This is a genomic window from Acinetobacter lwoffii (assembly GCF_024129435.1).
Classification (GTDB): domain Bacteria; phylum Pseudomonadota; class Gammaproteobacteria; order Pseudomonadales; family Moraxellaceae; genus Acinetobacter; species Acinetobacter lwoffii_F.
The window spans coordinates 1-54,910 of the sequence record NZ_JAMXXN010000018.1 but is presented as its reverse complement, the minus strand read 5'-3'; the positions used below and the strand labels follow the sequence as shown (position 1 = coordinate 54,910).

Annotated in this window: 48 protein-coding genes; 19 read left to right on the top strand and 29 right to left on the bottom strand. The window is 43.1% G+C overall.

Translation table 11 applies throughout. The features are described 5' to 3' along the window. Nucleotides 1-339: 339 nt before the first annotated feature. From NI455_RS11455 to efp, 3 genes are all read right to left on the bottom strand, one after another. Nucleotides 340-645, bottom strand: coding sequence for a YbdD/YjiX family protein (locus NI455_RS11455; RefSeq protein WP_171054308.1), 306 nt, complete (start codon nucleotides 643-645; stop codon nucleotides 340-342). Nucleotides 646-652: 7 nt separating this feature from the next. Continuing rightward, nucleotides 653-2,752 carry a carbon starvation CstA family protein gene (locus NI455_RS11450; protein ID WP_005246788.1) on the bottom strand — a complete coding sequence of 700 codons (2,100 nt, stop codon included), beginning with the start codon at nucleotides 2,750-2,752 and terminating at the stop codon, nucleotides 653-655. A gap of 171 nt (nucleotides 2,753-2,923) precedes the next feature. Further along, on the bottom strand, nucleotides 2,924-3,493 hold the full coding sequence (efp, locus tag NI455_RS11445) for an elongation factor P (RefSeq protein ID WP_004279747.1): 570 nt from the start codon (nucleotides 3,491-3,493) through the stop codon (nucleotides 2,924-2,926). A gap of 382 nt (nucleotides 3,494-3,875) precedes the next feature. Between efp and epmB the strand changes: the two genes are divergently transcribed. Genes epmB through NI455_RS11430 form a run of 3 tightly spaced genes read left to right on the top strand, consistent with a single transcriptional unit; the run spans nucleotide 3,876 to nucleotide 8,800 of the window. Next, complete coding sequence (epmB, locus tag NI455_RS11440) at nucleotides 3,876-4,898, top strand: EF-P beta-lysylation protein EpmB (protein ID WP_253114255.1); 1,023 nt, start codon at nucleotides 3,876-3,878, stop codon at nucleotides 4,896-4,898. 9 nt (nucleotides 4,899-4,907) lie between these two features. After that, entirely contained in the window at nucleotides 4,908-6,653 is a 1,746-nt protein-coding gene (locus tag NI455_RS11435; RefSeq protein ID WP_005107348.1) for a cyclic-di-GMP receptor FimW-related protein, read from the top strand. Then, on the top strand, nucleotides 6,635-8,800 hold the full coding sequence (locus NI455_RS11430) for an EAL domain-containing protein (protein ID WP_253114253.1): 2,166 nt from the start codon (nucleotides 6,635-6,637) through the stop codon (nucleotides 8,798-8,800). The genes NI455_RS11435 and NI455_RS11430 overlap by 19 nt, the downstream gene beginning before the upstream one ends. Before the next feature lie 99 nt (nucleotides 8,801-8,899). Here NI455_RS11430 and rpmE read toward each other — a convergent pair whose 3' ends face one another. The 4 genes from rpmE to NI455_RS11410 form a co-directional block, all read right to left on the bottom strand. Then, a complete protein-coding gene (rpmE, locus tag NI455_RS11425; protein WP_004279743.1) occupies nucleotides 8,900-9,124 on the bottom strand; it encodes a 50S ribosomal protein L31 in 225 nt (74 codons plus the stop codon). A gap of 195 nt (nucleotides 9,125-9,319) precedes the next feature. Next, nucleotides 9,320-10,300 carry a bile acid:sodium symporter family protein gene (locus NI455_RS11420; protein WP_253114249.1) on the bottom strand — a complete coding sequence of 327 codons (981 nt, stop codon included), beginning with the start codon at nucleotides 10,298-10,300 and terminating at the stop codon, nucleotides 9,320-9,322. Between the two features lie 144 nt (nucleotides 10,301-10,444). Next, nucleotides 10,445-10,846, bottom strand: a complete 402-nt coding sequence (gloA, locus tag NI455_RS11415; RefSeq protein ID WP_180075745.1) for a lactoylglutathione lyase — start codon at nucleotides 10,844-10,846, stop codon at nucleotides 10,445-10,447. A 1-nt stretch (nucleotide 10,847) separates the two neighbouring features. Then, complete coding sequence (locus NI455_RS11410; protein ID WP_253114247.1) at nucleotides 10,848-13,016, bottom strand: AmpG family muropeptide MFS transporter; 2,169 nt, start codon at nucleotides 13,014-13,016, stop codon at nucleotides 10,848-10,850. 198 nt (nucleotides 13,017-13,214) lie between these two features. Here NI455_RS11410 and NI455_RS11405 point away from each other — a divergent pair, with 198 nt between their 5' ends. Continuing rightward, the gene (locus NI455_RS11405; protein WP_409652876.1) at nucleotides 13,215-15,839 is read left to right on the top strand and encodes a Lon protease family protein; all 2,625 of its coding nucleotides are present in this window, start codon (nucleotides 13,215-13,217) and stop codon (nucleotides 15,837-15,839) included. A gap of 89 nt (nucleotides 15,840-15,928) precedes the next feature. Here NI455_RS11405 and grxD read toward each other — a convergent pair whose 3' ends face one another. Further along, nucleotides 15,929-16,270: a Grx4 family monothiol glutaredoxin gene (gene grxD, locus NI455_RS11400; protein ID WP_005104579.1), complete on the bottom strand. Its 342-nt coding sequence runs from the start codon at nucleotides 16,268-16,270 to the stop codon at nucleotides 15,929-15,931. Between the two features lie 160 nt (nucleotides 16,271-16,430). Here grxD and NI455_RS11395 point away from each other — a divergent pair, with 160 nt between their 5' ends. Then, nucleotides 16,431-17,642: an aspartate aminotransferase family protein gene (locus tag NI455_RS11395; protein ID WP_253114245.1), complete on the top strand. Its 1,212-nt coding sequence runs from the start codon at nucleotides 16,431-16,433 to the stop codon at nucleotides 17,640-17,642. Nucleotides 17,643-17,701: 59 nt separating this feature from the next. On the opposite strand, the gene NI455_RS11390 is transcribed toward NI455_RS11395, so the two are convergent. The 3 genes from NI455_RS11390 to surE form a co-directional block, all read right to left on the bottom strand. Continuing rightward, nucleotides 17,702-18,631 (bottom strand): LysR family transcriptional regulator, encoded by a 930-nt coding sequence (locus tag NI455_RS11390; protein WP_253114242.1) that lies wholly within the window; start codon nucleotides 18,629-18,631, stop codon nucleotides 17,702-17,704. 91 nt (nucleotides 18,632-18,722) lie between these two features. Then, the gene (locus NI455_RS11385) at nucleotides 18,723-19,553 is read right to left on the bottom strand and encodes a peptidoglycan DD-metalloendopeptidase family protein (protein ID WP_253114239.1); all 831 of its coding nucleotides are present in this window, start codon (nucleotides 19,551-19,553) and stop codon (nucleotides 18,723-18,725) included. Nucleotides 19,554-19,647: 94 nt separating this feature from the next. Then, entirely contained in the window at nucleotides 19,648-20,436 is a 789-nt protein-coding gene (gene surE / locus NI455_RS11380; protein ID WP_004279734.1) for a 5'/3'-nucleotidase SurE, read from the bottom strand. Nucleotides 20,437-20,547: 111 nt separating this feature from the next. On the opposite strand from surE, the gene NI455_RS11375 reads away from it, so the two are divergent. From NI455_RS11375 to NI455_RS11330, 10 genes are all read left to right on the top strand, one after another. Next, nucleotides 20,548-20,919, top strand: coding sequence for an MCR_0457 family protein (locus tag NI455_RS11375; protein ID WP_253114237.1), 372 nt, complete (start codon nucleotides 20,548-20,550; stop codon nucleotides 20,917-20,919). A 161-nt stretch (nucleotides 20,920-21,080) separates the two neighbouring features. Next, nucleotides 21,081-21,461 carry an MCR_0457 family protein gene (locus tag NI455_RS11370; RefSeq protein WP_005104587.1) on the top strand — a complete coding sequence of 127 codons (381 nt, stop codon included), beginning with the start codon at nucleotides 21,081-21,083 and terminating at the stop codon, nucleotides 21,459-21,461. A gap of 128 nt (nucleotides 21,462-21,589) precedes the next feature. Then, nucleotides 21,590-22,738: a D-alanyl-D-alanine carboxypeptidase PBP5/6 gene (dacC, locus tag NI455_RS11365; RefSeq protein ID WP_004646537.1), complete on the top strand. Its 1,149-nt coding sequence runs from the start codon at nucleotides 21,590-21,592 to the stop codon at nucleotides 22,736-22,738. A gap of 111 nt (nucleotides 22,739-22,849) precedes the next feature. Further along, a complete protein-coding gene (locus NI455_RS11360; protein ID WP_253114234.1) occupies nucleotides 22,850-23,380 on the top strand; it encodes a gamma carbonic anhydrase family protein in 531 nt (176 codons plus the stop codon). A 68-nt stretch (nucleotides 23,381-23,448) separates the two neighbouring features. Further along, nucleotides 23,449-24,021 (top strand): hypothetical protein, encoded by a 573-nt coding sequence (locus NI455_RS11355; protein WP_121980358.1) that lies wholly within the window; start codon nucleotides 23,449-23,451, stop codon nucleotides 24,019-24,021. Between the two features lie 41 nt (nucleotides 24,022-24,062). Beyond that, the gene (locus NI455_RS11350; protein ID WP_253114232.1) at nucleotides 24,063-24,548 is read left to right on the top strand and encodes an NUDIX hydrolase; all 486 of its coding nucleotides are present in this window, start codon (nucleotides 24,063-24,065) and stop codon (nucleotides 24,546-24,548) included. Between the two features lie 4 nt (nucleotides 24,549-24,552). Next, on the top strand, nucleotides 24,553-25,692 hold the full coding sequence (mnmA, locus tag NI455_RS11345; RefSeq protein ID WP_071851917.1) for a tRNA 2-thiouridine(34) synthase MnmA: 1,140 nt from the start codon (nucleotides 24,553-24,555) through the stop codon (nucleotides 25,690-25,692). Between the two features lie 7 nt (nucleotides 25,693-25,699). After that, complete coding sequence (gene hflD, locus NI455_RS11340; protein WP_004279723.1) at nucleotides 25,700-26,431, top strand: high frequency lysogenization protein HflD; 732 nt, start codon at nucleotides 25,700-25,702, stop codon at nucleotides 26,429-26,431. Between the two features lie 54 nt (nucleotides 26,432-26,485). Continuing rightward, nucleotides 26,486-27,874, top strand: a complete 1,389-nt coding sequence (gene purB / locus NI455_RS11335; RefSeq protein WP_044112892.1) for an adenylosuccinate lyase — start codon at nucleotides 26,486-26,488, stop codon at nucleotides 27,872-27,874. Nucleotides 27,875-27,962: 88 nt separating this feature from the next. Beyond that, nucleotides 27,963-28,604, top strand: a complete 642-nt coding sequence (locus NI455_RS11330; protein WP_253114230.1) for a DUF2238 domain-containing protein — start codon at nucleotides 27,963-27,965, stop codon at nucleotides 28,602-28,604. Between the two features lie 72 nt (nucleotides 28,605-28,676). Here NI455_RS11330 and NI455_RS11325 read toward each other — a convergent pair whose 3' ends face one another. The 9 genes from NI455_RS11325 to NI455_RS11285 form a co-directional block, all read right to left on the bottom strand. After that, nucleotides 28,677-28,916, bottom strand: a complete 240-nt coding sequence (locus tag NI455_RS11325; RefSeq protein WP_085064278.1) for a hypothetical protein — start codon at nucleotides 28,914-28,916, stop codon at nucleotides 28,677-28,679. A 57-nt stretch (nucleotides 28,917-28,973) separates the two neighbouring features. Then, nucleotides 28,974-29,405: a hypothetical protein gene (locus tag NI455_RS11320; RefSeq protein ID WP_153566484.1), complete on the bottom strand. Its 432-nt coding sequence runs from the start codon at nucleotides 29,403-29,405 to the stop codon at nucleotides 28,974-28,976. Nucleotides 29,406-29,514: 109 nt separating this feature from the next. Further along, nucleotides 29,515-30,477 carry a protease SohB gene (sohB, locus tag NI455_RS11315; RefSeq protein ID WP_253114227.1) on the bottom strand — a complete coding sequence of 321 codons (963 nt, stop codon included), beginning with the start codon at nucleotides 30,475-30,477 and terminating at the stop codon, nucleotides 29,515-29,517. Nucleotides 30,478-30,628: 151 nt separating this feature from the next. Continuing rightward, a complete protein-coding gene (gene pstB / locus NI455_RS11310) occupies nucleotides 30,629-31,543 on the bottom strand; it encodes a phosphate ABC transporter ATP-binding protein PstB (RefSeq protein ID WP_004279716.1) in 915 nt (304 codons plus the stop codon). 13 nt (nucleotides 31,544-31,556) lie between these two features. Next, complete coding sequence (pstA, locus tag NI455_RS11305) at nucleotides 31,557-32,948, bottom strand: phosphate ABC transporter permease PstA (RefSeq protein WP_253114224.1); 1,392 nt, start codon at nucleotides 32,946-32,948, stop codon at nucleotides 31,557-31,559. Beyond that, a complete protein-coding gene (gene pstC / locus NI455_RS11300) occupies nucleotides 32,948-34,327 on the bottom strand; it encodes a phosphate ABC transporter permease subunit PstC (protein ID WP_253114221.1) in 1,380 nt (459 codons plus the stop codon). The genes pstA and pstC overlap by 1 nt, the downstream gene beginning before the upstream one ends. A gap of 104 nt (nucleotides 34,328-34,431) precedes the next feature. Then, the gene (locus tag NI455_RS11295; RefSeq protein ID WP_004279710.1) at nucleotides 34,432-35,463 is read right to left on the bottom strand and encodes a substrate-binding domain-containing protein; all 1,032 of its coding nucleotides are present in this window, start codon (nucleotides 35,461-35,463) and stop codon (nucleotides 34,432-34,434) included. Nucleotides 35,464-35,898: 435 nt separating this feature from the next. Beyond that, complete coding sequence (locus NI455_RS11290) at nucleotides 35,899-37,431, bottom strand: pyridoxal phosphate-dependent decarboxylase family protein (protein WP_005246814.1); 1,533 nt, start codon at nucleotides 37,429-37,431, stop codon at nucleotides 35,899-35,901. 3 nt (nucleotides 37,432-37,434) lie between these two features. Then, nucleotides 37,435-38,808: a diaminobutyrate--2-oxoglutarate transaminase gene (locus NI455_RS11285; protein WP_253114219.1), complete on the bottom strand. Its 1,374-nt coding sequence runs from the start codon at nucleotides 38,806-38,808 to the stop codon at nucleotides 37,435-37,437. A 475-nt stretch (nucleotides 38,809-39,283) separates the two neighbouring features. On the opposite strand from NI455_RS11285, the gene NI455_RS11280 reads away from it, so the two are divergent. After that, nucleotides 39,284-39,988, top strand: coding sequence for an SIMPL domain-containing protein (locus tag NI455_RS11280; RefSeq protein ID WP_004646521.1), 705 nt, complete (start codon nucleotides 39,284-39,286; stop codon nucleotides 39,986-39,988). A gap of 164 nt (nucleotides 39,989-40,152) precedes the next feature. Beyond that, entirely contained in the window at nucleotides 40,153-40,749 is a 597-nt protein-coding gene (locus NI455_RS11275) for a phosphatase PAP2 family protein (protein WP_253114217.1), read from the top strand. A gap of 74 nt (nucleotides 40,750-40,823) precedes the next feature. Here NI455_RS11275 and proB read toward each other — a convergent pair whose 3' ends face one another. From proB to uvrB, 8 genes are all read right to left on the bottom strand, one after another. Continuing rightward, nucleotides 40,824-41,957 carry a glutamate 5-kinase gene (gene proB, locus NI455_RS11270; RefSeq protein WP_253114215.1) on the bottom strand — a complete coding sequence of 378 codons (1,134 nt, stop codon included), beginning with the start codon at nucleotides 41,955-41,957 and terminating at the stop codon, nucleotides 40,824-40,826. A 27-nt stretch (nucleotides 41,958-41,984) separates the two neighbouring features. Beyond that, nucleotides 41,985-43,202, bottom strand: a complete 1,218-nt coding sequence (gene cgtA, locus NI455_RS11265; protein ID WP_004279681.1) for an Obg family GTPase CgtA — start codon at nucleotides 43,200-43,202, stop codon at nucleotides 41,985-41,987. 408 nt (nucleotides 43,203-43,610) lie between these two features. Then, complete coding sequence (locus tag NI455_RS11260; RefSeq protein ID WP_004730108.1) at nucleotides 43,611-43,985, bottom strand: winged helix-turn-helix transcriptional regulator; 375 nt, start codon at nucleotides 43,983-43,985, stop codon at nucleotides 43,611-43,613. Between the two features lie 183 nt (nucleotides 43,986-44,168). Next, the gene (locus tag NI455_RS11255; protein ID WP_005246822.1) at nucleotides 44,169-45,626 is read right to left on the bottom strand and encodes a glyceraldehyde-3-phosphate dehydrogenase; all 1,458 of its coding nucleotides are present in this window, start codon (nucleotides 45,624-45,626) and stop codon (nucleotides 44,169-44,171) included. Nucleotides 45,627-45,866: 240 nt separating this feature from the next. Further along, the gene (locus tag NI455_RS11250; RefSeq protein ID WP_253114213.1) at nucleotides 45,867-47,633 is read right to left on the bottom strand and encodes a hypothetical protein; all 1,767 of its coding nucleotides are present in this window, start codon (nucleotides 47,631-47,633) and stop codon (nucleotides 45,867-45,869) included. A 109-nt stretch (nucleotides 47,634-47,742) separates the two neighbouring features. Next, nucleotides 47,743-48,681, bottom strand: coding sequence for an EamA family transporter RarD (gene rarD / locus NI455_RS11245; protein ID WP_004730115.1), 939 nt, complete (start codon nucleotides 48,679-48,681; stop codon nucleotides 47,743-47,745). A gap of 162 nt (nucleotides 48,682-48,843) precedes the next feature. Continuing rightward, nucleotides 48,844-49,431, bottom strand: a complete 588-nt coding sequence (locus tag NI455_RS11240) for a lipocalin family protein (RefSeq protein ID WP_253114211.1) — start codon at nucleotides 49,429-49,431, stop codon at nucleotides 48,844-48,846. Between the two features lie 144 nt (nucleotides 49,432-49,575). Further along, nucleotides 49,576-51,597: an excinuclease ABC subunit UvrB gene (gene uvrB, locus NI455_RS11235; protein ID WP_253114209.1), complete on the bottom strand. Its 2,022-nt coding sequence runs from the start codon at nucleotides 51,595-51,597 to the stop codon at nucleotides 49,576-49,578. Between the two features lie 365 nt (nucleotides 51,598-51,962). Here uvrB and NI455_RS11230 point away from each other — a divergent pair, with 365 nt between their 5' ends. After that, a complete protein-coding gene (locus NI455_RS11230; RefSeq protein ID WP_253114207.1) occupies nucleotides 51,963-52,751 on the top strand; it encodes an A1S_2505 family phage non-structural protein in 789 nt (262 codons plus the stop codon). A gap of 286 nt (nucleotides 52,752-53,037) precedes the next feature. Here the strand turns inward: NI455_RS11230 and NI455_RS11225 are convergent, their stop codons facing one another. Then, nucleotides 53,038-53,217 (bottom strand): hypothetical protein, encoded by a 180-nt coding sequence (locus tag NI455_RS11225; protein ID WP_004646507.1) that lies wholly within the window; start codon nucleotides 53,215-53,217, stop codon nucleotides 53,038-53,040. A 450-nt stretch (nucleotides 53,218-53,667) separates the two neighbouring features. On the opposite strand from NI455_RS11225, the gene NI455_RS11220 reads away from it, so the two are divergent. Beyond that, a complete protein-coding gene (locus tag NI455_RS11220; protein WP_253114205.1) occupies nucleotides 53,668-54,765 on the top strand; it encodes an OmpW/AlkL family protein in 1,098 nt (365 codons plus the stop codon). Nucleotides 54,766-54,910 lie beyond the last annotated feature (145 nt).

The window sequence follows — 54,910 nt, the reverse complement described above, 5'->3', positions numbered from 1 at the left end:
ACGTGCCATTGAAAATATAGAAATAAAAATAACTCAAAGGAGGATTTTAAGTATTTAAAACCAATTCTTCAAATGAGGACACGCCCTAATAAAATGATCAGCATAAATAGAGATCCTTTTCTTTTCGCTCCAATGCTAAAATATCGACATACGCTCATTGATCTATTTGAAAAGAATCATACTTAAAAGGTATAGAGACTTAAGCGATTTCCTGGATTTTTATAAAAATTTTCTCAGCTAACTCAATTAATGACATCAGATTTAACTGGATATTCTATTTCTCTAGCAGTTTTAAACAATAAAAAAGCGCCCCGAAAGGCGCTTATTATGACTTAACAATTAACACGGACACTTCTTCATATCACCGCCCGCAGATGGATAACGGGAATCCACACAGTGACGATAAAATGTTTTCGGGTCCATGGCTTCCAGATCCGGATGATGCTTGCGCATATGTTCCACATAGGTTTGATAATCAGGTACACCGACCATCAGGCGGAAACTTTGCTGCAAACGTTGCCACAAGGTCGCAATCCGCGACCAGTTTTTCGGATTCAGGATTAAATCCTTTTGTGACATCACGGTCATCTTGATGATTTTATAAATCATCGTTTTCCCGCTTTTGGCAAACTTCAGATTCATAATATTCCCCTTAATGACCTTTCGCTGGCTGAATCTCTTCAGGATCGCGATAAATCGCTTCTGCTTCATGTACAGATGGCTCAGGATTTGCCAATGCACGACGAATCACGCGAATTGCAGCAAACAACATGACAAAGGCTACAATCATAAAGAAAGCACAGAGCGCAGCATTAATCTGGTTCGACATCGCTACCGTCTGCATTTCTGCCACAGTTTTCGCTGGTGCCAGGATTTCATTATTGGCAATCGCCGTGTTGAAACGATCAGCCTGCGCAAGGAAACCAATCTTTGGATTTTCGTGGAAAATCTTCTGCCAGCCTGCTGTCATGGAAGTAATGAACAGGAACACTGTCGGGATAATTGTCACCCAGACATATTTCTGCTTCTTCATCTTAAACAGGATAACCGTACCAAGAATCAATGCCATTGCAGCCAAAATCTGGTTACCAATACCGAAGAGTGGCCATAAACTGTTAATACCGCCGAGTGGATCGACGACGCCCTGATAGACGAAGAATCCCCAGCCTGCAACTGCAACCGCAGTACCTAACAGGTTTCCGAAGAAGTTATGCGACTGTTTCACCGCAGGAATCACGATACCCACGGTATCCTGAACCATAAAGCGACAGGCACGGGTACCAGCATCTACAGCAGTCAGGATGAATAATGCTTCAAACAGAATCGCAAAGTGATACCAGAATGCCATCATTTCACGGCTGTTGAAAATTTCGGTGATGATATGTGCCATACCGATTGCAAAAGTTGGCGCACCACCAGTACGCGACAGAATCGAGTTTTCACCCACTTCCTGTGCCAGTAAAGTCAAGGCTTCAGGGGTTACCACAAAACCAAGGGTTCGCACTGCTTCTGCTGCGCTTTCTGCGGTAGTACCGAGCAAGGCTGCTGGTGAGTTAATCGCAAAATAAATTCCTGGATCCAGAATTGCAGCACAGATCAAAGCCATGATCGCTACAAAAGATTCCATCAACATACCGCCATAACCGATCATACGGATATCGCGTTCGTTGTTGACCAGTTTCGGTGTCGTCCCTGAAGAAACCAAGGCATGGAAACCGGAAATCGCACCACACGCAATAGTAATGAACAGGAATGGGAACATAGAACCTGCGAATACAGGACCAGTCCCATCAATGAATTTGGTAATCGCTGGCAGTTTCATTTCAGGCATGGCAAACAGGATACCCACGGCCAAACCGGCAATCACGCCAATTTTCAGGAAGGTCGACAGATAATCACGTGGAGCAAGCAATAGCCAGACTGGCAGTACCGATGCAATGAAACCATAAATGATCAGTGCCCAAGTGAGTTCAGTGCCAGAAAGCGTAAAGAACGGACCCCAATATGGATGTTGTGCGATGTTTTCACCGTAGATAATGCCCAGCATCATCAAGACAAAACCAATAATCGAGACTTCAGCAATTTTACCCGGGCGGATAAAACGCATGTAGATGCCCATAAAGATCGCAATCGGAATGGTGGCTGCAATACTGAATACACCCCATGGACTGTTAGTCAGTGCTTTAACAACGACTAGCGCCAATACTGCCAGAATGATGATCATCACGCCCAAGGCACCGAGCATCACGATAATACCGGCAAAAGTACCCAGTTCCTGCTTGGCCATCTCACCGAGTGATCGACCGTCACGACGGGTGGAAATAAACAGTACCAGAAAATCCTGGACTGCACCGGCAAGCACCACACCGACTAACAGCCAGATCGTACCGGGTAAATAGCCCATTTGTGCTGCCAAGATCGGACCGACTAAAGGACCTGCACCGGCAATCGCTGCAAAGTGATGGCCAAACAGAACGCTTTTGTTGGTCGGCACATAGTCCAGACCATCGGCCAGACGATGCGCAGGCGTTAAACGGCGTTCATTCAGCTCAAATACTTTGGTGGCGATAAACAAACTGTAGAAACGGTAAGCAATGCTATAGACACAGGCGGCGGCAAGTACCAGCCAGACTGCATTGACATGCTCACCCCGACTCAGTGCTAGAACTCCAAAAGAGACTGCACCCACAATGGCTACCAAAAGCCAAATCATTTTCGAAGTCAGCGTCGACTTCTTTTGTAAAGTTTCCATTCAATCCCTCATATTGTGATGCATACAAATCAGCGTGATTGTTGTTGTTCGAGGTACTGCTGTTTTCCCTTGCGACTTTACGCCTGTTCTTTTGCTTTTCCTCTACGACTTTGGCATAAAAAAAGGGATGATTTAAATCATCCCTCTCGATAATAGTCTATTTTCAAACCATTATGCACGTTCTAAATAGTCGCCAGTACGGGTATCTACACGAACGCTTTCTTCTTGCTGTACGAATAATGGAACACGTACTACAGCACCTGTTTCAAGTTTCGCTGGCTTACCGCCACCGCCAGAAGTATCACCACGAACACCTGGATCAGTTTCAACGATTTTAAGTACGACGAAGTTCGGTGGAGTCACGTTTAAAGGCACGCCATTGAACAACATGATGGTACATTTTTCATTTGAATCATCTTTTAACCATTTTGCAGCATCGCTCATTGCTGTTTTATCAGCTGCGATCTGTTCAAAGGTAACAGGATCCATGAAGTTCCACATTTCGCCATCGTTGTACAAGTATTCCATTTCTACTTCAACGATATCAGCCGCTTCTAGGTTCTCGCCTGATTTGAAAGTTTTTTCCAGAACTTTACCTGATTTAAGGTTACGTAATTTTACGCGGTTAAAAGCTTGGCCTTTACCTGGTTTTACGTATTCGTTTTCCATGATTGAACATGGGTTGCCATCAAGCATAACCTTAAGGCCTGACTTGAAATCATTCGTAGAATAATAGGCCATGACTGGCGCACTCCAAACTTACTAACTTTAATCTATTGATGCTATGGGCTGTTGCGATGTCATTTAGCAAGTCTGACACGAACATTGAGTTGCCACATGCACATTCATTTGATGTTGCGTATTCTAAATGAGCAATACACTTTGCCGCAATGAAAAAATCCGCTTTCACCCACTCAGGCTGTTTAAGTTACAATCAGACATGAAAATCCTTTGTTTATTCATGTCTTGCTCAACGTTAAAATACCATCAGGCGAGCACGAAGATCAGCATAGCTTAATCACTCTTTATTTTATAGCGCAGTGGATTATTGCGCTTCCGCACAAACTGTTAAACTGTGCCCATCAGGCTTTGTCCTCTCACTTATTATTGTTAATCTTCCGGCATGACGAACTATTTATATCAAGAACAAAACTGGCAATCACAGCTCAGCGACCTGATCACTGATCCACGCGAACTGCTTAAAGTGCTGCAACTCGCACCTGAACAGCTTCTCTCAGGCGCCATTTTAGCTTCTGAACAGTTTAAACTGCGCGTACCACGTGCTTTTGTGGGCAAAATGCAGACCGGAAACCCTTTAGACCCATTGCTTTTACAAGTGCTGCCCCATCATCTGGAACTGGAAGAACATCCAGGATTTGTTACCGATCCCTTGGGCGAAGAACAGGCCAATCAGCAACCCGGCGTACTGCACAAATATAAATCCCGTTTCTTGCTGACCTTGACGGGCGCCTGTGCTGTACATTGCCGTTATTGTTTCCGCCGGCATTTCCCCTATCAGGAAAATCTGCCTAAAAATGAAGACTGGATAAACATCAAGCAATATCTGGAAAGCCAGCCTGATATTAATGAAGTAATTCTGAGCGGCGGTGATCCACTAACCTTATCGAACAGGAAATTAAAAATCTGGATTGAACGACTAGAATCAGTACCACATCTCAAATTCTTAAGAATACATTCACGAGTTCCTATTGTGATCCCCAACCGAGTCGACGAAGAGCTACTTAGCATGTTAAAAAACAGTAGGCTACGTATTATTCTGGTGGTACACTCAAACCATGCATCGGAGCTGGATGACTTCACTTGCAAGCGTTTAAATCAACTGGTTCAACAGCAGATCACCGTTCTGAATCAGGCGGTTTTATTAAACGGAGTGAATGATTCTGCTCAGATTTTAGTCAATTTAAGCTATCGCTTGTTTGATGCCGGGGTCATGCCTTATTATTTACATGTACTTGATAAAGTAAAAGGTGCGCATCATTTTGATTTGGCGCCTGACCATATTAATGAGATTTATACAGAAGTTTTAGCGAACCTGCCGGGGTATTTGGTTCCTAAACTGGTTCGAGAAATAGCGGGCGAGAAGAATAAGACACCGCTTTTTGGGGTTTCAACATTTTTGAGTTAAATAATAAAGATGAGCACGCATACTTCAGACATTTTTCAGACACCGACGGAACTTAAACGAGAGCAGTTGAGCTTTTGTCCAACCACTGCCAAGGCTTTGCAGGAATGGGTTGCGGGGATTTCGATTCTACAACTAGGGAATTCATCCAAATCCCTGTTTAATGCCTTATTGGAAGTTTCTGAGCTGAAATGTACAGAAACCCTGCGCTTTGACCTGATTCAGGTCTTGCATCCTACCCTTGAAAATGTCCTGACCAGTCTGGAAAAGCATTTCGTCAATCAGGGCCTGATCACTTCCGACCGGAATGACCAGATTATTGAGCTGGCTATGCTGCTGCGCAGTCATTTTGCCAAAATTTATATCGATATCGTCAAACGCTGTAATCATCAGCTGACCCATCAGAAGTTTTCGCTATTTTCTCTAGGCAAAAAGAAGAGCATTCAAACTGCCCGGATGGTATCGATTTATTATGCACTACAGCAACTCACCCTTCTGTTATATCAACAGCATATGCTATATAGCACGCCAGGTCTGGGACAATGGCTAGCTGCCCATCAACTGCTTGAATGTGCCATAGACAACAATTTCTATCAAAGTAATATCAATCAGGTATTAGGCACCCAGCATGAAATCCAAAATATTGCACATGCCTATGCACAGCTGATTTTACTGGATATCTTCAATACTCATCAGATCCGGCCTGCAGAAATTCAGGGCCTGTATCTATGCAGTTTTGACTGGGCCAAACTGGTACAGATCCTGCCGAAGGAAACCACGCTGTCCCGTTATGTAGTCGATGCCAGCAAAGATCATCCGCCGATCTTTAATACCCATCAAGAGCCACAGTTTCAGCCGAGCTTCTATATTTCCACCCAGAACCTGATGGATCATTTAACGGGTACTCAAAGCAAAAATGCGCAGTATCTGTCGCGGAATGAAAAACTGTTCCTGACCCCTGCACTGCATTTTCATATCTACAATCTGCTCTCGAACAATGTCGAGCGTCGTCATGAACGTTATGAATATTCAGCACAGATCAATATCTGCTTTGGCTTGAGCGTGGCGCATTTTTACCTGTCTAAAGGTAAAAACTTCAATGAAACCCTGGAACTCGATGCCAATTATAATTTCCAGAGCGAAAGCAGTTTTGTCAGCTCGATGGAAAATACGATTCCAAGTGCCTTTAGCAGTATCAAGGCGCTCGATCGCGAAACGAAACAGATTCATAGCGCTGAAGTTCTGGATATTAGTGTCAATGGTTACCGGATTAAATGGACTGGTATTACACCTGCCAATTTAAAAACTGGTGAATTTATTCTGGTTCAGGAAAAAACCCAGAGCCAGTGGCGTGGCGGTGTGATTCGCTGGATCAAGCAGTCCACTGACAAGAGCCTGGAAATCGGACTAGAAATTCTGGCACAAGAACTCTTTCCTTGTGCGGCCTATGCCCGTACCGAACGTCATCATGTCAACTATCAACCCGCACTCCTGGTGAAAATGACGCAACTGGATCAGGTTTCAACCAGTCTCATCGTGTCTGGCTCCCAGATGTTTAGAGAAAAACAAACCATTCATTTACGTCTCGGTCAGGAAGAACTCAAAATCTATCTAACCAAAGCACAACTGATTACGCAGAGTTTCATCCGTTTTGATTATGAATTATTGAATGATCAGGAAGAAGAGATGATCGAAAACTTTATCGATCAGCACATGAATGAAAGCAGAAATCATGATTTATGGGAAGCATTGAAGTGAGAAATCCATTATTGTCTAAAAAGTTAAAACGTACTGAAACACGTTTACTGATTATTGATGATAATCAAATTAGATATAACCAAATCTGTGAGCTTCTGACTAATCACGATTATCAGGTTGATGCCGTTCTACTGGATGATCTGCAATCTTTTGAAAAACAATTAAATTTCAACTGGGATCTGATTATTTTTGGACGTGCCTACGACCTGAAATATGAACAGGCCTTAAGTTTGGTGCGCCTTTCGCAGCAACCTAATCTGCCGATGATTTTGCTTAAACCGGATGATTACCAGGCTGAACAATATGCGCAATATATCCGTAAAGGGGTATATGACATTCTCAATTTTGACTACCTGGAACGCTTTTATGTGGGACTGGTCCGAGCATTGTCATTTAGCCGTTTGTCACAGTCTCAGCAACATTTAATGACTGAGCTGGAAACAGCACAAATTCAGGCACAATCTTTAGTAGACGACAGCAACCGTGCTGTTGCCACCATTCAGGAAGGGATTCATATTCAGGCCAATGCGGACTACCTGAAACTGTTTGGCTTGCAAAATGAAGATGAGATTATTGGCCTACCGCTTCTGGATCTGCTCCAGCCTTCAGATTTGAATGATTTTAAAACGCGTTTCAAAAAGATTTCTCAGGGTCAATTTGATTTAGGTCGGGTCGAGATCCAGTCTCTGAATCCGCATGTGTCCGCATCTAACCCATTAAAACTGGAATTCTTGCCTTCAACGGCTGAAGAAGATGCGGTACAAATTAGCATTGATACTCAATCTAAAACAGTTTTTTCCGAGAAAACTCCTGGAAAACCAAGTGTTTTTCAGTCACTTAAACGTGAACTGAACAAGCAGTCTGCACCGGTGAATGCCTTAGTCACTTTCTCTTTAAGTGCATATGACCCGGAAGTTCTACAATCTGACTGGGCCACTTTTAATGGGTACTTTGATGCAGTCAAAGAATTCCTCAAGGAACAGACCCATATTCCCCTGTTTAAACTGGAATATGATGTCGTTGTCGGTCTGTTTCAGGCAGACTCTAAAGCAATTCTTGAATCCAAACTGATCAGTTTAAATGCCTTAAGCAAACCGCAACTCATTACAGTGGGACAAAAGTCATTCCCTCTAAATTTGCGCTTAGGCTATGTCACGCTTGAACAGGGTTTACAGGATGAAATGCACTGCAATACGCTGATTGGACAAGCATTCTCGACATCTTTACCTCAAGCAGAAGCTGTACCTGAATTTAAACTCGACATTCCAGCCTCACTGAGCAGTCCAAGCTCTTTAGATATGCCGAGTATAGACTTCAGTGTTGCTGAAACACCAGTTACCAGCTCAACAGTTGCAGCTGTCAGTCCAGCAGTCACCTCTATTCCTAACGCTACACCTTCTATTTTGAAAGCCTTAAGTGAATGTCTAGAACGTGGCGAGATCCATTTAAAGTATCAGCAACTCTATGATAAAGAAGATACGCGTTTATATACCTATGAAGTGACCAGTGGCTTTATTTTTGAGAATAAATGGCAGGATATCTCTAGCCTTTTAGAACTTCATGAAGATGATGAACTGTCCATTAAACTGGATCGCTGGATTCTGGTTGAGGCCAGTAAACAGCTACACAACTTTATTACCCAGTATCCTGATGCAAGCTTAATTGTCAATTTGAACCGTGCCGTGCTATTTAAAGACCGCACCTTCCCGGAATTTATTTCCAAGCTGATTACGATTATTCGCAGCAAAGTGAAGCACCCGCTAATCTTGCAATTCTCAGAAGAAGATATTTTACTGAATCAGCAAGATGCACAAAAATATCTACGAGTGCTGTATGAACATGGTGCGCTGATTGCACTTCGTGATTTTGGTCAATCCATGTACAGTCCAAATTTACTGCGCGAACTGGAACTGGATGGTGTTAGCTTACATTCGAGCTTAACCAATATGCTTAATAAAGACACCGAGATTGAGCAGTTACAGGAAAAAATCACCAGTTACAACGAAATTAAGCCACTCAATATCCTGATTCGTGAATTAAATGATATGACACTTTTCGCGAATGCCTGGAACGTGGATGCTCGCTTTATTCAGGGAAATTATTTCCAGAAAAAACTTGATCATTTGATTGATGTACAAGATCACTAAGATCTTGTACAAGCCTGTGCATTTAGGAAATCGAATGATAATTCTCTAAATTGCAGGCACAAAAAAACGGGCTTAAAACCCGTTTTTTCATTTTGGGTATTAACGTTTAACAGAACGTGACATACCAGCAAAACGTTGTTTGAACTTGTCGATACGACCGCCAGTGTCAACGTTCTTTTGCTTACCAGTGTAGAATGGGTGGCAAGCTGAACATACGTCTAGATAAAGAGTTTCTTTACCAAGAGCTGAACGAGTTTCGATTACGTTACCACATGAACAAGTAGCAACTAAAGTTTCATATTTTGGGTGAATATCGGCGCGCATCGTCGATTACTCCATTAGATTCAAGAAGGTTTAGCTGTCATCGCTATTGATCACTCTCAAATGAGGAAGCAGGAACATCGTTCATGCAGATCAACACCACAACAGACCATTCTTTTGGCCCACCGAGACGGATACCGTCAGAGCTAAGCACAACAAGTGGGCGTCATTATACGTGAAACGAATTCAATATGCGAATTATTCTTCAGCTTCCGATCCAGCCTCTTTGGCCCACAGATTGGCAATAATCCCGCAGACCATCAACTGAATCTGATGGAAAATCATGATCGGCAGGACAATCATGCCCAGCGGCTGGCCAATAAATAAAATTTGCGCCATCGGTACTCCACTGGCCAAGGTTTTCTTGGAACCACAAAAGAATGCCGTTTTTTGGTCAGCGCGGCTAAAGCCCAGCCAGCGTGGAATATAAAGTGATAATAACATCACAATGGTGAGTAACACCGAGCAAGCCAGCAATAGCAACAACAAGGTACTCAGACTCACTTCATTCCACAGCCCGGCCACGACGGCGCTACTAAAAGCGCCATACACCACCAGTAAAATCGAGCCTTGATCGAAGACCTTGACGATTTTTGGCATTTTCATCATTTGCGGATAGATCCATGGACGCAGAATCTGCCCTAAAATAAACGGCACCAAGAGCAGCAGTGTAATCTGGATAATCGATGAAGTCGGATCAAAACCATGATCAGATTGACCGAGAATAAAAAATGCCACCAATAATGGGGTAATAAACATACCAATCAGATTGGAAAAAGAGGCACTACATACCGCTCCGGCGACATTGCCATGAGCCACTGAAGTAAAGGCGATCGAGGACTGCACGGTGGATGGCAGGAAACACATAAACAGGAAGCCCCAATACAGTTTCTGTCCGAGCATCGGTAATAAAATCGGCTTGGCCAAAAGCCCGAGAATCGGAAACAAGGCAAAAGTTAGCGCAAAAACCACAGTATGCAATTTCCAGTGCATAATGCCTTGCACTACGGCTTCACGAGACAGTTTGGCGCCGTGCAGGAAAAACAGGATGGCAATCGCTCCTGTCGTCACCCAGCCAAAGATTTCAGCCGCTTGCCCCGAAACTGGCAGCACACTGGCCAGCAAAACCATCACAAACAACAGTATCGTAAACCGATCCAATGCCAAGAACTTAAGCATATCCCTATAATCCCTCAGATTTTATTATTTGATATAAAAATGCCCGGCTATCTTAACAGATGCCGGGCCCATGCTATGCACTTAGATTGATGTAATATTTTCATCTATACATGAATGCATTTCATATATCTCGCTACATCATACTTAGTTATTACGTGCATTGTTGTCTTGCTGGATCAGCTCGATTTTATAACCATCTGGGTCTTCTACAAATGCAATGACCGTCACGCCACCTTTCATTGGGCCAGCTTCACGCACCACATTACCGCCACGCGCTTTAATCTCTTCACACGCCTTGTAAGCATCATCAACTGCAATCGCAATATGACCATAAGCATTGCCCAGTTCATAGCTGTCTGTATCCCAGTTATGCGTCAGTTCCAGTACGGTGTGATTTTCTTCATCGCCATAACCGACAAAAGCCAGGGTAAAACGGCCTTCTTCGTAATCACGCTTACGAAGCAAAGTCATGCCAAGTACTTCAATATAGAACTTGAGAGATTGTTCTAAATTGCCTACACGTAACATGGTATGCAGCATGCGCATATTAATCATCCTTCTGTACAAATTGTTGTTGGTGTTCACCGAGCAGTTTTGCGACCCAAACCACCAGAATCAGGATCGGAATCCCAATTAAAGTGGTCATCAGGAAGAAATTCGGATAACCGATATTGGTCACTATAGTACCCGAATATCCACCTAAAATCTTAGGGGTCAAAGTCATGAGTGAGCTAAAAATCGCATATTGAACCGCGGTAAAAGACACACTGGTCAAGCTCGACAAGAATGCAATAAACGCAGCACCAGCCAGCCCGGCAGCCAGATTATCGACAATAATAGCAAAATAAAGCCACTTGTCGCTATAAGGTTTAATTACCTTACCACTGACTTCGACTGTATCTGAACTGTTGCCATCCACCACTGCCAAGGGCTGAATATCGACATCCAGATTCTGGGTATTGCTCAGCTGATCATTGACCTGATAAACATGGGTGGTTTGCTGAAGTGGCTGATCATCTTGCATCAAAACTGCACTGATAATATGTGCAGGTGACTGAATCAGTTGCTGTGCAGGAATCGCTGCAGTAAATACGCCTTCACTTTCGAGTTTTGCTTCAATATTCTGATCATTGATTTGCAAAACAATTATTTGATTCTCTTGTAGTGCTTCCCCTACATACTGGCCGCGCACCACAATGGTCTTCTCCTGTTCAGCTACAGTGATGGTATTGTCACTGGTGATCGGCAGGATCTGTAACTGGGTGCTGCCCTGTTGTGCGGTCAAATATGGCATATTGACCTGCACAGGCGCTTGATTGGTATTATCTGTATTAAGATAAGCGGCTGAGACTTGCAACTGTTTACTCTGCGCCAGCACTGCACTCGGTATATCCAGCTTCCAGTAACCCACTTCATCGGTCTCTGCCTGATAAACCTGATTACCGGCTTTAACTTCGACAGCTGCCAGTTTTTCACCTGACTTGACCAGTCCGATAAAAATCAGGTTGGTGGAACAGGCTAGCACGGCACCGACAAACATCAGTTTCATGATGTTCATCTTCTGGGCCAAGAGCCCGCCAAGGAATCCACCGACTAAAGAGAAAATGACTCCATAGACTTTAACCGCCTCGGCAATCTGTTCTTTACTGAAATTCAGGTCCTGATAGAACACATTAGAAATGACGCCGGCAATAATATCGGAGACCCGATAAAAACCGATCAGCAATAACAACACCAATGCCAGTTTCAAGCCATAACGTTTAAAGAAGTCTGCAACCGGATTGACCCAGGTTTCATAGGCCATCTGCCTGTTAACCGCACCCATTTTTACCAAGCTTGCACCAATCGCAAATGCGACAGCACCTGAGCCAATAAAGCGTAAGGCCTCAAAACAGAACAAGGCAAAGGTATCTTGAATGGCGAATTGTTCAGTGATGCTGGCCACCAGATTGCCCGAATAGATATAGCTCAGGACAAAACTGATCACCGCCACAAAAAATACGGCGACTAAACGGAAATAATCACTGCGCACATAGTGTTTGCGCACACGGTCAACCTGCGGTTCCCGGATAGAAAGTGTGGTAATAATACCGACCAGCATGACGGCAGCCATGGCCAGATAAGTCCATTTCCAGGCATCATAGATATAGTTGCCTTTGGCTGTTCCCAAATAGGCCGCAAGAAACAATGCACCAGCACCAGCAACAATCATCCCGATCCGGTAACCGGCATTATAGGTGGCGGCCAATACGGTCTGCATCTGGGTTTCCGCCAGTTCAATCCGGTAGGCATCAATCACAATATCCTGCGTTGCTGCGGAGAAACCAAGCAGGACTGCACCGAGCGCCATTTGCTGTAAATGTGTTGCACCCAAAGCCGGATCAGAAAAGGCCATAATGGAAATGGCACAGACAATCAGAATCTGCGCAATCAGCAACCAGGCACGACGACGTCCCAGAGCCTTGGTCAGAAAAGGGACAGGAAGTTCATCAATGAGCGGTGCCCAGACGAATTTAAATGAATAGCCCAATGCGGCCCAGCTAAAGAAAGTTACTGCACTTTTGCTGATTCCGGCCTCACCTAACCATAAAGACAGACTGGAAAAAATCAGAAGAATCGGCACACCAGCCGAAAATCCCAAGAACAGCATGATCAATGCACGTCGATCTAAAAATGCTGTAAATGCGGATTTCCAACCCGTCGTTTGTGTTGTCATTGCTTTATTATTTTCCGCAGAAAAACCAATTGCTGCTATTCAATCCTGTAATAGCGTATCTTTCAACAAGATTTATATATTTATCACATTTCCGGTTTTTTATTTTCTGGCAAAAGCGACATGTTGGCTTGAATTTTTCAAGTAAATCTGTATACCTTAACTCTCATCAACGTAATATTTCGTTTTGGATTTTCAACAGTGACCCAGAGACTCGATCAAATTAATTCTTCTATTGCCAGCAACACCAGCACAACTCCACAAAAAATCCGCTCAGATTTACTTATCTCTGCATTTGAACAAAGCGAAATTAAAAATACTCTGGACCATACCCGGTTAACATCCACCCAGCTGACGCACATTCCAAACTTAGAAAAAATTCCTGCGTCAACCAAACGGATCAAGCCCCTGAATAACTTTTTGGGCCAAGATCGCGCACGCGCCTCAGTTGAGGCCGGGATTGCCCTGCCTTATTCCGGCTATAACATTTTTGCTGTCGGTACCGCAGGTCTCGGAAAACGCACCATGGTGAAGCGTTTGCTGCAACAGCACGCCAAAACTATGGAAACCCCGAATGACTGGGTGTACGTCAATAACTTTCAGAACCAGCGTCAGCCGATTGCGCTAGAACTGCCCTCAGGTCAGGGCCCAAAATTCCAAGCCATGTTGAATCAAAGCTGGCAAACGATCCTCAAGCAGCTTGAGCGCCGTTTTACTGCAGAGACCTATCACAACCGCATTGAAATGATTCGCCAGGAAACCGGGGATGAGCAGCAGCAGGCACTGATCGAACTGACCAAAGAAGGCGCAGAACTGGATCTGAAGCTAATCTCGCGACATGATGAGCACTGTTTTGTTCCTGTGCATCTGATTGATGACGAATTGCAGGAAATGTCTCAAGAAGATCTGAATGCCTTAAGCAATAAAGATCGTGCCGAACTGGCGTCCAATATGCGCTATATGGACAAGAAACTGGAACGTCTGGGTTTGCATCTGGGTGATCTGGAAGATGATGCACGCGATCGCGTACAGATCCTGAACCGTGATATCGCCAAACAGGTAGTCTTACCGCGAGTTGAACAGATTCTGGCGAAATTCAAACATGTGAAAGGTCTGGAACATTACCTGAAATACTATGCCGAAGACATCATCAACAATGTCGAAATTGTGCTGGAACAGGAAGAAGATGATTTCACTCCGGCACTGTTCAGTCGCGTTCCTGCACGTTATCAGGCCAATGTGATTATCACACACAAGCCGAACAGTGGTGCACCAGTGATCTTTGAAGATTTTCCAACGCATTACAACCTTTTGGGTCATGTGGAACAACTGACTCAAAATGGTACGATTACCACGGACTTTACTTTGATTCGTCCAGGTACCTTGCATAAAGCTAATGGCGGCTTCCTGATGCTGGAAGCGGAACAATTGCTGGAACAGCCGTATGCATGGCAAGGCTTGAAGCGCGCGCTTAAATCGGGGCATTTAAAACTGTCTTCACTTGAGCATATGATCACGCTGACCGGCAGTATTTCGATTGAACCTGCCTCAATTCCCCTGAATATCAAGGTCATCTTGCTGGCTGAGCCTGAAATCTATTATGAAATTTTAGAGCTTGAACCAGAGCTAGGCAGCATCTTTAAAATCCGTGCCGATTTCACCGATACATTACAACGTAATGACAATAACGAGCAGGCTTATATGCAGCTGATTGCCGACTATGTGCAATCGGATAAATTATTGCCTTTTGACCGTTCTGCTTTAGCCGCCTTGCTCACAGATTCCAGCCGTCAAGCCGAAGATCAAAGTTCATTGTCATTACATGCTCTGACGCTGGGCGATCTGATCCGTGAAGCACATCATCATGCCTTCCAGGCCGGTGACAAGATGGTTTCAGAAAAACATATCAACACCGCACTGGATCACCGTAAATATCGTCTCGGCTATTTACGTGAACTGTATTGGCAAGATCTGACTCGTGGTACCCAATTGATCGAAACCCGCGGCCATCGTCTGGGCCAAATCAATGCCCTGTCTGTCATTCATTATGCTGATGTCGAATTTGGTCTGCCTTCACGTCTGACGGCTTCGGTTTATCAGGGTGGCGGTGATATTTTGGATATTGAGCGCAGTGTAGAGCTTGGTGGGTCTTTGCATGCCAAGGGCGTGTTACTGATGTCATCTTTCCTGAAAGCACATTTCGGCCGTGAACAGACCTTGCACTTCTCTGCTGCACTGGCCTTTGAACAAAGTTATGGTCAGGTCGATGGTGACAGTGCCACTGTTGCGGAACTGTCTGCCTTACTGTCTGCCATAAGCCAGTTACCGATTGATCAATCCTGGGCCATTACCGGTTCCATGAACCAGCTGGGACAAGTACAGCCTGTAGGTGGTGTGAATGCCAAAATTGAAGGTTTCTTTGATGCTTGCAAGTTACAAGGTCTGACCGGTAAACAAGGTGTAATTATCCCACGGCAAAATATGCAACATCTAATGCTGCGTAAAGATGTCACCATTGCTGTGGAAGAAGGCCAGTTCCATATTCACGCGATTGATACTATTGATCAGGCACTGGAAATCCTGATGGCGCGTCCTGTCGGTACCTTGGATAAAAAAGGTCGCTATAGCAAAAATTCAATCTATGCCGCAGTGATGGCACAGCTGGATTATTGGCAAGCGATTGAAGATGGTGCCGAACTGGTCGAAGTACCGAAGAAAAAGAAAAAAAAGAAGAAGAAAGACAAGAAGCAAATCGTCGAGCCACAAACTGAAGTTGAAGCTGATGTTTCGACAGTTGAACAGCCGGATGCAGCGACAGAGGATTAACTCTGACCTTGACCTAAGCAAAAATAGAGACAAAAAAAGCGCTTCTCAATGAAGCGCTTTTTCACATCTGGACTTAATTTAATACAAAATTAAGCATCAACTGCCGGGCTGTACTGTTCAACTAAAGGCTTTAATTCACCTTTTTGGAACATGTCGAGCATGATATCACTACCGCCGATCAACTCACCATTGATCCAAAGCTGTGGAAATGTCGGCCAGTTGGCGATTTGTGGTAACATCGCGCGAATGTCCTGGTTTTCCAGAATGTTTACATAAGCAAACGGACGACCAATTTGACTGAGTGCTTCTACTGCACGTGCAGAAAAACCACATTGTGGAAATTGCGGTGTGCCTTTCATGTAAAGAAGTACTGCGTGTTTTGCAATTTGGTCACGAATTAACGCTTCGGTATCGCGTGCTTGTTCAGTCATTGATAAATCCTCAACTCATCTGTCTCGCATTATACCCAAATCCAGGCAAAACAGTATGTCTAAAGCAATAATTCCAATTTTATTTACAATTACCCTTTAAATCTGAGCGGGTTTTTGCTTATATAAGTTTTTCTTTCCACCTAACAGTTAAGAGTTAGTCATGAATAATATTACCCTCGCACCGGTACAAACTGATCAACCGTCTCATTTGATGCCTGTTTTTGGCCGTCAACCGATCAGCTTTGTCCGAGGACGAGGTGCATATCTTTATACCGAAGATGGTACAGAGTATTTAGATGCATTAACCGGCATTGCCGTATGTGGTTTGGGACACGCGCATCCAGTTATTGCCGAAGCGATTGCTGAACAGGCAGCGACCCTGATTCATACCAGCAACCTGTTTGAAGTGCCTTGGCAAACCGCTGCCGCACAGAAACTGGCTGAAGTTGCAGGCATGGAAGAAGTATTCTTCTCAAACAGTGGTGCAGAATCCAATGAAGGTGCAATCAAAATTGCACGTAAATTCGGTCATATGCAAGGCATTGCTTCACCAAAAATTATTGTTGCTGACCAGTCTTTCCATGGTCGTACCATGGCCACCCTGTCTGCTACAGGCAATAAAAAAGTGCAAGAAGGTTTTGGCCCGCTGGTTGAAGGTTTTATTCGTGTACCTTTTGGTGATATCGAAGCAATTGAAGAAGCTGCAATCAATCATCCGGATATCGTAGCGATTTTGATTGAGCCTATTCAGGGTGAAGGCGGTGTGAATACCGCACCTCAAGGTTTCAGTTATTTAGAAGAAATTCGCCAAATCTGTAACCAGCACAACTGGCTGATGATGCTGGACGAAGTACAAACTGGTAATGGCCGTACCGGTAAATATTTTGCTTACCAGCACACCAATATTATTCCGGATGTACTGACCACAGCCAAAGGCTTAGGAAACGGTTTCCCGATTGGTGCAGTGATGACTCAAGGTCGTGGTGTCGGCGTATTAACTGCTGGAAATCACGGTTCTACCTATAGCGGTACAGCACTGGGTTCGCGTGTGGTCTATACTATTCTCGATATTATGCAAAAAGAAAATATCGTCGCGAATGCTGCTGAAAAAGGTGCTTATATCGTTGACCAGCTACGCAACAAACTGGCAGATCAAAATGTCATCGTACGTGGTTTTGGTCTGATGATCGGGATTGAATTACCAAAAGAATGCGGTGATCTGGTTGCGATTGCACGCGATGAATACAAGATGGTTATCAATGTCACCGCAGGCAATGTTGTTCGTCTGTTGCCTACCCTGAATATTACCCAGGAGCAGGCAGACCAGTTGATCGAACGTCTGGTAAAAATGATCAAAGCTTATTTGGCCTAAAGCCCTAGCTTAAAAATTAAAAAAGCCGCTCTAAAGCGGCTTTTTTATTATTCTGCATTCTATGATGCGTTTTGTAACATACGTCCGCCAGAGATCTGGCTAAAATATTGTTTCAAGGTATCAAGACAACGAAGAATTTTTATAGGTTGTTGTTCACGTTTCGGAATAACTGCATACAGTGTAATCGGTGGCAGTCTCCATTCAGGCAGAACTTCAACTAAAGTACCGTTAAGCAAATCCTTTTTAGCATCAAGATATAAAACCTTGGCAATCCCATTGCCCTGCAAGCACATCGATTTTGCAACCAAACCGTTATTGGTACTGAAACGGGATTTCAGTTCAAACTCGGCTTTTTCTGCAGTATTCACATGTTGAAAATGATAATACTGATGGTTTTTAAGATGCGTTAAAGGCAAGACCTCATGATTTTTAAGATCATCAGGTCTCGAAATAATGGTGCTTTGATTAATATAACTCGGTGTCGCTACCAGAATTTGCTCAATCTGCATCAATGGCACAACCTGAACATTATGCTCATCATTTTTCTGTTCAAATCTTAGGGCGATATCAACCCGCCCATCCAACAAATCAACCTCATGATTGTTTGTTTCTAAATGTACTGCCAAGCCGCGATGTGCAGCCATCCAATGAGAAAGTGCAGGAATCACATGATTCGCGCATAATTCTGGCAAAGAAACGATACGCAGCTCACCCACGAGATCATCACGTAATTCATTGATCCGGACTTTACCGCGTTCAGCAGCAGATAACATTTCTTGGCAGCTATGGAAAAAAGCTTGTCCCGCTTCGGTCAGACTTAATTTTCTCGTCGAACGATTTAGAAGTACGACTTCCATATCGTGTTCTAACGAGCGAATTTGTTGACTGACGGCGCTGGTCGTAATCCCTAATTCACGGGCAGCACCGCTAAACGAGTTCTTCTCCACAACGCAAGCAAAGACACCCATTGCTCGAAGTTGATCTAACATAAATTTCCCTCTAAACTTATGAGGTGCTTCATCATTTGATAAAAGCAACTTATTGTATTATACGGCGAAATTTACACTTTGCATTATTTATTTAATTGTTTGGTAAAACTGCAGTAGGATTAATAGGTTTGCCGTCTAAGCGCACCTGAAACTCTAGCATGGTACGGTTTGTACCAGTCGATCCCATTTCTGCAATTTTTTGACCAGCCGTTACATTTTGGCCACTTTTCACGTTCAATTTACTGTTATGTGCATAAGCCGTGATATAGCCATTGATATGCTTTACCAACACCAGATTGCCATATTCTTTCAGACCATCAGCGGCATAGACCACCTGCCCGTCTGCTGCGGCAAATACCGGATCACCGACATTACCACTGTAGCGGGTGCCCTTGATATTAGAAGCTAAATTGTATTGCTGAAGAATCGCGCCATTCGATGGTTTTACCCAACGTAAACCTGCTGCCGTAGATACTGGCGTTACCGGTGCAGATGTACTGACACGTGGTGTGGTTTGTACTGTCGTTGCTGGTGTCACCGGTGCCGGTATAGGCACTGCAATTGTTTGACGCTGGATTGGCGCTGCCTGAGTCATAGCCTGAGTACTGGTGCTACGGCGCGTAGTATGGGTTTTCAGGCGGATCGATTGTCCGACATAAATCCGGTAAGGTGCACTGATGTCATTCATCTCTGCAACACTGATATAGTTCAGTCCATAACGTGCTGCAATGCCACTCAATGTATCTCCTGAACGCACCGTATAGAAATCAGGAGCTGTAGCATAACGCGTTGCATTATTCACCTGGGGTTTAGTGGCACAACCGGTAATTACTCCTGTAGAAATAACAACGGTCGATAAAACGAGGGTTTTAATCAGGGTTGCAGGCGAAGCTACGACACATTTCGGTAACACCAAGAACATTATCTTCCTCTCTAATGCTATACGGTTGCAAAATTCCGTTAAGATTAGCAAAGTTTTACGGCAATATACTTGCAATCGCGAGTTTTTCACAAAGTTATAACACTAAGGACGCATTTTCTGCCAATTGTGTTTGTAAATTCCGCAGACTCTCATAATTGGTAGCATCCATCTGAATCGGGGTAATACTGACATAGCCATTGGCGACCGCAGAGAAGTCCGAATCAATTTCGTTAAATCCTGGCTTAGGGTCTGCGACTGCTTCTCCTGAGAGTCCAATCCAGAATACCTGACGACCACGCGGATCTATATGACTCGTCACCGGTTTAGACTGACGGCGGCGACTTTGATATGTCACTTTTTCACCCTGCAATTCAGTTACATCTGGAATATTGATATTAAAAATATGTCGCTCAGGCAGAACAGGCAAACCACGAGCAATAAAATCATGCACCCATTCGGCGGCCAACTGATAATCCTGAGGCTGCTGATAGCCACGTACATTCGGCCCACTCAGTGATACGGCAATCGCAGGATGTTTAGTTAAACGACCTTCAAAGGCCGCCCCGACTGTACCAGAATACAAGATATCATCTCCCAGATTTGCGCCGCTATTTATCCCGCTAACCACCAGGTCAAACTCAAAATCAAATAGCCCGTTCATAGCCAAGTAAACGCAATCTGCCGGCGTCCCATTAACCGCCCAGACATCAGGAGAAATCTGGATTGGGCGTAAAGGGCGGTCCAAAGTTAAGGCACTAGAAAAGCCACTGCGTTCACTTTCCGGTGCCACAATCACCACTCGCCCCAAAGGCTTTAGCGCTTGCGCCAAAGCCTGAATACCGGGTGCAAACACCCCATCATCATTTGAAACTAAAATATTCACTAAAAAATCTCGTTACGCTAAAAAATGACTGACTAGGACATTTCATTGTATTAGTGCAGGAATTATATATATTTATTGCTCGACATCCATCTTTATAATATGTGGCTCAAGATGATTAAAAAATTCTCTTTATTTAGCGCTCTCACTTTAAGCTTGGCAGCATTTATTTCCCCTTCAGTCATGGCAAACGATCTGACTGTTGAAGAAAACAATACCATTGTAAAAGAAGATATTGCAGCAGCACAGGTTATGGCTGAAGTTTGCCCGGCAATCATTGGTCAAAATCCAAAATTTAAAAGCACCGTTGAACAATTGATCCAGTCTTATCTTGCAGACTACTCAGATAAAGGTATGAGCTATCAAAAGCTACAGGCAGACAGTGAATATAAATCTTTACTTGAAGAAGCACGTCAGGGTGCAAAGCAAACCAGCTCAGACGAGCAGAAAACTGTCTGTGAAGAAATGCTGAACTACCAAGGCTAAGCCAGCTAAATTTTCAAATAAGACGGTGTAAACATCGTCTTATTTTCTCTTACAGATTTATTCATAATTCTACAGCTTCGCTACATTTTCCCACTTTTCAATTTCAAAAATAAGTTTAAGCTAGGCAAATTATTGTTCTAAATCTATTTTTTGAGTTTTCAATGAAAAATCCAATATTCCAAGCTTTAACATTCTGCGCAATTTCTGCCGCCACTCTTTTGGGAACTTCTGCATTTGCAGCCGATGAAAACATTAATGTTACCCCAACTCAGCAAGTGACCAAACAGGAACTGGCAGCCATTTATGTTCTTTCAGAAATCTGTCCAAGCATGGTCAAAGACAAGTCACAGTTTAATCAGGGTTATACCAAGCTGGTGACTGAGTATATGCCGGGCCAGCGTAATCCGGTTGAAAGCTTAAACCAGATGGCTAAACAGAACGATTTCCGCAATATTCTGGCCGAAGCACAATCGGATGCCAAGAAAGCCGGCAAGAAAAAAAATCAGGTGATTTGTAATGAATTAACCACCTATAACAATTAAGCTGCTTTTCTGCCGATAACTTACAATACTTTTGAAATAAGACCGGGTTTCCCATAGAAGTCAGCCTAGCTTTGTCCTAAAATGCTAGGCTCTTCGTGCTTACATCAAGATATAGGAACCCACTAGAAATGACCCAAAAAACTGCCCTTGCTGCATTATTATTAGTTCCTAGTTTTAGCTTTGCAGCAACTGTCCTATCTGCACCACCAGAATTGAATAATAAATCCTACGTGCTAATGGACTACGAGACAGGGCAACTTCTCGCTTCAAAAAATGAAAATGAAAAATTAGCCCCTGCTTCAATGACCAAGATGATGACCAGCTACATCATCGAACAAAAACTATTGAGCGGTGAACTCACTGAAGATGAACAAGTGCGCATGAACGAGTCAGCATGGTGTCGCGGCAGTAGCGCGGAATCATGTATGTATGTACCTTTAAATGGTACGGCAACTGCACTTGAAATGCTTCGCGGGATTATTATTCAATCAGGGAATGATGCATCGAAAGCCATGGCTGAACATATTGCAGGGAACGAGGGTACCTTTGCACATATGATGAACCAGGAAGCTAAACGTATTGGCATGACCAATACCAGCTTTATCAATTCAACCGGTATGCCGGCTGAAGGTCATTATTCAACTGCCAAAGATATGGCAACGCTGGCACAACACATCATTAAAGACAGTTCTAAGTATTATCCGATTTATGCGGAAAAAGAATTTACCTTTAATGGCATCAAACAAGGTAACCGTAATGCCCTGCTATATACTGATCCGAGTGTAGATGGTTTAAAAACTGGCCACACTGATGAAGCTGGTTATTGTTTGACTACCTCATCAAAACGCGGTCCTACGCGTTTGATTTCAGTGATTTTTGGTGCACCAACCATGCAGGAACGTGCGACACAAACACGTGAATTGTTGGCTTGGGGTTATGCAAACTTCGAAACCAAAAATGTTCAACCGGCTAAACAGGTACTTGCTAAAGCCAAAGTCTGGTTTGGTAAGGAAGATGAAGTTCAGATCGGTCTTGCTGAAAACTTTAATGTGACTATGCCGAAAGGTCAGGCCAACGCGATTAAAACCCAGCTGGTGGTTCAGCCTAAACTGACTGCACCTTTACAGCCTGGTCAGGTCGTAGGTAAATACGTAGCGACTCTGGATGGTAAAGTAATTTCAGAAAAACCGTTGGTGGCTTTAAACGCGGTTGAAGAAGCTGGTTTCTTCGCACGTATGCTCGACCATATTAAACAATTCTTCTCAAACTTGTTCTAAGTTTAAATAGACTGTTTTAGTCTAGCACTAAGACCAAAGCACTCATTCAGATGGGTGCTTTTTATTTTATACTATGCACATGATCCTTAAACTTTTAATGAGCAGATCACCATGAGCCAAAACATTCGTTCTTATTTAGACACAACTCCACAAATTGATGAATCGTGTTATATCGATCCGATGGGAATCGTGGTCGGCGATGTGGTCTTGGCTGAAAATGTCTCTGTCTGGCCTTTTGCCGTGATTCGTGGTGATGTTAATTCGATCCGGATTGGTAAAAACTCGAATGTTCAGGATCATGCCATGTTGCATGTCAGTCATAAAAAAGCCGATAAACCGAATGGTTCGCCTTTGATCATTGGTGAAGATGTCACGATTGGCCATCATGTGACATTGCATGGTTGTACGATTGGTAATCGCGTATTAATCGGGATTAACAGCATTATTCTGGATGATGTCATCATTCCGGATGATGTGATGATTGGTGCAGGTACACTAGTTCCACCGGGCAAAGTTTTGGAAAGTGGTTGGCTCTATGTGGGCAGCCCTGCCAAAAAAGCGCGTCCGCTCACTGAAAAAGAAATGGCATTCTTGCCGTATTCTGCACATAATTATGTAAAAGTTTCTAGGAATTATAAATAACTGTTTTAATTGCCAAATTTTTTGATCGTTAGATACAATAAATTAAATCTATCTCTATATGAATATTTATGTTTAAAGAAATTGAAAAATATGTGGGATTTTATCTACTCACCTACATAATAATTTTATTCATATGTGGATTTTTTCAGTACATAGCAGTGTGTCAAGGACAATCTTTATCTTGTAGCTTCAGTATGACTGGAATTAACACAATTATTACAACCACTGCTTATGTAATAACACCTATAGTTGCCATCATTGGTTTTATTTCTTGGAAGGTACAATATAACATTCAACTCGAAAAAAATGATCTCAGAAATGCTTTAGAGGCTGCCGTCATACTCAAGGAAAATATAAATTATTTTGAAGTACATTTAAATAACTTATATTTACAAATACAAGAAGTACCCGTAAAAAACTTCGAAACACTTATTTCACATTATGATGAAAATAAAGTTGAAATTAGACAAAAAAGACGTGAACTTTCCCTGAATACAATCAAATATTACTCATGTCTAGAAATATGCCAACATCCAATTCCTGAAAGTCAAATTGACTTTCTATATAATCATAACAATGAATTTGAAGGAAAGTTTAAAACTATAGTTTTCGGAAAATTTCATCATAGCCACACACCCTAAAATTTTATACAATAGTGCATCCTTTTCCATGGTGCTGCTTTATGACTGCTTGGACTGCTCATGTCACTGTCGCAACTGTCGTTGAAAAAGACAGAAAATTCCTGTTTGTAGAAGAACATACAGAAGGTGTGACACACACGGTATTTAATCAGCCTGCGGGTCATATCGAATGTGGCGAAACTATTATTGAAGCTGCCATTCGCGAAACCATGGAAGAAACCGGACATACAGTGAGTATTGAATCACTGCTAGGTATTTATACCTATACCCCACCGATGTTCCCGGATCGTACTTATTTTCGTTTCTGCTTTTTAGCCAAATCCATTGACTACGACCCAAATGCCGCTTTAGATGCTGACATTATCGGTGCAGTCTGGATGACGCTAGATGAATTGCTTGAATCTGCTCGTGCGCGTAGCCCACTGGTGATTAAAGCCGTACAAGATGCGCTTTCAGGTCAAAAGTACCCTTTATCGCTCATTTACGAGCACCAAAATTCTTCCTTAATTTCAAATTTGGATGCCTAATCCTATGCAACAACGTGTCATCGTCGGTATGTCAGGTGGTGTAGATTCATCTGTTTCTGCTGCCCTTTTACTTCAACAAGGTTATCAGGTTGAAGGTCTTTTCATGAAAAACTGGGAAGAAGATGACGGCACAGAATATTGCACGGCGATGGATGACCTTGCCGATGCTCAGGCCGTTTGCGACAAAATCGGAATTAAGCTGCATACTGCGAACTTTGCCATGGAATATTGGGATCGCGTATTCGAGCATTTCCTGGCGGAATATGCGGCTGGCCGTACGCCAAACCCAGACATTTTATGTAATAAAGAAATTAAATTCCGTGCCTTCTTAGATCACGCGATTAACCTAGGTGCAGACTTTATTGCAACAGGTCATTATTGCCGTCGTGGTGAAACCATGACCAATTCACGTGGTGAAGAATATGCACCGCTACTGCGTGGTGTAGACAATAACAAAGACCAGACCTATTTCCTGCATGCGGTTCATGGTCGTGAAATTAACAAGACCCTGTTCCCTGTTGGTGAAATTGAAAAGCCACAAGTCCGTAAAATTGCAGAAGAATTAGATCTGGTCACGGCCAAGAAAAAAGACTCGACTGGCATCTGTTTCATTGGTGAACGTCGATTTAATGACTTCTTGAAGCAATATTTACCTGCTCAACCCGGAAAAATCGTACTGGAAGACGGTAAAGAGGTTGGTGATCATCACGGCTTAATGTACTATACGCTCGGTCAACGCGGTGGTATTGGTATTGGCGGTATGAAAGGCGTCGCTGAAGGCGCCTGGTTCGTATTGCATAAAGATATCGAAGGCAATCGTCTGGTGGTCGGCCAAGGCCATGAACACCCACTGATGCAAAGCACCATACTTTGGAGTGAGGCGATTGACTGGGTGGCAGGTGAGCAAGATATTCCTGAAACAGGCTTCCGCTGTACGGCCAAAACCCGTTACCGTCAGACTGATCAAGCATGTACTGTGTATCAAGATTCAGAATCACCGAATGGTGTTCGTGTTGAGTTTGATGAACCTCAACGTGCAGTGACCCCGGGTCAAAGCGTGGTGTTCTATTCAGGTGAAGTTTGTTTAGGGGGTGGTGTGATTCATCATACCAATGCACCTAAACCTGATTTTATAAAAGGATGAATTCGGCATGACGGAGTTACCATTTCAACCAGCCACAACGTTGAATACTCGTCAAAATCGTGCTTTGGCATTAGCGGGTGTGTTTCAGGCCACCCAGCTGACCCATATGACAGCATTGACAGGTCAGCAAAGCATTGGTGAAAGTGGTAACTTTTATTTTGAACAGTTGATTAGAGCCAGTCTTAATATCCGTCCCGGCAGTAATCAAAATGCCCAGACCCTAGACTTTTTTAATCAACTGGCTGATATTTCCTTAGGTTTAAAAATATTAGAAAGCAGCATCATTCAACCCTTCAATACTTCTCCAAAATCCAGAATTCCAAAACTTTCCAGCACCAAACTTCCCATGAGCTATGCAATGGCACTTCTTCAGTTAGAAAAGAAGGTCTATAGCAATCCCAAATTTGTTGAAATTATTGAACAGTCCCAACAGAAAATTCTCAGACAGCTTTCTTTCTTTGATAATAATTACCTGCACCCCAGCATCATTGCCAATCTAGCTCAAACCTATGTCGATACTGCCGGACAGATTAATCCGCGCATTATGGTACGTGGCAATGCCGAAGCCTTTAAGGATGCCGGACACACCAACCGCATTCGTGCGTCTTTATTTACCGGTTTGCAAATGGCACACCTGTGGCGTCAGCTCGGTGGCAGCTCTTGGGGCATGGTATTTGGCAAACGCAAGTTGCTACAAGATATTCAGAATCTAGCGCGTTTACAGTTTCAGGTGGTTTAACTGATGCTGCACGTGTTTCGTTTTACGTTTAATTCCAAAATCTAAGGAATCGATATGAACGCTTTAACTGCACTTTCTCCATTAGATGGACGTTACGCGAGCAAATGTGATGCTCTACGTCCTTTTCTTTCTGAGTTTGGTTTAATCCATGCTCGTGTGACTGTTGAAGTGCGTTGGTTACAAGCGCTTGCAAACCACCCGGAAATTACTGAAGTACCGGCGTTTTCAGGCGAAACTAATGCAGCGCTTGATGCGATTGTGAGCGATTTTTCTGAAGATGGCGCCAATCGCATCAAAGAGATCGAACGCACCACTAACCACGACGTTAAAGCGGTTGAGTATTTCCTGAAAGAAAAAATCGCTGGTATCGAAGAACTTAAAAATGCCGGTGAATTCATTCACTTTGCATGTACGTCTGAAGATATTAACAACCTGTCACATGCCTTGATGCTGAAAAGCGGTCGTGATGTACTGGTTGCATCTATGCAGCAAATCATCGATTCAATCGTTGCGCTTTCTGAAAAGCATGCAGACCAGCCAATGTTGTCTCGTACTCATGGTCAAACTGCAAGCCCGACAACTTTGGGTAAAGAAATGGCGAACGTGGCTTACCGCCTTGCACGCCAAATCAAACAGTTCAAAAATGTTGAGCTACTGGGCAAGATCAATGGTGCAGTCGGTAACTACAATGCGCACTACTCTGCTTACCCAGACATCAACTGGCCTGCGCATTCACAAGCATTTGTAGAGTCTTTGGGTCTAGACTTCAACCCGTACACCACTCAAATCGAGCCACATGACTATATGGCTGAACTGTTTGATGCGCTACGTCGTTTCAACACTATTCTGATCGATTTTAACCGTGACATTTGGGGCTATATCTCTCTTGGTTTCTTCAAGCAAAAACTAAAAGAAGGCGAAGTTGGTTCTTCAACCATGCCACACAAAGTTAACCCAATTGACTTTGAAAACTCTGAAGGTAACTTGGGTATTGCCAATGCTGTACTTGCACACCTTGGCGAAAAACTGCCAATTTCTCGCTGGCAGCGTGACCTGACTGACTCTACTGTGCTTCGCAACATGGGTGTTGGTTTTGCGCAAAGCTTAATTGCTTTTGAAGCTTGCTCTAAAGGTATTGGCAAACTTGAGTTGAACGCTGCGCGTATTAATGAAGATTTGGATAATGCCCAAGAAGTATTGGCTGAACCAATTCAAACTGTAATGCGTCGTTACAACGTTGAAAAACCATACGAAAAACTAAAAGCCCTGACTCGTGGTCAAGCCATGACTCGCGACATGATGGTAGATTTCGTAAACGGTAACGAGTTAGAAGCTGTTCCTGCTGCTGACCGTGCGCGTTTAGCGGAAATGACACCTGCATCATATACAGGTAATGCTGCTGATCAAGCTAAACAGGTAGCTGAGCTGATTGCAAAAATCTAATTTGCAATAAGACGAAAAGGCGAAGCTCAGGCTTCGCCTTTTTATTTATAATGTATTTTATTCTAAAAAGATATTTCATAATAACGACATGATTGATCATCGACTTTCCGCCAAACATTACACGAGCCTGGGCATTTTAATTCTGGCGATTTTGTTTGCCAGTATTCGTCCTTTAGAACTGGAAGCTTATCTCTTGCATCAGGCAGGGACAGTTTTCATGATCATCATGCTGCTCATCTGCCTGTATAAAATCGGCCTGAATTTTTTAAGTTTTAATTTATATATTCTTTTTCTGATTGTTCATGTGATTGCTGCACACTATCTATATTCTTATGTGCCTTATAACCAGTGGATTGAACAGATTTTTGGCTTTAATCTGAATGAAGCGATGCACTGGTCACGTAATATGTTCGACCGATTTGTCCATCTGGCCTACGGATTATTACTTTATCCAATTTTCCATCGCCTGTTTCAGGTCTGGTTGCCGCAGCAAAAACCCGTGGTCATTTTCCTGCTGGTGATTCAGTTTGTGGTGGCCAGCAGCATGCTCTATGAATGGCTGGAATGGCTGATTGCCATTGGTTTATCTCCTGAGGAAGCTGAAAACTATAATGGACAACAAGGTGATATGTGGGATGCGCACAAAGACATCTTGCTTGCTACGATTGGTGCAGCGATAACAGGCGGGCTGCAATTGATACCGAAAAATCAAAAAAGCTCATCGAAGTGAGCTTTTAAAATCACAATCTAATAGCTGAATTAAAGTTTTGGATCACGCATTTAATTACATTCATATCTTCAATTATGAATGTGGGCAATATCGCATCCAATCATCCTTCATTTTTTGCAGTTCATTCCCCGTCAACATCTCACTGTAATAAATGAAATAGGTTGCATCAGGATATTGAATCTCATGACGGAATATCATGCCACGCAGTGACACAGATAACTCCTCAGGAAAATCATCCTCTAAATAAAGTTCTTCAAATTCATAATTAAAATAACAATTTTGCGTCGCAAGAAATGCTTCAGCTATAGCCATGTTTCTGCTCTAACAATAAAATATGCTTTATTTTATCTGATTAGTTTCAATGATGGTTTACATTTCATTCGGTTCAATCCATTGAACAAACTTAGATTCTGACAAATGTGGATATTTGAACTTATCTAGATATTCAAAGCAGGCCTTTTGGCCTTGAGGAATTTTATCCAGATGCTTATCGAAGAATAAATGCCGACTATATTGAGCGCCATCAAAGCGAATACTCACACGTTCAAATTCATTACCACCTCGAACTTTATGCATCTGATAAAACTGCACAACACCACATTCCTTCGATGGAATAACAGGTGGATCATTGGGCTTTAGAAAGCTATACAGCAGAAAGATACAAACGCCGGGTAGAAAACTCAGCCAAAACAAAACCTTCTTAGAATCATCCTGAGTTAATTTTGCTTCAGAACAAAGCATACATAACATTGGAATAAATACGATACTAAAAAACCCAAGCAACAAAATAAACGTGAGCATATGAGCCTAGACTCAATCAGAGTACTCCACTTATATCATAACAATATGATTTCAAAAAATAAAAAAGCCCACCGAAGTGAGCTTTAAAATTCATTCAAGATCAATTGGATTAAAGTTTTGGATCACGTATTTGCACCAGATTTGCGTTTGCTTTACTTAAGCTTTCCATCACTTTATTCATGACAGTGGGTACTAGTGAATCAGCAATTTGCGCTGCCTGCAGACCTAATTTTTCACCCAAAGTTGGTTTCTTGCGGGTCTGGATGGAATAGATGTCATGTTGGGTCAACAAGTTGAGCAGGTATTCATCTGAGGTTTGCAGTTTATCCACCAGATTTAGATCCAGCGCATCCCGACCATACCAATGCTCACCAGTGGCCACTTTTTCAATATTCAGCTGCGGGCGATACTTCTCAACAAAATGTTTGAATAAAGCATGGGTTTGCTGTAATTCTTCTTCAAACTTAGCCTTACCCTCTTCGGTATTTTCACCAAACATAGTCACGGTACGTTTGTACTGTCCTGCGGTATAGAGCTCAAAGTCGATTTTATTATCTTTCAGTAGACGATTAAAGTTGGGTACCTGAGCAACCACACCAATTGAACCGACAATCGCGAATGGTGCAGAAATAATCTCATTGGCAATACACGCCATCATATAACCGCCACTAGCAGCTACTTTATCGACACAGATGGTCAGATGAAAACCTGCCTCGCGTAAACGTACCAGTTGAGCTGCTGCAAGTCCATAACCATGGACCATGCCGCCCGGACTTTCCAGACGCACCACCACACGGTCACGACCGGCCTTAGCTGTAGCCAGAATCAAAGTGATTTCTTCACGCAAACCTTCTACCGCAGAAGCCGCCATATCGCCTTTAAAATCGAGCACATAGATTTTTTGATTGGTTTTCTTACGTGCACGCGCTTCTTTTGACAGTTGTTGCGATAACTGTAAAAGTTCCAGTTTAGAGCCAGTAGTTTGCGCTATTTTTTTTCGTTGTTCATTGATACGCGCATTGAGATGACTAATACGGATTTCAGCGGACAGTTTCGGAGTATGAAATAACATAAAAAATCTATTCTCTATTTAATTCGGATTTATTCCTTTAGATTAGGTCAATTTCGGTTTTTTTCAACTTTATTTCGAGAATTATTACGATTATCACCATCTATTTCACCTATAAAAAAAGAGCCTTACGGCTCTTATTCTAGAGATCGGATTAACCGAAACGCCCTGTAATATAGGCTTCAGTCAACTGATGATCCGGCTGGGTAAAGACTTTTTCAGTCGAGTTGACTTCTATCAGATCACCCAAATGGAAATACGCAGTACGATCCGATACACGTGCTGCCTGTTGCATGGAGTGAGTTACGATCGCGATGGTATATTGCGTAGATAGCTCAGAAATCAGCTCTTCCACTTTGGCGGTTGCAATGGGATCGAGTGCCGAACACGGTTCATCCATCAAAATTACTTCTGGACTGACTGCGATCGTACGCGCGATACACAGACGTTGCTGCTGACCACCTGACAAACCTGTTCCCGGTTGATTCAAACGATCTTTCACTTCTTCCCACAGACCGGCTTTACGCAAGCTGCCTTCGACAATTTCTTCAAGATCGTACTTGTCACGCGCCAAACCATGCAGTTTTGGGCCATAGGAGACATTATCGAAGATTGATTTCGGAAATGGGTTTGGCTTCTGGAAAACCATACCAACCTGTGCACGTAGCAAGACCACATCCAGGTTTGGATCATAAATATCCTGATTGTCCAGCATCACTTTACCGGTTACACGGCAGCTATCAATGGTATCGTTCATGCGGTTTAAGGTCCGCAGAAAGGTCGATTTACCACAGCCTGATGGCCCAATAAAAGCAATCACTTCATTTTCATAAATATTCAGGTCAATACCTTTAATCGCTTCCGCTTCACCATAGTACACATGCACATCAGAAGTACTAAGTTTCACATTCGTCGACTTCGCATCTTTTTTGCTGCTGCTCTGCGTATCGAACTGGGAAACAAACGGAGTTGCTGGCTTTTGAGTCGCCTCATCCGAGGTGAATTGTGTCTGTTGTGGATTCACGATTTGATCCTTTTTTAAGGAATTTTGAATAACAGTTGTGTTCATGATTCTGCCCCTATTACCAACGGACTTCAAATTTCTTACGTAACCAGATGGCCAGGCTGTTCAAGCTGATCATCATGGCCAGAAGTACAATAATTGCTGCTGCGGTACGGCCTTCAAAGAAGTTACGCAATTCATTGCCTTGCCATAAGAAAATCTGTACGGGTAAAGCCGTTGACTGATCAAATGGTGTGGCTGGAACGCTGGCAACAAAAGCACTCATCCCGATTAATAACAATGGTGCGGTTTCACCCAAAGCTTGTGCAACTCCAATGATTGCACCCGTTAAAATACCCGGCAAAGCCAAAGGCAAGACATGATGGAAGACTGTCTGGATACGCGAAGCACCGAGGCCTAAAGCTGCCTGACGAATCGAAGGCGGAACAGCTTTGAGTGATGCACGTGTGGTAATGATTACAGTCGGCAAGGTCATCAGACTCAGCACCAGACCACCCACCAATGGTGCTGACAGTGGCAAATGCATCCAGCCAATAAAGATCGCTGCACCCAATAGACCGAAGACAATTGAGGGAACGGCTGCCAGGTTGTTAATATTGACTTCGACCACATCGGTAATCCAGTTTTTCGGTGCAAACTCTTCCAGATAGATCGCGGAAGCCACCCCGATTGGAATCGAGATAAAGATCACGATCATCATCATGAACAGCGAGCCCATAAAGGCGCCTGCCAAGCCAGAAGTTGCTGGTGAGCTGCGCGAATCAGGACTGGTGAAAATATTGGTATTGAAACTATTTTCAATCACACCAGAGGCTTTCATCTCATCCGCCACCTGGCGCACTTCAGGACTGAGCTGCTGCTGTTCATCGGGAAGATCACGGTCAATATTTCCCGCTAGCCAGACATCGACATTGGCATCCGCCAGAATTTTCACTTCCTTGCTTTGACCGACCAGACTTGGATCATTCATGACCATGTCACGCAAACGATACGCCTCAGAACTGGTATATAAAGAACCCAGTTCATCACGCTGGCTTTCCAGCTTGCTGTCTTTGGCGATCATGCCATTGATAATCAGGGCATCCCAATCCACCATTCCGACTTCGGTCTGCCACGCGATAAAGCGATCTTCAAAGTGTGCTGGAGATTCTCCTGCTGCTGGCTTCGGTTTTGGACCAATATCCACAATGGCTGGATCGAAATGAATCGGCAAACTCATGCTGCTTTGCCAGAATGCAGGCAAACCTTTGGATAAAATACTCCCGAACAGCAATACCACAAAGAACAGACCTGCCAGTACCGCAGAGAAACCAAATAAACGGAAGGTTTTTTCTTTACGATGACGTCGTGCCAAAGAGCTTTGAATGGTCTTCTTACGCTTTTTACGCAGCTCGGCGGCGATGGATGGATCAATACGCTGATCCACAGGCGTTGTATTTGAAGTACTCATTAGTCGTATTGCTCACGATATTTACGCACGATGATCAGTGCAACAATGTTCAAACCCAAGGTAATGACGAATAGCGTCAATCCTAGTGCAAAGGCTACCAGTGCTTGTGGACTAGCAAAATCAGTATCGCCAGTTAACTGATTCACGATGGTAATCGTGACCGTAGATACGGCTTCAAGCGGATTGGCATGCAACTGCGGACTGTTCCCGGCTGCAAGAACCACGATCATGGTTTCACCAATTGCACGTGACGCTGCCAACAGGAACGCACCGATAATACCCGCTAGGGCTGCGGGTAAAACCACCTGACGAATCGTTTCAGATTTGGTCGCCCCCAAGCCCAAAGAACCATCACGTAAGGCACGCGGCACCTGAGTGATGATGTCGTCTGACAAAGAAGATACAAATGGAATGATCATGATGCCCATGACCAGACCGGCGGTCAGCGCACTGGTGGCATTAATTTCGAGTCCGACCAGAGCACCCATGCTTTTAAGGAATGGACCGATGATCATCAAGGCAAAGACACCATAGACAATCGTAGGAATACCCGCCAACACTTCAATCGTAGGTTTTGCCCAAGAGCGGAATCGCGGTGAAGCATATTCTGCCAGATAGATCGCAATCATCAGACCAACCGGAACTGCAACTAAAAGTGCGATCCCGCTGACCATGAGCGTGCCCCAGAGCAGTGGCAATAAACCATAACTGCCTTCAGCACTGCCAGAGGTGCTAAACCCTGGGTTCCATTGAGTACCAAAGAAGAAATCCAGTGGGCTGACAAAGCTGAAGAAACGCATTGCCTCGCCAAACATCGACATCACAATCCCGAGAGTGGTCAGAATCGCCACACCCGAACACAATGCCAGGCCGATATTAATCATTTTTTCGACTTGGTTACGCGCACGGAATTCTTGGCTAATATGTTTCTTGGCCCAGACCAGACCAGCCAGCGCCGCCGAAATCACGACTGCCAATTTGGCAAAGGTACCAATGGTCGAGAATTTCGCCAACTGTTCCGCAGCTGCAACTTCATAGGCTGCCGGTGTATCACTGACCCCGAAACCTGAGGCAAGTGCCTGAACGCGATCAATCACAACGCTCAAACTTGCCGGATCCAGACTGGCCGAAACATTTTCTGGCAAATGGTTGAGTACCACCTGCTCCAGAAAAGTGGGTTCCACCATATTCCAAACAATCAAAATTAAAAACGCAGGGATACCACACCATAGTGCAACTAGGGCACCATAATATCCGGGACGCGAGTGTAAGTTTGCAGAATTGCTTCCCTTACCTGCTAAGCTACGGCTTTTACTTAATCCGATTTGATAGGCTATGGCCATGATGGCCAATAACACACCTATAAGTAGCAGATTCATGTATTCTCCACTGTTTTTTCAATTTTCATGGTTTGAAAAAACTTGTTTATCGCAAAAAGCCGATGGTAGGTTGACCCTACCACCAGCGTTTTCAAAATCATTTATTACTTCACAACAACCGCTTTACCAGCCTTGAAATTTGCCAGGACTGCTGCACGTTCTTTATCAGACATTGAAATCAGACCTGCTTTTTCCAGCTTAGAGCCTTTGCCAGATACTTTCTTGTTCAGGAAGTATTCTGTGAACTGCGGTAAGCCTTTGATCGATTTCAAGTGCTCGCCTTTTACGTAGAAGAACAATGGGCGTGATACCGGATAAGCACCATTCAAGATGGTCTTTTCAGAAGGCGCTACATTGTTCACCGTAGCAACACGTAGACGGTCACGGTTCTGGTCATAGAAACCTAGGCCAAACACACCTACCGCACTTGGAGAAGTTTTTAAACGTGCCAATGTTTCGGTATAGTCACCGGCAATCTCAACCACACGGCCATCTTTACGGAATGTTGTACAAGCTTTTTTCTTAGCATCTTTGTCTAGAGACTTAATTGCAGCATACGTTTCACAACCTGCATCCACCATTTTCTCCTGGAAGACTTCGCGCGTACCATGATTCGACGCAGGAATTACCAGGGTGATAGGTTCATTCGGAAGTGCTTTGTCAATTTGGTTCCAACGCGTGTACGGGTTAGCGACCATTTTTCCATTTGATGGAAGTTGTGCAGCAAGTGCAGCGAAGACATGTTGTGGACGCAGTTTATAAGCCGCTTTGTTTGCATTCGATGCAAACACAATACCGTCATAACCAATTTTGATTTCTAGGACTTGGTTAACGCCATTCTTTTTACATTCTGCCAGCTCTGTACTCTTGATTTGACGCGAAGAGTTTGCGATATCAATCGTGTTATCACCCACGCCATTACAGAACTGCTTTAAACCACCTGAAGAACCGCCAGAACCGACAACTGGTGTTTTAAACTGTGGAAAAGTATTACCGAATTCTTCTGCCACGATACTGGCATATGGAAGTACAGTTGAAGAACCTGCAATTTGGATGGTGTCACGTGCTGCGTGTGCAGTCGTTACAGCAGTTGCCCCGGTTACTGCTAATGCTAAAGCTATATTTGTAAAGCGCATTCTAGTATCTCTCTCATTTATGCAAATTTGGAGTACACCACTTTTTATTCAGTTTTGTACTTCTTTCGATACCTGCATTTTGATTTTAGAATATGACAGATAAGTTACAGCTTTATTACGATTTAGTGATTTTTAATCTAGCGGTTTTTTCTTGATTAAATTTTTATGGATTTCAATGATTAAGTTCTTTATATCATCTAGTTCAATAAAAAATTTTAGACCAATGACATGTAACAATTTTTATAAACCTGAACTCAGGATAAATCCTGCTCCCCAGTTTTACATAAGCCTATGACAAATAAATAACAGGCCAAACGGGATTCAGACCTTCCGTGTTTTTGTGAGGAATTTCGATCTGGGAAAGGACCTTTTTTTATTTTTAAGCGCACAAAAAAGGAGATCATTTCGATCTCCTTTTTTTCACACCACCATCACTTATGCAATGGGTGGCGTATAAGTACCGTCAGCGATTGAATCTTTGATACGATCCGCTTCTGCAAGCACTAATGCCAGCAAGTTCTTCACGTTATCAAGCGTTGCAACCGGGCTTAAAGTAGTCATTTTCAGAGACTGAACCTGACCGACTTTCGTCACACCAATGTTCGCTTCACCACGCGCAAACAGTTCGTCTGCTACGTTTTGATTGAGCGTATCGAGTAATTCAACCGGATATCCCGCTGGAACCACACGGAACAAGACAGACGCGAATTGAGGCTCAAGCAGAAGCTCCAGACCATCAGTCGCTTTAATGTAGTCTGCCACATCACGGGTTAATTTCACGCCATGATCGATCATCGAACCATAAAGCTCTTCACCTAATGCTTCTACAGTCATCCACAATTTCAAGGCATCAAAACGACGCGTCGTTTGTAGTGATTTCGACACCAAGTTAGGAACACCATGCTCTTCATCATAAGCGGAGTTCAGATACTCTGCTTCATAATGCATGAAACGGTAATTCGCTTCATCTTTCAGCAGGAACGCGCCACAAGAAATGGTTTGGAAATAATGCTTATGGAAATCAAGCGTGATCGAATCCGACAGCTCAATCCCGTCCAGCATAGAACGATAGTCATTGGATAGAATCAGTGCACCACCCCATGCCGCATCGATGTGCATCCACGCGCCATATTTATTGGTGATTTCACGAATTGCTTTCAATGGATCAATCGCACCAGCATCCGTTGTACCCGCTGTTGCCACCACACATGCCACGATCTTGCCTTCAGACTGAAGATGCGCCATGGTTTTTTCCAGTGCATCTACGTCCATCTGTGCATTTTCATTCACAGGAACAGTGACCACTGACTGGAAGCCCATGCCCATCATCGCCATGTTCTTTTGCACAGAGAAATGTGCATTTTCAGAACAGATGACTTTGACATTACGCATCGCATCCGCAGGAATACCATCGCGCTGAACCGACCACGGATTACCATTTTCGTCTTTCCAGTTTTTCGCGATGCAAGCATCACGCGCAAGCAATACGCCCATCAAGTTAGACTGCGTACCACCAGAAGTGAACACACCGGCCTGACCCGCACCATAGCCGACTTTTTGACGTAACCAGTCAATCAGCTGAACTTCCATCAACGAACCGGCCGGGCTTTGATCCCATGAGTCCATTGACTGGTTGGTTGCATTAATCAGCACTTCCGCGATCTGGCTAGTCACCATCGTTGGACAGTGAAGATGCGCAAGTGAATGCGGATGATGCACTTTTAAGCTCTTGTTAAGGAATAGCTCAACCATACGCTCAAGAGATTTTTCTACACCCAAACCTTCTTTTGAAGGATGAAATGCAATTGCACTGCGCAGCTCTTTAATACTGCCGCCCGTGTACATTTTGTCGTTTTGCAACCATGCCGCAACCGCTTTGGTCGCTTGGTCCATGCCAGCCTGATAGTCAGCAATGGATGCAGCATCATTGCAGAGTAACGCTTTACGATGTTCTGCGAAATCTACCATGAATTATGCGCCTCGAACTGCAACTAGTGCTTCAGCAACCGATTTTTTGAAACGAGCAATCACTTCAACACATTCGTCTTGAGTAATGATCAACGGGCAAAGTAAACGAATCACTGTACCGTTACGACCACCTTTCTCAAGCAATAATTTATTGTTGAAACAAGCGGTTTGGATCGCTGCAGCCAACTGACCATCAGCAGGTAAAGAACCCATATGATCCGCATCTTTGCGCTCATCTACGATTTCAACGCCGATCATCAGACCACGGCCACGCACGTTACCGATACACGGGAATTCAGTAGCCAGTTTTTTAAGTTCAGCTTGCAGGAAATCACCACGCTCTTGTGCATTTTGAGCCAGGTTCTGTTCTTTAATGGTATTGATCGTTGCAAGACCTGTACCCATCGCCAATTGGTTACCACGGAAAGTACCGGTATGACCTGCTGGCTGCCAAGCATCAAACTTACGTTTAATACCAAGTACGGCAAGCGGTAAGCTACCACCTACGGCTTTAGACATCACTACAACATCAGGTTCGATACCTGCGTGTTCGAATGCAAACATTTTGCCTGAACGTGCAAAACCAGCCTGAACTTCATCAAGAATCAATACGATGTTGTGTTTTTCAGTCACTTCACGGATTTTTTGCAACCATTTTACTGGCGCCGTTACCACACCGCCTTCACCTTGAATCGCTTCAAGAATTACAGCTGCAGGTTTGGTCACACCACTTTCGACATCTTCAATGAAGTTTTCAAAGAAATAAGTTAAAGCATCAACACCGGCTTCACCACCAAGACCCAATGGGCAACGGTATTCATGCGGATACGGCATGAACTGTACACCCGGCATCAAACCGTTCACTGCATTTTTCGCAGATAGGTTACCTGTCATTGCCAATGCACCGTGAGTCATACCATGATAACCACCAGAGAAGCTGATCACTGAGCTACGACCGGTAAAGGTTTTCGCCAGTTTAATCGCGGCTTCGGTTGCATCTGCACCGGACGGACCACAGAACTGCAAGCAGTATTCTTCTTGGCCACCTGGAAGATAAGAAAGAAGTGCTTCAGTAAAAGCATCTTTTAAAGGAGTAGTAAGATCCAAGGTATGCAATGGTAAACCGCTTACAATTGTATCCTGGATACTTTGAATGACTGCAGGATGATTATGGCCTAAAGCCAACGTCCCTGCCCCAGCTAAACAATCAAGGTACTCAGTACCTTCAACATCGGTAACCCAGCAACCTTGTGCTTTTGCTATCGCTAACGGTAATTTACGTGGATAACTACGCACATTCGATTCCATCTGACTTTGGCGAGTCAAGTAGTATTCGTTTGTGGAATTGGTGGCAGGGTTTACAGAAGTAACGCTCATATCGAATTACCATCTCTGATATGGGTGAAAGAAATAAGTCTGGTGACGTTTGGTCCTTTGACTCGGCGCTTTATAAAGGTTCTAGCTAGCAGTTTTGTATTCGAATAACTAGGAGGCGGATGATACCGAATTTTTCAGGAAAATAAACAACTTTCAGTCACATTTTGTCCTAATCTTTATCGAAAAAAAACATCATGCTAATCCATCCCCTAAATCATCATCTTACAGTGTGACAGCAGAAAGAAAAGCGTGTTCTTTTATGGTTTTTTGTAGCGCAGGCGGCATTCAGGTAACCAATCTTAAAATTATTCATTAAGTATTTAATTATTAAAAATAAATATAAATTAAATAATGAGATAAAATTAAAGAGAATTTAACACTCTTACGACAAATATTTCGTAAAAAGATCACAATTGAGATTTAATATTTTAACAACGGCTTAGATGGCCAATTTTAAGAAAAACAGGACAATTTCATGCGTCTCTTAGCACTTACCAGTTTGATCCTTGCCAGCACCCTCGCCACAGGCGCATTTGCAGCTCCTGCTGAATCTCTGAATTATAATGTTGTTAATCTTTCAGCAGAGGCTAGCCGTGAAATCTCAAATGATGAAATGCATGCTGTGCTTTATATTGAAAAATCCAACAAACAGCCGGCTGAACTAGCCACTCAAATTAACCAGCTGATGAATCAGGCGATCGCCACAGCACGCAAATATCCTACTGTGAAAATCGAGACGGGCGCACAAAGCACTTATCCTATTTATGACAATGACAACCGTAAATTGAAAGAATGGCGTGGTCGTGCTCAGATTCGTCTGGAATCGAAAGATTTTAAAGCAACGTCTCAACTGATTGCCGAATTACAACAGCACTTCCAGACCCAGTCGATTAACTTTAAAGTATCAGATGAAAAGCGTAAAAAAGTTGAAAGCGAGCTGATGATTGAAGCCACCAAAAACTTCCAGCAACGCGCACAGGCACTCACCCAGACCTGGAACAAACCGAGTTATCAACTGGTGAACTTAAACCTGAATACTAACAATTATTCACCACAGCCAGTACCGCGTATGGCCATGATGAAATCTGCATCGGCTGATATGGCGGTTCCTGAGCAGGAAGTTGCGGCGGGTGAATCGCAAATGACGGTCAGTGCGAATGGGGCGATTCAGTTTAAATAAGACTTCATTATATTATTCGGACTTTTAAGAACCACTCTTTTGAGTGGTTTTTTATCATGTGAATATTCTTTAAAAAGCAAGGCTACAAATTCATACAAACTCAGGTAGGAATTGAGGCTTGACCGGTTTAGAGTAACGGACATTTGTTCCACTCCTCTCTGCTCATGTCCCTTGACCAACTGAACCTTCAGCTGTTTCATATCTTAAATGTACCCGACCAAGCCTCAATCTGGATGATCAACTATGCCTCCCTGATTGCGCATGACCTGGTTTATCTTTTTTTGCTGATTTTTGCTATTGCTTGGTTCCGTGGTAGTTACGAAGTAAAAACAGGGATTATTAAAGCCTTCATCTTTACAGCTATTACATTATTGATGAGTGAAGTATTGTCTGCGGTACTCAATACCCCACGCCCGTTTGTGATGGATGTTGGTCGCACCCTGATTGAACATGCACCGACTGGTTCTTTTCCCAGCAACCATATGAGTATTTTTAGTGGGATTGCCTTCGCCTATTATTTTTCACCGCAGCGAGACTTGGGACGAATTCTAATCTGGACAGCTTGGCTGGTGGCATGGTCGCGTGTTTATGTCGGTGTGCATTTTCCAATTGATATGCTGGGTGCATTCCTGATGGCAATAATAGTAAATTTAGCTGGCTTGCCGCTGTGGTGGAAATATGAGAATCAAATCATAAACTTTATTTTGGGTATTCATTATTGGGTATTTTCGCCTTTAATTCGAATGGGCTGGATCAAATAAATCTAATTAAAATGTCATAAAAAACCCGCTCGAAAGCGGGATTTTTTGAATCTCTAAACTTGAATCTGAATAATTTAGTAAATCGCCATATGATTGCGATGAATCATTTCCAGCGAACGCACTTCACCTAACACCTGATGCACTTTATCTGATGCCAGACCACGAACGATATCTGCTGAACGCGAACTGAAGTTGACACGACCGACCGCAATCCGGTGACCTTGTGTATCGACACATTCCACCACATCACCGCGTTCGAAATGACCCTCAACCGCTTTCACCCCTACAGGCAATAAGCTGCGATGATTGTCTTTAATGGCTTTCACTGCGCCATCATCAATCACTAAACGACCTGCGGTTTGCAAGTGAGCAGCCAACCATTGCTGATGCGCTGTCATCCGGTCTTTATCAGTCACAAATAAAGTACCTAACAATTCGCCAGACATTAGACGTGATAGAACACCATCACTATCACCACTTGCAATTAAGGTCGGACAGCCCGACTTTGCAGCCAGACGTGCAGCACGAACTTTGGTCAGCATGCCACCACGACCAAATTTACCGCCTCCACCGGCCATATCAAACAGACTTTCATCCATCGCACGTACGGTATGGAACAGTTTGGCATCTGGATTAGACCGTGGGTCTGAGTCAAACATCCCTTCCTGATCCGTTAAGATAATCAGAAGGTCTGCATGAACCTGACCCGCAACCATCGCAGCAAGTGTGTCGTTGTCACCAAAGCGAATTTCGTCAGTCGAAACAGTATCATTTTCATTGATCACCGGAATCACACGCCAGTCAATCAGGTTCTGCAAAGCATCACATGAATTGAGATAACGACGACGATCTGCCAGATCATCATGGGTTAACAATACTTGCGCAGTTCGAATCTGGTGTTTCTCTAGTACGCTTGACCAAGTATGGATCAGACCCATCTGACCGATGGCAGCACAAGCCTGAAGACTGGGTAGATCGGTGGGTCGATTCTCAAGTTTCATTCGCACCATACCTTCAGCCACAGCACCGGAAGACACCAGAATAATCTCGTGTCCTGCATTGTGTAGATCTGCGATTTGTCCCGCCCAATGCGAGATGGCATCTAAATCTAAACCTTGTCCATTTGCTGTGAGTAAAGATGATCCGATTTTAACAACGATTCGTTTACAACCCTTGAGCTGACGCTGCCCATCTACCACTTCTATCATCTTGTCCTCAGACTCTTCTCTCAGAGATTAGCGTACGTAGTACACTTCCACATCACTATCATCATCGCCATCTTCATCATCTTCATCATCGCCCAGAATACCGGCAAGACGTTGCTGACGACGCATCTCACGATACGCTTCTTTTGCAGCGATGGTTTGTTCTCGTGTTTCAGCTTCAAGCTGATCACGGAATGCTTTCATTTCTGCTGCATATTCTGGATCTTCAGCTTCGCGTTCACGTTGCTCTTCGATCTGATCCATCAGGTAGTAAACTACGTCTTTGGTGCCTTCAGCCGTTAAGCCAGAAGTTTCAAAAACTGGGCCTTCCCACTGCAATTCTTCAAGAATATGGGTGCACCATTCTTCACGTGTTTCTTCAGCCAACTGATCGACTTTGTTCAGCACCAATACGATCGGCAGTTTTGAAAGCGTTGGGGAGAAATTTTCTAACTCTTTCATAATTGCTTTAGCATTATGTGCCGGATCTGAGCCATCAATCGGCTGTACGTCAACGATGTGTAACAAGATACGGGTACGCGCCAAGTGCTTCAGGAAGCGAATCCCAAGACCTGCACCTTCAGATGCCCCTTCGATCAGACCTGGAATATCTGCCATCACGAATGAACGGTGACTATCGGCATCGACCACACCCAGGTTTGGCACCATGGTGGTAAATGGATAATCTGCAACTTTTGGTTTTGCCGCTGATACAGCACGAATGAAGGTGGATTTACCCGCATTTGGCATACCCAGCAAGCCGACATCTGCCAGAACTTTAAGCTCTAGACGGATTTCACGGAATTCGCCTTTTTGACCATGCGTACACTTACGTGGTGAACGGTTGGTCGATGATTTAAAGTGGGTATTACCTAAACCACCATCACCGCCTGCTGCAACTTTCACGCGTTGACCGTCTTCGATCAAGTCGCCAATAATGTCACCAGACTCTACATCTACAATTGTTGTTCCTACCGGAACTTTTAATACGGTATCTTCACCGCCACGACCAGCACAGTTCGCCCCACGGCCATTTTTTGCTCGTTCTGCACGATATTTACGTGTATAACGATAATCAACTAGCGTACTGGTGTCGTCGTCAGCCTGAATATAAATGCTGCCGCCACGACCACCATCACCACCATCTGGACCACCAAATGGCACGAATTTTTCACGGCGAAAACTGGCTACGCCATTGCCACCGTCGCCAGCCTCTACGGTAATGACTGCTTCATCAACAAAGCGCATATTGCCAATCCTCTAAAAACTTTAAAACCCCATATTCTGCCATATTTTAAAGAATTTCTCGAATAGAATTATGCAGCAATCCCATAAATCTTAGTTAGTCGTTTTCTCACCAAGCCTATTTGACCTATCTAAGGCATAGATTTAGAAACAGAATGCTTAAAAGATGGAAAAGAAGTGGTAGGAAATCAAGCGCTTTTGCCCTAATACTATCCCCTATTTTGGAAATTCTTTTTGTGAATTTCTTAATGATTTTTAAAATAATTTATAGAGGAGTAAATTTTTCAAAAGCCGTGTTCACAAGAAAATATTCTGATGCGGATACCTTTTAAAATCTGTATTTTATATACACCAAGATAAGTTCAAATTTTGTATTTTCATAAACACTGCATTCCTGCCACTTAATGAAAACTATTTAATAATACTTTGTTTATGCTCTAAAATATCTGGCAGACTTTTTTCAATCCAGCCAATTAAATACATGATTTTTTCAGCCGCTTGTGAGCCAGTAATCGTCAATTGATATTCCACTTTTGGCGGCACCACCGGATAAACCGTTCTCAAAATAAAACCATCTTGTTCTAGCATTTTTAAAGTCTGGGAGAGCATTTTTTCACTTACCCCTTCAATGCGTTGTTTCAGTTCACTAAAACGATGCACCCCTTCACTCAGGCAACGCAAAACCAAGACCGACCATTTATTGGCAAGGTGTTCCAATATTTCACGTGATGGACATTCAGTTGATAAAACCTGCCCCAGTAACGGGCTGATTGCATAATTTGTCATAACATTCTCACAATATTTTTATTACTTACTCATTTTAATATACTTACTCTTTGTAAGTTATCAGATTCATATTTCGCCAGCAAGCAGATTTATTAATTCTTATTAGATTAAAAAGTCTGCTTTAAATAAAAAAATCATAAAAAAAGAGCCTCAAATGAGGCTCTTTTTTTAGCTAAATACTAATTATGCATTAGTTTCAGCAGGAACTTTTGGATAGCTTACGCCACCCATTTGTTCAGCAATACGCAATACCTGGCAGCTATAACCCACTTCGTTATCGTACCAAACATAAGCAGTTAAACGGTTGCCTGAAGTGATCGTTGCTTGCGCGTCAAATACACCTGCAGTGCGTGAACCAATAAAGTCAGAAGATACCACTTCAGTCGAGTTGGTATAACCGATTTGACCTTGCAGGCTAGAACCGATTGAAATCTGACGAATGTATTCGTTCACTTCATCACGATCAACGTCTTGACCTAAAGTCAGGTTAAGAATCGCAAGAGATACGTTTGGTGTAGGTACACGTACAGAGTTACCTGTCAATTTACCTTGAAGAGCTGGAAGCGCTTTCGCTACTGCTTTCGCTGCACCAGTTTCAGTAATAACCATGTTCAATGTTGCAGCACGACCACGACGGTCAGCTTTATGGTAGTTGTCGATCAGGTTCTGGTCATTCGTGAACGAGTGAACTGTTTCAACATGACCATTCAACACCGTGTATTTGTCATGTAATACTTTCAGTGTAGGTGTAATAGCGTTAGTCGTACAGCTTGCAGCAGAGATGATGGTATCTTCATCAAGGATATCCGCTTGGTTTACACCGTAAACTACGTTCTTCATGTCACCTTTACCAGGTGCAGTCAGAATCACACGAGCAGCGCCCGGGCATTTAAGGTGTTGAGCAAGACCTTCAGCATCACGCCATTTACCTGTGTTGTCGATCACAAGTGCATTGTTGATACCGTATGCAGTGTAGTCTACTTCAGAAGGATTCGATGCATAAATCACTTTGATAAAGTTACCGTTGGCAATGATTGCCTCGTTTTCTTCATCTACAGAAATTGTGCCTGCAAATGGACCATGAATAGAGTCACGACGCAATAAAGATGCACGTTTTTCCAAATCACCATCCGATGATTTACGAACAACGATTGCTTTCAGGCTAAGACCACGACCCAGACCTGATTGACCAATCATCAAACGCGCCAGGATACGACCGATACGACCGAAACCATAAAGAACCACATCTTTATGTTCTACAGCAGCAGCATTGCCTTCGATCGATTTAACAGCGTCTGCAACAAATGCATCGATGTCGCCGCCTTTTTCTTTAAATTCAACAGCAAGTTTACCCAGATCAACTTCAGCAGAACCGATGTTGTCTACTTTCACCAATGCTTCAAGAATTGGGAAAGTATCAACTACAGAAAGTTCAACATCGAGTACGCGAGTACGGCGGTGTGCTTTCAAAATCTGAATCACAGAACGGTTAATTAAAGAGCGACCATAAACTGTAGCTACAATATTTTTTTCACGATATAACTGGCCAACAAGGGCAATCATACGTTCCGCAAGTTCTTCACGGTTTTTCCAGCGACCTTGGTGTTCTGCATGGAGGGCAACAATAGTGTCTTTGCTCACAGATACGTCCTCTAATTAATTGTAAATCTAAGCATAAATTTCTAAACCCGACAATTGTAATGGAATTGGCCGCAAGTTTGAATCAAAAGCTCGTTGAGACGGGTAGTTTTTAACGTATATTCACTATAAATTTCAAAAATAGTTGTAATTAGCTGAATGATTTTGCATCCAAAAATTCTAAAGACCACTATTTTTCAATACCTAGCACAAATTTGTTAAATGTTGTTTATTCAAACAAATCTAAAGTTCAAAATTTAGCGTGCCACCCTGATCCGGCTGAATTCTACTGCCGGCTGAAAAATTCATGTCCAGACTCATAGAGGCATTGAAATTTTCCACATCAAAATCATCATAGGTTTCGGGCAAATGAATCAGTACAGGTAAACGGGTCAGACCATTGTCTCCAGAGGGAAAAGCATAGTGGCGATCAACCTGCTGTAGATGCTGCAAACTTTCAAATTCTAGAAATACGCTACAGTTTTCATGTGTTCTTGGCACCTGGATAATTTCCAGGAACATACTGCGCTTTAATTGCTGCAATTGGTTGAGTGCAGTTTCAATCGCCTCATCGAAATTATTTTTACGCCATAACTTTTTAAATACGGACTTTTTCGCTTCATCCGCTTTTTGCCGCTGCAGTGTATTGATATATTTTTTCAGGTCTCGGTATTGCTGTACATTTTCAGAAATCGTATTTTGAATATCCAGAATAGCCTGCTGTGAACGCTGATGCATGACCTGCCATTCATTGCGGTAGGTAGGAATAAAGGTTTCCCCTTTACGCTTTTCCAGTAAACGGATAAAAGCCAGCAATTTATATTCAAAATTCTGGATGTACTGATTAAACATAAAACCCGGCTGGGATTTGAAATCGCGGTAATAGGCCAGAATTTCTGTAAATATTTTATGGACATGCAGATACAGATAATCAAACTCTTCTATATGCGATAAATGATCACGAATGGCATCCCGCATCGGCAAAAGCAATTCTCGCGTCATAATTTCTTCAAACTGCTTCAGGTGGCGTTGTGCCACCACATCGGCATTTTTCTCTACCACTTGAATGGGCTCAACCAGTAAAGGCAATAACTTCAGCTCGGACACCTGTTCCAGCGTATGCACAATGTCGATTACATCCAAATGAATCTGGCTCTGTAAAGTCACCATCCGCTGCATCTGCGACTTCAGGGTTTCCACTACTTCTTCATTCATGTCATCCTGCAGGTCCAGAACCAGGATATTCAGATAAACCTGATCTTCTAGTGCACCTTTCTCTTCAATCAGGAAACGGCGAATCGAATACGGGTTTTGCTGCACATCCATCACCGGCGCAACGATAAATAGAAATTGCGAGGTACGGACAATATCAAAATGACGAATCTGCTGTTCTTTAATCAGGAAATAACGGAAAAGTGGATGCGTCATTTCCGCCGTCTGTTTTTTTAATAGCGGCTTATACCAATAACTCAACAATTGCTGCTTGATAAAAACTTCAATAATGAAGCATTTGACCTGCTGTTCAGTGAGCTTACGTACGCCCTCGACCGGCTGCAATTGAAGACCACGAATAATTTCTGCAGCATTCAATAAAAAAGTACGGCGCAGTTCCAGTTTTTCACGCTGCATCTGAAAGTTTTCATTGACATCAATTTTATCAATTTGTTCCAGGACGTTTTCCAGATAGTCCGCAATTTGCAAGCTATCATTCAAACCCTGCAAACTTTTCAGTGACAAGCCAAAGGTACTGGCATAGTAACGCATCCGGTCATTGAGAAATTTTTGGCTAAGACGTTCTACCGAATATTGAGCCTGATAGCGGTATTGATCCATTTCCTGATCCCAAAGAATTTTCTTGGGCTTTAAAATTTGAAAATCAATACTTTCTTTTAATTCGGGTGAAACTTCTGCCAGAATAGTACGAAGCTCTCGCTCCCAATTTAAATCCAGACTTGGTTCCAGTTGTGATAAACGTGCACGTAACTGATATGGAATCGCAATCTGTGACATGTTTATCCCCTTAATATATCGAAAACATTATTTTAAACAAAATGGTAGATGATTTTAAAAATAATCAGGTCAATATTGTCTGACGAATATAATGCTTATGCAAACCACATTATTCATTATTTTTTCTGATTTTTTCTAGCTGTGCAGCTTTATTTGCCAGCTCATTTTTTTTCAGCTGCTGCTGTTTTAAATGCAATATTCCTTCCACAATCAACAGTAAAACAGCCAACCAGATTGGAATATAGGTCAGCCATTCACCTGATTCCACACGCTCACCCAGTGCCATCGAGGCAAAAGCAAGCAGTACCGGCTCCAGATAACTCAACAGCCCAAAGATGACAAAGGGTAAATATCGGCTAGCCAAAATATAGCTACCTAAACCGAGCGCACTTAAAAAGCCCAATCCAAGAACTGCCAGGATCAAATGAGAATGACTCAACATAAGCGACATAGAATCGCTATAGATAAAGCCCAAATAAAATGCCACAGGCAAAATCAGAAATAGATCCCACCAGAATCCACCAAGATGATCGGTCGCGAATTTACGCCGCATAAAGAAATAAAGTGGATAAGCTAAAGCGACATAGACCGTTTCCCATGCGATTGAACCGATCCGCCAGATTTCATGCCCTACCCCCAACATTGCCAGAGCAACGGCGACCATCTGGAAAGATGACAATTTTTCTTTATAAAGCACACAGCCGACCAGCACCATCACCAGAGGCAGGAGAAAATAACCGAGTGAAACTTCGAGACCACGCCCATTAATGGGACCCCACAAAAACAGCCACAATTGCGTGGTACACAACAGTGAACTGATCAGCAACCAGATCAAGAATGAAGGCTGTTGCAACACCCGCTTAAAGATATTGCTAATATGTTTCAGATCACCCGACCACCACATAAAGGCTGTGAGGAATGGTAAAGTCGCCAGCATACGCCAAGCAAAAGTCTGTTCACTATCTAAAGGCTGTAAAAAAGGCGTAAATACATACAGCACTCCAAAAACCACAGAGGCCAAGACAGATAACGCGATGCCTTTATACATAGTTAAACTCTACTTTCATTCGCCGGCATTATAACGATTAGTACAATAGAAAGCTTGATGCTTCATCTATTTAAAATGTAGTTATCTCTCGATTTTAGATTGTCTTTCGACTCATAAAATAAAAAACCATGCCATAGCATGGTTCCCATTAAGACGATCTTTTTATCTTTGAGTTTGTTTAGTATGAATTACATCACTCAGGTCATAACCGACAGACCGTGCATATTGTAAATATTCATTTACCACATTTTTATCCAATTGAGGATCACGTGAGAGTATCCACATATATTTGCGTTTAGGCTCACCAACCAGAACAGTTTGATAATTTTCATCCAGTTTTAAGACCCAATAATCGCCACGAGCGACCGGAATCCAGCGAATAAAGTCTGGTAAGAAACTGACTTTTAGCTTGGTATTCTGCGGTGGATTTTGCACAAATGCCTCGCCCAATGACTGGGTTTGTCCACCATCTTTTTTAATGCAGCGGTTATCCACTACGATATTGCCATTTTCATTTAAAGTATAAGTCGCTGTGACATCACGATCACACTTGTTTTGAAAATATAAAGGTTTGCGCGCTACTTCGTACCATGTTCCCAGATAACGGTCCAGTTCAACTTTCTCAATGGTCGGTAATGGCTCCTCTTTCGCATAGGCCATGGTAGCGGCGCCCAAACCGAGAAGAACCGCACTACCCACCGCAATTTTTGCCAGCTTTAATCCAGTACGTGAAGATTTTTGAGTTGTCATAAAGATACCTATTACATGTTCACAAAATATTTATTTAAAAATTTCTGTTCATACAATAGCTTTATCCAATTCCTAAATTTGTTACATTATGTTTTCTTTGTGATTGATTTTACGTCATTTAAATAAGATTTAATGCAACAACAATCAATCAAACATCTGGGCTTTTAAACGCACAATTTCATCACGCATACGCGCAGCCTGCTCAAACTGAAGCTCTTTGGAAGCTTTCAGCATTTCCTTTTCAAGCTTGTTAATGTGTTTCGCAAACATTTTTGGATCTGCCATGATATGCCGCTCATCTGCACTGATCGCACGTGCCTGATCCGAGGCTTTCAATTCAATTGAATCATCATCCAATACTTCACCGGTATCAATTTCCTTGATCACCTGACGCACTGCACTGCGCGGGGTAATGCCATGTTCTTCATTAAACTGAATCTGCTTGGCACGACGACGGTCCGTCTCATCAATGGCTTTCTGCATCGAATCAGTGATTCGGTCTGCATACAGAATCGCCTTACCTTTCAGGTTACGCGCAGCGCGGCCAATGGTCTGAATGAGAGAGCGCTCAGAACGCAGAAAACCTTCTTTATCGGCATCCAGAATGGCGACCAGTGACACTTCCGGCATATCCAGCCCTTCACGCAGCAGGTTAATCCCGACCAGTACATCATGCACCCCAGTACGCAGTTCATGAATGATTTTGACCCGCTCGACGGTATCGATATCGGAGTGTAAATAAGCGACCTTAATCCCATATTCTTTCAAATAAGAGGTTAAATCTTCAGCCATACGCTTCGTCAAGGTCGTAACCAGCACCCGCTCATTAATATCTTTACGCAGATTAATTTCGGAAAGCACATCATCGACCTGCGTCAGAACTGGACGAATTTCAATTTCTGGATCGATCAGACCGGTCGGGCGTACCACCTGCTCGACAATCTGCTGGGACTTTTCCAGCTCATAACGTGCGGGCGTTGCGCTGACATACACAGTCGTCGGCACAATCCGTTCCCACTCCTCAAATTTCATTGGCCGGTTATCCAGCGCGCTTGGCAAACGGAATCCGTAATTGACCAGATTTTCTTTACGCGAACGGTCGCCCTTATACATGGCACCAATCTGCGGCACCGTCACATGCGATTCATCAATAATCAGCAAGGCATCATCCGGAATATAATCGAACAAGGTCGGCGGCGCTTCACCCGCAGGGCGTCCAGATAAATGACGTGAGTAATTTTCAATGCCGTTGGTATAACCTAATTGCTGCATCATTTCCAGATCATAGCGTGTCCGCTGTTCAATCCGCTGGGCTTCCAACAGTTTGTCATTTTCCCGGAAGAACACCAGACGATCTTTAAGTTCGTCTCGGATGGTTTCAATCGCACGGGATAAATTGTCTTTAGGCGTAACATAGTGGCTTTTAGGATAAATGGTCACACGAGGTACTTTACGAACCATTTTCCCGGTCAGCGGATCAAACCAGCGAATAGAGTCAACTTCATCATCAAACAGTTCAATCCGGATGGCATCCTGATCCGATTCAGCCGGAAAAATATCAATAATTTCACCGCGAATACGATAAGTACCACGCAGAAATTCCAGTTCGTTACGCGAATACTGCATCTCGACCAGACGGCGAATAATATCATCACGGCCAATGCGGTCACCCTCCACCACATGCAGCAACATGCTCATATAGGCATTTGGATCACCCAAACCATAAATCGCAGATACCGATGCGACAATAATCGCATCACGTCGCTCTAGGAGTGAACGGGTTGCAGAAAGGCGCATCTGGTCAATATGGTCATTAATTGCAGCATCTTTCTCGATAAAAGTATCTGAAGATGGCACATAGGCTTCCGGCTGATAATAATCATAATAACTGACAAAATATTCGACGGCATTATTGGGGAAAAATGCTTTAAATTCGCCGTAGAGCTGCGCAGCCAAAGTTTTGTTATGTGCCATGACAATGGTCGGACGCTGTGTCTGTGCAATGACATTGGCCATAGTATAGGTTTTACCAGACCCAGTAACCCCCAGTAAAAGCTGATCATGAAAACCCTGTTCAATGCCTTTGACAAGTTTTTCAATGGCCTGTGGCTGATCGCCTGCTGGTTGATAACTGGTCACTAATTCAAAGGGTTTTTTATCACTCATAGCTTTCGCTGACTTCGCTGCGGATATAGATTTGATTTATTATGAGGGTAAATTGGAATTACTCAATCCCTGCTTAGGTTTCTGTTTGGTAAAATAAAACAATATTAGTATTCATTATTTGTTAGCGCTTGACTCATTCTCTAGTTTGAAAAATCATCAATAAAATATACAGTTACAAAGCGAATAAATACAGAAAAAACCAAGCATTTTCAGCCAGCAGCTTTATTTGTGCATACTCGGCATCATGTTTTGCCTTATGGGTGAAATATTACTCTCTCTGTTTGGATATCGCTGCAGAATAATGCCTTGACCCCTATGCATTTCACGGGCAACATGAAGATCAGGATGGCCTAGAATAGACAATTATGACTTACCACTATCACGATGAAAGTATTGTTAAATCCCTTCCGGAAAATACGGTTTTTGTTTTTGGCAGCAACTTGGCTGGACAGCATGGTGGTGGAGCAGCCAGAACGGCACTTGAGCATTTTGGTGCAGTCATGGGCGTGGGTCGTGGCTGGGCGGGTCAGAGCTATGCTATTCCCACCATGAACGAGCATTTGCAACAAATGCCGCTCTCACAAATCCAGCACTATATTGATGACTTTAAGATTTACACCAAAAATCATCCTAAAAATAAATATTTTATTACTTCCTTGGGTTGTGGGATCGCAGGTTATAAGGTCGAGGAAATTGCCCCAATGTTTAAAGGCATCTCACGTAATGTGATTTTCCCGCAATCTTTCCGTCCTTTTGTCGAAAAGCCGCTGCCAAAATTAAGCGCAAATTTCTTACATACCATATTCCGCGATTCCGTGATTTTAACTCCGGCCAGCGATAAGTTGATTGAAGAACTGCCATTAACCGAAAATGAAAAAAGTTTGGCGAGAATTATTTTAAATACCCAGATCTATCCGACCGACAGCAATGGGCGGGAACGTGTCTTTGAAATTGAAGATATCCTGCACAATCTGAATACCAAACTAGTCGATTTTCAGAGCCATTCAGAAGGTGCCATGTTATTTGGAGGCGTGATTTTAGCGCTACTGGAACTTTATAATATTAACGAGAAAGATTTTATTGATGTCTGGCAAGGTGAGCGAGAAATTGCGCCACCGAAACCGGAAAATAAAGCGCGTAAAAGCATTCGTTAGTGCTATCAAAATATCTTTCAAAAAAGCCAATGTTTGAATTGGCTTTTTTTATGGACGGCTAAAATGTCGAATATGAAATCAATCTGGTCTGGATTTTATTTTGATGGGTATTTACAGAGCTTAAATATTTCGTTTGCTGTATTAAGAGTAAAATTGAAAAAGATTTGGATAAATTAGAGCACCATTTTCTCTTTGCGCGAAAGATGAATCAAATATTGCTCATCAACTCCCTAAAAATTTCCACAAAAAAAGCCATGATTTATCATAGCTTTTTGAGTCTGATCAATTAGCGTTTGCCCATTGAACGGCGAGTACCACGTGGTGGCATCCAGGTACGGTCAGCATAACGCTGTGGTCTTGGTCTTAAATCTTCCAGAACTTCTTCTGCAGCATTTTGCTCTGCCTGTTTGATCGGGAAAGGTAAATTAACCAGGGGCTTTTTTTTGGGAGGAGTTTGGGTGCTCATGTGATTCACTCAATAATATATGCGGCTATTGTACAAAAAAACTCAGTCGACTGGGTAGCAGGATCTTGGATAAATTCATATGCTCTTGTTTTGGAAAAATAAAAAATCATCCCATGATAATAAATGCTTGAATCAATGCAGCCTAAAATTTACCTAAACTCTCCTCTATATCTTCCATGATAAAAATTCATAGGATTGAAATTTTAACGCTCTCAAGAGTAAATTTCCTTCATTTTTATACTTAAGCTAGTCAGATAAAAATAATGATTTTTACACACTATACATTTCTTAAAACTCAAGAGATATAAACAAAAAATATACATAAATTACCAATATTAACCATCGATTGACTTTTGACCTGTTGTTCTATAACTGAATTTTTTAATGTAATTCACATAATTAGTTAACTAGAAAAACGAATAAACACACTGGACATGGAGTTCCAAATCAATGAAAACATTGCTGGCATGTATGGCAGGCCTAGCCACTTTACCTATGGTCGCGCATGCAGATTCCCCTTATTTTAGCTTGCAAGATGGAGATGGCTTTAAGCGTTTCTCGGTATCAGTCGGTGCATTGCATGTGATGCCGCAAGGCAAGGCCCAGCCCTTTAAAGTGAATACTGCTGTTAAAGAAGGCGAAACATCACAAGTAGGTGATATCTCAATTGACTCTGTGAAAAATAATCTTGATCCAGACATGGATCCAAACCTTTCCTCTGTTTTTGTTAATATTCTGGATCGACTTGGTACAGAAACACTGCCTGCAGCGCTCAGTGGGCGAGCTGAAATTTATGGACTGGAAAGCTGGAGTAATCCTGGTACAGGCCTGGAAGCGGATGATGTCACCACTTTAGGCATCATGACCAATTACTATTTTACCGATAATATTTCTTTTGAAATGAAAGCCGGCATTCCACCTAAAGTAGACTTGCAAGGCAGTGGTAAAATTTATGCTCCTTTCTCTGCGCTTGCGACTCCAAGTCTTGATTTGATTCCACAAATTCCAGGTGGAATTGATTTACCCGGCATTGAATTAAAAAATGATATTCTCATTACTGATCTGGAAGCTTATGGGCCGGCCGCCTCTGCCCGCGCCTGGACACCTGCCTTTGAATTCCAGTATCACTTTGGTAAAACAGGGGTCAATAAATTCCGGCCTTATGTCGGCTTAGGTGTGATGTATGCCTATTTCAATGAACTGGAAATTAACTCACGTACCGAGCAGGACCTGATTGCTGCCGGACATATGATTGCCAACATTAAACGAAACAAAGCAGGTGCTTCTCTAGATGGTACGCCAAATGAAGGGGCCGATCCAAAAGTCAAACTTGAAGCATCCGATGCTTTCGCGCCCGTGGCCACGGTCGGCTTTAGCTATGACTTTAATGACACCTGGTTTGCAGTCGGTTCAGTCTCTTATGCACATCTGAAAAATGACACGACAATTACAGTGACAGATGCAAATCTAGGTGAACTGATTCGCTCTAAAGCCGATATCGAAGTCAATCCGATTCTGGCCTATGCCGGGATTGGGATGCGTTTCTAAGCTCAATATCCGATTTTTAATTAAAACGGCTTCGGCCGTTTTTTTAGGCTTAATATATTAGGGCGTGTCCTCATTTGAAGAATTGGTTTTAAATACTTAAAATCCTCCTTTGAGTTATTTTTATTTCTATATTTTCAATGGCACG

Bases quoted from the DNA above. Each gene is read 5' to 3' on its own strand.
- NI455_RS11450 (WP_005246788.1), bottom strand. From the start codon at position 2,752: ATGGAAACTTTACAAAAGAAGTCGACGCTGACTTCGAAAATGATTTGG.
- efp (WP_004279747.1), bottom strand. From the start codon at position 3,493: ATGGCCTATTATTCTACGAATGATTTCAAGTCAGGCCTTAAGGTTATG.
- epmB (WP_253114255.1), top strand. From the start codon at position 3,876: ATGACGAACTATTTATATCAAGAACAAAACTGGCAATCACAGCTCAGC.
- NI455_RS11435 (WP_005107348.1), top strand. From the start codon at position 4,908: ATGAGCACGCATACTTCAGACATTTTTCAGACACCGACGGAACTTAAA.
- NI455_RS11430 (WP_253114253.1), top strand. From the start codon at position 6,635: ATGGGAAGCATTGAAGTGAGAAATCCATTATTGTCTAAAAAGTTAAAA.
- rpmE (WP_004279743.1), bottom strand. From the start codon at position 9,124: ATGCGCGCCGATATTCACCCAAAATATGAAACTTTAGTTGCTACTTGT.
- NI455_RS11420 (WP_253114249.1), bottom strand. From the start codon at position 10,300: ATGCTTAAGTTCTTGGCATTGGATCGGTTTACGATACTGTTGTTTGTG.
- gloA (WP_180075745.1), bottom strand. From the start codon at position 10,846: ATGCGCATGCTGCATACCATGTTACGTGTAGGCAATTTAGAACAATCT.
- NI455_RS11410 (WP_253114247.1), bottom strand. From the start codon at position 13,016: ATGACAACACAAACGACGGGTTGGAAATCCGCATTTACAGCATTTTTA.
- grxD (WP_005104579.1), bottom strand. From the start codon at position 16,270: ATGACTGAACAAGCACGCGATACCGAAGCGTTAATTCGTGACCAAATT.
- NI455_RS11395 (WP_253114245.1), top strand. From the start codon at position 16,431: ATGAATAATATTACCCTCGCACCGGTACAAACTGATCAACCGTCTCAT.
- NI455_RS11390 (WP_253114242.1), bottom strand. From the start codon at position 18,631: ATGTTAGATCAACTTCGAGCAATGGGTGTCTTTGCTTGCGTTGTGGAG.
- NI455_RS11385 (WP_253114239.1), bottom strand. From the start codon at position 19,553: ATGTTCTTGGTGTTACCGAAATGTGTCGTAGCTTCGCCTGCAACCCTG.
- NI455_RS11375 (WP_253114237.1), top strand. From the start codon at position 20,548: ATGATTAAAAAATTCTCTTTATTTAGCGCTCTCACTTTAAGCTTGGCA.
- NI455_RS11370 (WP_005104587.1), top strand. From the start codon at position 21,081: ATGAAAAATCCAATATTCCAAGCTTTAACATTCTGCGCAATTTCTGCC.
- dacC (WP_004646537.1), top strand. From the start codon at position 21,590: ATGACCCAAAAAACTGCCCTTGCTGCATTATTATTAGTTCCTAGTTTT.
- NI455_RS11360 (WP_253114234.1), top strand. From the start codon at position 22,850: ATGAGCCAAAACATTCGTTCTTATTTAGACACAACTCCACAAATTGAT.
- NI455_RS11355 (WP_121980358.1), top strand. From the start codon at position 23,449: ATGTTTAAAGAAATTGAAAAATATGTGGGATTTTATCTACTCACCTAC.
- NI455_RS11350 (WP_253114232.1), top strand. From the start codon at position 24,063: ATGACTGCTTGGACTGCTCATGTCACTGTCGCAACTGTCGTTGAAAAA.
- mnmA (WP_071851917.1), top strand. From the start codon at position 24,553: ATGCAACAACGTGTCATCGTCGGTATGTCAGGTGGTGTAGATTCATCT.
- hflD (WP_004279723.1), top strand. From the start codon at position 25,700: ATGACGGAGTTACCATTTCAACCAGCCACAACGTTGAATACTCGTCAA.
- purB (WP_044112892.1), top strand. From the start codon at position 26,486: ATGAACGCTTTAACTGCACTTTCTCCATTAGATGGACGTTACGCGAGC.
- NI455_RS11330 (WP_253114230.1), top strand. From the start codon at position 27,963: ATGATTGATCATCGACTTTCCGCCAAACATTACACGAGCCTGGGCATT.
- NI455_RS11325 (WP_085064278.1), bottom strand. From the start codon at position 28,916: ATGGCTATAGCTGAAGCATTTCTTGCGACGCAAAATTGTTATTTTAAT.
- NI455_RS11320 (WP_153566484.1), bottom strand. From the start codon at position 29,405: ATGCTCACGTTTATTTTGTTGCTTGGGTTTTTTAGTATCGTATTTATT.
- sohB (WP_253114227.1), bottom strand. From the start codon at position 30,477: ATGTTATTTCATACTCCGAAACTGTCCGCTGAAATCCGTATTAGTCAT.
- pstB (WP_004279716.1), bottom strand. From the start codon at position 31,543: ATGAACACAACTGTTATTCAAAATTCCTTAAAAAAGGATCAAATCGTG.
- pstA (WP_253114224.1), bottom strand. From the start codon at position 32,948: ATGAGTACTTCAAATACAACGCCTGTGGATCAGCGTATTGATCCATCC.
- pstC (WP_253114221.1), bottom strand. From the start codon at position 34,327: ATGAATCTGCTACTTATAGGTGTGTTATTGGCCATCATGGCCATAGCC.
- NI455_RS11295 (WP_004279710.1), bottom strand. From the start codon at position 35,463: ATGCGCTTTACAAATATAGCTTTAGCATTAGCAGTAACCGGGGCAACT.
- NI455_RS11290 (WP_005246814.1), bottom strand. From the start codon at position 37,431: ATGGTAGATTTCGCAGAACATCGTAAAGCGTTACTCTGCAATGATGCT.
- NI455_RS11285 (WP_253114219.1), bottom strand. From the start codon at position 38,808: ATGAGCGTTACTTCTGTAAACCCTGCCACCAATTCCACAAACGAATAC.
- NI455_RS11280 (WP_004646521.1), top strand. From the start codon at position 39,284: ATGCGTCTCTTAGCACTTACCAGTTTGATCCTTGCCAGCACCCTCGCC.
- NI455_RS11275 (WP_253114217.1), top strand. From the start codon at position 40,153: ATGTCCCTTGACCAACTGAACCTTCAGCTGTTTCATATCTTAAATGTA.
- proB (WP_253114215.1), bottom strand. From the start codon at position 41,957: ATGATAGAAGTGGTAGATGGGCAGCGTCAGCTCAAGGGTTGTAAACGA.
- cgtA (WP_004279681.1), bottom strand. From the start codon at position 43,202: ATGCGCTTTGTTGATGAAGCAGTCATTACCGTAGAGGCTGGCGACGGT.
- NI455_RS11260 (WP_004730108.1), bottom strand. From the start codon at position 43,985: ATGACAAATTATGCAATCAGCCCGTTACTGGGGCAGGTTTTATCAACT.
- NI455_RS11250 (WP_253114213.1), bottom strand. From the start codon at position 47,633: ATGTCACAGATTGCGATTCCATATCAGTTACGTGCACGTTTATCACAA.
- rarD (WP_004730115.1), bottom strand. From the start codon at position 48,681: ATGTATAAAGGCATCGCGTTATCTGTCTTGGCCTCTGTGGTTTTTGGA.
- NI455_RS11240 (WP_253114211.1), bottom strand. From the start codon at position 49,431: ATGACAACTCAAAAATCTTCACGTACTGGATTAAAGCTGGCAAAAATT.
- uvrB (WP_253114209.1), bottom strand. From the start codon at position 51,597: ATGAGTGATAAAAAACCCTTTGAATTAGTGACCAGTTATCAACCAGCA.
- NI455_RS11230 (WP_253114207.1), top strand. From the start codon at position 51,963: ATGACTTACCACTATCACGATGAAAGTATTGTTAAATCCCTTCCGGAA.
- NI455_RS11225 (WP_004646507.1), bottom strand. From the start codon at position 53,217: ATGAGCACCCAAACTCCTCCCAAAAAAAAGCCCCTGGTTAATTTACCT.
- NI455_RS11220 (WP_253114205.1), top strand. From the start codon at position 53,668: ATGAAAACATTGCTGGCATGTATGGCAGGCCTAGCCACTTTACCTATG.